This window comes from Bradyrhizobium cytisi (assembly GCF_008123515.1).
In the GTDB taxonomy this organism is placed as follows: Bacteria; Pseudomonadota; Alphaproteobacteria; order Rhizobiales; family Xanthobacteraceae; genus Bradyrhizobium; species Bradyrhizobium cytisi.
This window is the reverse complement of record NZ_VSSR01000060.1, coordinates 57672-114360: the sequence shown is the minus strand read 5'-3', so window position 1 is coordinate 114360 and position 56689 is coordinate 57672. Positions and strand designations below refer to the sequence as shown.

Sequence of the window (56689 nt, the reverse complement as noted above, 5' to 3'; positions counted from 1 at the left end):
TGCTTCGAAAGTGCCGGACTGATCAAGTACGGCAACAAGGGCAACATGACCAAGGAGGAGATCGACTTCACCTGCAACAAGCTGATCGAGCTGAAGAAGCAGGGCCAGTTCCGCGCGACCTGGACCACTTTCGACCAGTCGGTGCAGCTGATGGCCGCAGGCGAAGTGGTGATCCAGTCGATGTGGTCGCCGGCCGTTGCCGCGGTCCGCGTCAAGGAGATCCCCTGCGTTTACGCGCCGGTCAACGTCAAGAACGGCAAGGAAGGCTATCGCGGCTGGTGCAACGGCATGGGCCTGATGAAGCACCTCTCCGGCAAGAAGCTCGACGCCGCCTATGAATATCTCAACTGGTATCTCTCGGGCTGGCAGGGCGGCTTCGTCGGCCGCTACGGCTACTACAGTCCGGTGCCGTCGACGGCGAAGAAGTTCCTGACCGCTGCCGAATGGGACTTCTGGTACGACGGCAAGCCGGCGCCGGAAGTCATCAACGATCCCTATGGCGTCGCGATGGAGAAGGCCGGCACCAAGCGCGACGGCGGCTCGTTCCTCGACCGCGTCAAGAACATCTCGTGCTGGAACACGCTGATGGACGAGGCGGCCTACATGAACAAGCGCTGGAATGACTTCAAGGTGGCCTGAAACCTGCTTTCCCTGACCGGAAGAAGCACCGGCGCCGTCACGCGCCGGTGCGACAAGACCGACTTCGAGGCCTTTGCTGATATGCAGCCCAGTCCAGCTCCATCGCGCTCCAATCTCGCCGGCTGGCTCTATGTCTCGCCACTGGTCCTGGTGCTCGTGCCGTTCTTCGTGGCGCCGATCCTGGTCGTTCTGGCCGCAAGCTTCTTCGCCACCGACGGCTTTGGCGGGCTGACGCCGGGCTTCACGCTCGCAAGCTATGTCGAGGTGCTGCATTCGGCGCTGACGCTGAAACTGTATCTCGCGACCATCAAGTTCACCGTGCTGACCTGGGTCTTCACGCTCATCATCGGCTTCTTCGTCGCCTATTTCCTGGTGTTTCACGTCCGCAACCAGTTGCTGGCGATCGGCCTGTTCCTGTTGTGCACGGTGCCGTTCTGGACCTCGAACATCATCCGGATGATTTCCTGGATCCCGCTGCTCGGCAAGGAAGGACTGATCAATCAGGCGCTGCTGGCGATGGGCGTGATCCATCAGCCCCTCGAAGTGCTGTTGTTCTCCGACCTCGCGGTGGTCATCGCCTATGTCCACCAGCTTACGATCTTCATGATCGTGCCGATCTTCAATTCGATGGCGCGGATCGACAAGAAGCTGATCGAGGCGGCGATCGATGCTGGCGCCAGCCGTTTCGACATCATGCGCCTGATCGTCGTGCCGATGTCCAAGAGCGGCATCGCGCTCGGCACCATCTTCGTGGTGTCAATCGTGATGGGCGACTTCTTCGTGGTCAAGGTGATGTCCGGCGGCGGCTCGGCCTCGGTGGTCAGCGCCTTCTATGAGGATGTTGGCGTGCTGCAATATCCGACCGCGGCGGCGAGCGCCGTGCTGCTGACGCTGGTGCTGGTCGCGATCGTCTCGCTGATCCTGCGCACCGTCGATATCAGGCAGGAGATCACGCGATGAGCGCTGTTCTCGCCGACATGCCCGAGAGGGTCGCACCCGCGACGACCAAGGCGATCGCGCCGAGCAAGGGCGGGCGTCCCTGGACGTTCTACGTGCTGGCGACGCTGTTCGGGCTCTACGTGATCGCGCTCTACGGCCCGATGTTCTGCATCTATGTCCTGTCGTTCCAGGACATTCGCGGCGGACTCGTGTTCCCGATGAAGGGACACTCGCTGCACTGGTTTGTCGACCTCTTCACTCAGGTCCGGACCGGTGACGTCAAGGGCTCGTTCGACCGCTCGATCAAGCTCGCCGTCATCGTCACTGTCATCACGGTGGTGGTCTCGTTTCTCGCCGGGCTCGGCTTCCGCAAGCGCTTTCGCGGCGACACCTTTGTCTTCTACATGATGATCGGCAGCCTGGTGGCCCCCGGCCTGGTGCTCGGCCTCGGCACCGGTCTGCTGTTCCAGGCGCTCGGGCTGAATGCGAGCTGGTACACCTCGGCGCTCGGTGCGCAGCTGTCCTGGACGCTGCCGTTCGGCGTGCTGGTGATGTTCGCGGTGATGTCGCGCTTCGATCACGTCTGGGAGGAGGCGGCCTACGATCTCGGGGCCAGCCGCTGGCAGTCGATCCGGCTGGTGATGATCCCGGTATTGGCGCCCGGCCTCGTCGCGGTCGCGCTGTTCGGGTTCACGCTCTCCTACGACGAGTTCGCGCGCAGCCTCCAGACCGCGGGCTCGCTCAACACGCTGCCATTGGAGATCTGGAGCATGACATTGAACGTCACCTCGCCCTCGCTTTATGCGCTGGGCACGGTGACGACCATCGTCTCCTTTATCGTCATCGGTGCGAGCCTCGGCAGCATCGTGCTGATTCAAAAGAGGCGCGGTAGCAGTGCAAAGGGTTGATTTGGGAATGAAGAACGATCGCGGCGATATTGAACTGGCAGGCGTCTGCAAGAGCTTTGACGGCGTGACCAATGTGGTCGACGGCGTCAATCTCAGGATCGCAGACGGCGCCTATTGCTGCTTCATCGGTCCCTCCGGCTGCGGCAAGACCACGATCCTGCGCATGATCGCGGGCCACGAGGACCCGACCGCGGGCGAGATCGTGATTGGCGGCCAGAACGTCGTCGGCCTCGCGCCGGTGCAGCGGCGCACCGCAATGATGTTCCAGTCCTACGCGCTGTTCCCGCATTTGACGGTCCGCGAGAACATCGCTTTTGCGTTGCGCGTGCGAGGCCAGTCCAAAACCGACCGCCTGCGTGCCGCCGACGCCATGATCGAGAAGGTGCGGCTGACGCAATTCGCAGATCGCCTGCCGGCGCAGCTCTCCGGCGGCCAGCAGCAGCGCGTGGCGTTGGCGCGCGCCGCGATCACCGAGCCGCGCGTGCTGCTGCTCGACGAGCCGCTGTCGGCGCTCGACGAGCAGCTCCGCGTCCAGATGCGCCAGGAATTGCGGCGGATGCAGCAGGAGCTCGGCATCACCTTCATCCACGTCACCCACACCCAGCTCGAGGCGATCGCGCTTGCCGACCTTGTGGTGGTGATGGAGCAGGGCAAGATCAAGCAGGCGGGTGCCGCGCGCGACGTCTACGCCCATCCGCACGATCGTTATGTCGCCGAGTTCATGGGCGGCCAGAACGTGCTCTCCGGCCGGGTCGAAAAGGTCAACGGTGCAAGCTTTACGCTGGCACAGGCCGCGCCTGATGGCATCGAGGTGCCGCTTCAGGCGCGCCCGGCCGTCAGCGTCGGCGACAAGGTCGATATCGCCGTGCGCCGCGACGACGTCGCGCTGGTCAGGCCGGGCAGGGATCTGCCGCCGGGCTGCACCACTTCGCTGCCGAGCCGGGTGCTCGCGATCGAATACCAGGGCTATTTCGTCAAGGTCATGCTCGACACCGTGCCGGACGACGAGTTCGTGGCCTATGTGCCGGAAAAGACCTTCTTCGCAGATCCTTTCACCGTCGGCGATGTCGTCACGGCCACATGGGCCACCGGCAGCGCGCTTCCACTCGCCTAAAGACCCGTCGCGCAGGAGCATGACCTTGCAGATATCCTTCACACTCAACGGCCGGCCCACCACCGTGGACGTCGAACCGGCGACGCTTGTCGCCGAGCTCTTGCGCGAGCAGCTCAATCTCACCGGCACCCATATCGGCTGCGACACCAGCCAGTGCGGCGCCTGCGTCGTCCATCTCGACGGCCTGCCCGTGAAGAGCTGCACGCTGCTGGCGCCCGCGCTCGACGGCGCGACCTTGCTCACCATCGAAGGTCTGCAAGGAGCACCCGGCTCGAACCAGATGCATCCAATGCAGGAGGCGTTTCGCGAGCATCACGGCCTGCAATGCGGCTTCTGCACGCCCGGCATGCTGATGACGGCGATCGCGCTCGCCACCGGGAAACCGGATCTGACCGAGGCCGATGTCCGCCATGGCCTCGAAGGCAATATCTGCCGCTGCACCGGCTACCAGAACATCGTGGTTTCCGTGCTGGCCGGCGCTGCCGCCATGAACGCCGCCAAGGGAGAGTGACCATGGGCAATGTGATCGGGATCGGCGCCTCACCGAAGCGGAAAGAAGACCAGCGCTTCCTCACCGGCCGCGGCAATTACGTCTCCGACATCAAGCGTCCGGGCATGACGGCCGGCGTGTTCGTGCGTTCTCCGCATGGCCATGCCGTGTTGCGGGGCATCGACAAGAGCGCGGCGCTGGCGTCGCCCGGAGTCATCGCGGTCTTGACGGGCGAGGATGTCGCGGCCGATAAGCTGGGCTCTCTGCCCTGCGGCTGGGGCATCTCGGACGCCAAGGGCGTGCCGATGAAGGAGCCGCCATTCCCGATGCTGGCGCAGGGCAAGGTGCGCTTCGTCGGCGACATGGTGGCCTTCGTCATCGCCGAGACGCCGGGGCAGGCCAATGCCGCGGCCGAGCTGCTGACGGTCGATTACGAGGTGCTGCCCTCCGTGGTCGGCGTGCTCGAAGCCGTCAGGCCCGGCGCGCCGCAACTGTTCGACGACGTGCCGAACAACATCTGCTGCGACTGGGAGCTCGGTGACAAGGCCGCGGTCGAAACCGCGTTCCGCAAGGCTGCGCATGTCGCCAAGCTCAGCCTCGTCAACAACCGCCTGATCGGCAACCCGATAGAGCCGCGCGCGGCGATCGCCGAATACGAGCCGGGCACCGATCGCTTCACGCTGTGGACCACCAGCCAGTTCCCGCACGTCGTGCGCTTCCTGATGGGCGCGCTGGTGCTGAACATCCCGCAGCACAAGCTGCGCGTCGTCGCACCCGATGTCGGCGGCGGCTTTGGCGTCAAGCAATTCCACTACGGCGAAGAGGCCGTGATCACCTGGGCCGCCAAGCGCGTGATGCGGCCGATCAAATGGGTCGCAAGCCGCTCGGAAGGCTACGTCTCCGATCGTCACGGCCGCGATCACGTCACCGAAGCCGAGCTGGCGCTGGATGAACACGGAAAGTTCCTGGCGTTCCGCGTCAATACGCTCGCCAATATGGGCGGTTATCTCTCGACTTTCGGACCGAACATCCCGACCAATCTCTATGGTCCGCTGCTCGGCGGCGTCTACACCACGCCCGCAATTTACTGCAACGTGAAGGTGGTCTTCACCAACACCGTGCCGGTCGATGCCTACCGCGGCGCGGGCCGGCCCGAGGCGACCTTCGTGCTGGAGCGCATCGTCGATGTCGCAGCCAGCGAGATGGGCATCGACCGCGTCGAGATTCGCCGGCGCAACATGATCCCGAAGGAGGCCTATCCGTATCAGACGCCGGTGCTGGTGCAGTACGATTCCGGCGATCCGATGGGATGCCTCGACGGCGCGCTCGTCGCCGCCGACGTCAAGAATTTCGGCGTGCGCAAGGCAGCGTCTGCCAGCAAGGGCAAATTCCGCGGGCTCGGCTATTCCACCTATGTCGAGGCGTGCGGCCTTGCGCCGTCGCGCTTCGCAGGAAGGCTCGGCGCACGCGGCGGTCTCTACGAGAGCGCCACGGTGCGCGTGCATCCGACCGGCCAGGTCACGGTCATGATCGGTACGCACAATCACGGCCAGGGCCACGAGACGACGTTTGCGCAGATCGTCTCGGAAAAGCTTGGCGTGTCCTTTGAGAATGTCGACATCGTGTTCGGCGATACCGATCGCGTGCAGTTCGGCATGGGCACCTATGGCTCGCGTTCCCTCGTGGTGGGCGGAGCAGCGTTGTCGAAGGCGACCGACAAGGTGATCGCCAAGGGCAAGAAGATCGCGGCGCATCTGCTGGAGGCCGCTGAAGTCGATATCCAGTTCGAGGCCGGAAACTTCTCAGTCGCGGGTACGGACCGCATCAAGTCGTTCGAGGAGATCGCGGGCGCCGCTTATGTGCCTCACAACTATCCGCTGGAGGTGCTGGAGCCGGGGCTGGAAGAGCAGGCCTATTACGACCCCGTCAACTTCACCTATCCCGGCGGCTGCCACATCGCCGAGGTCGAGGTCGATCCGGAGACGGGCACGGTGACGCTGGTCAATTACACCGCGGTCGACGACGTCGGCACGGTCATCAATCCGATGATCGTCGAGGGCCAGTTGCACGGCGGCATCGTGCAGGGCGTCGGCCAGGCGTTGTTCGAGAACGCGGTCTACGACGAAGGCTCGGGCCAGCTGCTGTCGGGCTCGTTGATGGACTACTGCATGCCGCGAGCCGATCACATGCCGATGATGAAGGTTGCGACCCATTCCACGCTCTGCACGCACACCCCGATGGGCGTGAAGGGCTGCGGCGAGGTCGGCACCATCGGCTCGCCGGCCGCCGTCATCAACGCGGTGGTCGACGCGCTCGCGCATCTCGGCGTCACCCATGTCGACATGCCGGCAACGCCGAACCGGATCTGGCGCCTGCTGCAAAACGCGTCGCTGCCGGTCGCCGCGGAATAGGGAGGACATCAACAATGAAACCATTTGCCTATCACCAGCCCGGCCAAATCCCGGATGCAGCCAAGCTGCTGACCTCGATCGAGGACAGCAAGCTCGTCGCCGGCGGCATGACGCTGATCCCGACGATAAAGCAGCGGCTGGCGAGCCCCGTCGCATTGGTCGATCTGTCAAAGCTCGGGTCTCTCAAAGGCATCACCGACGACGGCGCCACCATCACCATCGGCGCGATGACGCCGCATGCCGTGGTGGCTGCCTCCAGGCTTGTGCAGACGAAAATCCCCGGGCTCGCGGCACTGGCCTCGATGATCGGCGATCCCGCCGTACGCAACCGCGGCACAATTGGCGGCTCGGTCGCCAACAATGATCCTGCGGCGGATTATCCGGCCGGCGTGCTCGGTCTCGGCGCCACCATCGTCTCCAGCACGCGCGATATCGCAGCCGACAAGTTCTTCCTCGGCCTGTTCGAGACTGCGCTCGAAGTAGGCGAGATCATCACTGCGATTCGTTTTCCCGTGCCGCTCAAGGCAGGTTACTCGAAGTTCAAGGCGCCGGCGTCGCGTTATGCGCTGGTCGGCGTATTCGTCGCGAAATTCGCCGATGGTGTCCGCGTCGCCGTAACCGGCGCGGGTCCCGGCGTGTTCCGCGTGCCGCCGATGGAGGTGGCGCTGTCGGAGAATTTTGATCCGTCCGCAATTGCGGCGATCAAGATCGACAACGACGGTCTCACCTCCGATATCCACGCCGAAGCCGATTACCGTGCGCATCTCGTCACGGTGATGGCCAAGCGCGCCGTCGACGCGGCGCTCAGCTAACTCTTTAGGGTTGATGATGACTGATGGTTCCGGCCGAGCGGCCTTCCCGCCGGCGCCGACTGGCCTTGGCGCGCTTTCTGCAACCGAGATCATGGCCGGCTACCGCCGCAAGGCGTTCACCCCGCGTGATGTCGTCGACGACACCATTGCCGCGCTCGAAGCCACGAATGAAGCCTGCAATGCGGTGGTGACACCGATGTACGAGCAGGCGAAGACGGAGGCCGACCGTCTCACCAGGGAGATGCGCGCGGGCGAGGCGAAGGGATCGCTCGCCGGCGTGCCTGTCACGATCAAGGATCTCGTGTTTGTCGCGGGCGTGCCGGCCTATGCCGGCTCACCGATGAACAAGGCGTTCGTGCCCGATGTCGATGCCGCCGTGGTGTCGGCGCTGAAAGCGTCCGGCGCGATCATCACCTGCAAGACCACGACTTGCGAGTCCGGCTACAAGCTGACGGCGGACAGCCCCGTCACCGGCACCACGCGCAACCCCTGGAATCCCGGCCGCACCAGCGGTGGGTCGAGCGGCGGCGCGGCGGCTGGCGTCGCCGCCGGTTGCGGCCCGATCGCGATCGGCACCGACGGCGTCGGCTCGATCCGCGTACCGTCATCGTTCTGCGGCGTGTTCGGGCTGAAGCCGACCTTCGGCCTGGTGCCGCGCTCGCCCGGCTTCTCGCCGCCGTCCTGGGCCTCGCTCGCGCACACCGGCCCGATCACGCGGACGGTCGCGGATGCCGCGCTGGTGCTGGAGATCATCGCTGCTTACGATCCACGCGATCCCGCGAGCCTGCCGGTGTCGCCGCGCTGCTTCGATACGAACGCGGCCTCATTGAACGGCCTCCGCATCGGTGCGAGCGCCGATCTCGGCTACGCCACGATCAACGCTGACGTCCGCGCGGCATTCGGCAAGGCGCTCGCCATTCTCGATTCCTGCGGCGCGCAGGTCACCATGGATGGTCCGGGCCTCGATCCCGGCATTCTCGAGCACACGCTGAAGCCGATCGCCTTCACCGAGCAGGCGGCGGCGGTGGCGACCAAAAGCACGGCCGATCTCGCCAGCTCCGAAGCCGACTATCGCGATGTCGTCAGCGCCGGCCGCCACTACAGCGGCACGGATTATATCGAAGCCAGCTACCGGCGCGGCCAGGCCCGCAATGCGTTCTTGAAATTGTTCGAGCGCGTCGATGCGCTGGTGACTCCGACGGTCGCGGTGACCGCATTCGAGGCCGGCCGGATCGGCGTCGACACGATCGACGGCAGCAAGGTCGATCCGCATCTCGGCTGGTCGCCCTTTACCTGGCCGATCAATCTTGCTGGTCTTCCGGCGGCGACGCTACCCTGCGGCTTCGATCGCGACGGTTTGCCGATCGGCCTTCAGATCGTTGCGCCATGGCTCGACGAGCCGACCATCTTCCGCATTGCGGCGGCGTTCGAAGCGGCGCAGCCTTGGGCTAAGTTCTGGCCCCCGCTGGCCTTGCGCGAACCGGACCGTGCCCACGCGAAGGCTTGAGGCAAATCCGGCCTGGAACTGACCGGCCGTCGTCTTGCCAGCACGTCCCCCCGCGCGCTCGAAATTTTTTCGACCGCCCTCTTGAAACCGACATCCCTTCTTCTAAGTCATTTTTCGCCGCGAGAGCGGTGTGCCGGGTGCCCGAGAGGGCCCGGCGCGGGCGCTGGGCCGGTGTCTTCGGACCCCGTCTGAAAACCCTGTCCTGCGTTCCTTCGTATCCATCTTGCTCTTTGGAGGACTTGGTTATGAGGACCAGCTTTGACTTCGCGCCCCTGTGGCGCTCCACCATCGGCTTCGATCACCTAGCCGACCTCGTCGACAGCACGCTGCGCCAGACGACCGAGGACAACTACCCCCCTTATAACATCGAGCGGTCCGGCGAAGACCACTACCGGATCAGCCTCGCCGTGGCCGGCTTCGGCGCCAACGACATCACAGTGACGGCCGAACAGAACGCGCTCACAATCGAAGGTCGGAAGCCCGACGATGCTGCGCGCGAATATCTCTATCACGGCATCGCTGCGCGTCCATTCCGGCGCGTGTTCAACCTCGCCGACTACGTCCAGGTGAAGCAGGCGTCTTTCCAGGACGGCCTCTTGATCGTCGATCTGGTCCGTGAGGTCCCCGAAGCCATGAGGCCGCGCCGGATCCAGATCGCGGGTGCGGCCCCTCCCGCATCTCAGATCGAGCAGAAGGAAGCAGCCTAACGCGCGGTCGAGGGATTGGCGGAACGCGGCGCTCAGATGCGCGCCGCGCTCCCAGATGCATGAAGGAGAGAACCATGGCTTTTCGTGATCTCATTCCCTGGTCAAAGAGCCAGGAGCTTGCGCCGGTCCGCGACAGCTTCGATCCGTTCCTGACGCTTCATCGCGAGATGAACCGTCTGTTTGACGACGTGTTTCGCGGTTTTGCCGGGAGCAACCTGTCGCCCATTATGGAAGGCCGTTTCGGCTGGCCCAAGGTCGAACTCAGCGAGACCGACAATATGCTGACCGTCACGGCCGAACTTCCGGGACTGACGGAGAAGGACGTCGAGGTCGAAATCGCCCACGGCGTCCTCACTCTCCGCGGCGAGAAGAAGGCCGAGCGCAACGGCGAAGGCAGGTACTTCACCGAGCGTTACTACGGCGCATTCGAGCGGCAAGTCCCGCTCGAAGACGTCGAGGAAGACAAGGCCGAGGCGTCGTTCAAGAACGGCGTCCTGACCGTCTCGTTGCCCAAATCCGAGAAGGCGCGGGAAGGCATCAAGCGTATCGCGATCAACACGCATTAGCTTGAACGCAGATGGCGGCGGTGCCCGCCGCCATCCCATCATCAACCCACCATCCCTTCGAAAGGAGCGTAAAGGGAGGCACAACCGATGACCAACGTGAACACGAATTCGGACAATCTCAACCCACTGTTTTACCCGGCGGCGCACTACGGCTCGCCCGCTGATGTCCTGAACGCAGAAGAGCTATCTGCGCCGGAGAAACGGATTATCCTGTCGTCCTGGGCATCCGATATGTACGCGGTCGAATCCTGTCCCGCCTTGCGCGAAGTCCCCGGCATGAGCCACACCGTCCAGCTCGCCGATATTCTCGCAGCCCTGCGCCGGCTCGACAGCGACAATGACGACGACGACCCGCCGCGCGGCGGCGGTGTCCCGATGCGCCTGCGGCGGCCTTGGGCCGCCGCAGAGCGGCAAGGCGCATGATGCAGGGGGCAACCGCCTCGTCCGCTAAGTCGATTGCCGGAGACCTGACCTTCAGCAACCGCCGACGGCGCAGCCTCACCACCGGACAGCTCATGCCGCCCGGTGATCGAGCTCGCCCTGGAAATCCCTGATCAACCGCCGCTCGCGCTCTATCCGTTGCCGATAGAGTTCGCGCTCATGCTCGGTCTTCGCGCTGGCAGGAAGGAGTTCGTCTTGCCCGATCACCTTCTCGCTGCCTCGAATGAGCAGGTCCCGGGCGACTTTCATTGCGCCGCTCCCGTATCGATCGGTGCCTTCGAGGCGAAGATGGAAACCGGAAAGGCCGCGGCGGCGAGGCTATCAAGGGCTGACTGCTCTTCTGCCAGGCGTCTCTCGATGTACTGGCGTTCTATCTCTGTCAGCCTGGTCTTCAGCAGTCGCCGATAACGGTGGATGTTATTCCTGTGCAAGCGAATTTGAGGCAGAGATTCGTTGAGCATCATCGTCTCCGACGGTCGCATTGGGTCCTTGAATTTCGAGGGTGAGAGAGAGATCTCTAGATCTCTCGGCGCAAAAAATATGCAGCTGAAAGTCGCTGTCAAGACGTTCGTGATATTGCTGCGCTTGCGAACTTCGCGTGGCGGTTCAAGACAACTCGATCGGAGCACCGCGGCCGCTGAGCTCTTCGTCGAGGCGCAGATAATGCGCGAGATAGTCGTGCAGCGCGGTCGCCGCCTTCGAGGTGGCGCCGCTCGACTTGTAGAGCAGGAGCTCGATCTTCGGCAGCGGGGGCAGGCCCTCGTTCGGGCCGATCTCGCGCATCGCCGGCACCAGCGCGCTGCGGCCGAGCACGGTGACGGCCATGCCGGCAAAGGCTGCGGCTTGCAGTCCGCCGACGCTTTCGCTGACGCAGGCGATGCGCCAGCGCAAATTCGCGCGCTCCAGCGTATCGATCGCATAGTCGCGATAGATGTTGCCCGGCGGCAGCAGCGCGAGCGGGATCGGGCGCTCCTGGTGCGCGGCGGATTGCTCGCCGGTCATCCAGACCAGCTGCTCGCGCCGCACCACCTGGCCGCCGGTGAAATCGTTCATGCGGGTGACGAGCGCGATGTCGACGTCGCCGCGCTTGACGAGGCCGACCAGCGGCGTCGACAGCGCGCAGTTGAGCTCGACCTGCACGCGCGGAAACGATTTTCGGAACACGCTGAGGATCGACGGCAGCATGAAGGCCGCGTAGAGGTCGGGCGTGCCGAGCACGACCTGGCCCTCGATCTCCTGTGACGCCAGCTGCGAGATCAGCTCGTCATGTAGCCGCAGGATGGATTTGGCGTAGGTGAGAACCGTGGTGCCGTCGTCAGTCAGCATCAGCCGCCGGCCCACATGCTCGAACAATTGCTTGCCGGTGAGCTCCTCCAGCCGCTGCAATTGCAGCGTGATCGCCGGCTGGGTGCGGCCCAGCCGTCGCGCGGTCTCGGTGATGCTGCCGGTCTCGACCACCGAGATCAGCGACCGGAGCATGCGGATGTCGAGACTGATGAGGTTCATGCGGCGTCCCTGTCGCCCAGAATTTATGCAAGTTCCATGCTAGGGCTCACTTGCCAGGGCTCGCTTGCCAGGGCTCACCTGCTAGGGCTCACTTGGCCCGAGACGCAGATGCGGCGGATTTCACGCCCGGCCGGCCCTTGCGCACCGAATTCCAGAAATTCTCGGCCGCCCGGGTCATGCGGGCGCGGGTGCGAAACAGCGACACGTTGATCGGAATGTCCCATTCGCCGCCGCCCGCACGCAGCAGGCGGCCGGTGTCGAGATCGGCGCAGACGAGGCTCATCGGCGCCCATGTCACGCCGCGTCCCTCGCGCGCCATGTCGATCAGCAGCATGACTGGCGCGGCGAAACCGGGAACGAGCCAGGCCACCGGATCCTTTGCCGCCAGGAACGATGTGACAAGCCGTCCCACACCCGAGCCCGGGTGATAGGCGAGATAGGGCAGCGGCGCGCCGGATGCGCCGGGCAGGGCGTAGCGCGGCTGCGTGCTCTTGCTGCGCCGTCCGCCGCGGCCCGGCTTTGCCGCCGGCGCGCTGATCGGGATCAGCACGTCGGTTGCGAGATCGATGCGCTGGAAGCGGTCCATGTCGAGCCGGCTCACCAATGACGGATGGTAATGCGCGAGCATGAAGTGGGCCTGCGCGTCCAGCATCAGCTTCTCGCAGCCGGCGAAATTCGAAGCGACGAGCTGCACGGCCGAGCCGTCGCGCGCGCCGTCCGAGTTGCGGATCCATTCCGGGAAGAAGGTCTGCGACAGCGAATGCGTGGCGACGAAGGTGATGGTCTCGGCCTTCAGCCGTGCGACCTCGAGCGCTTCCTCGCGACCGACCAGGATCCGGCGCAGCACGTCCTCCGCGACGGGACGAAAGCTCTCGCCGGCGGCCGTCAGCGTGATGGTGTGGGTCGAGCGTTCGAACAGCTGCGTCCCCAGCCAGTCCTCGAGCGACTTGATGCGGCGGCTCAGCGCCGGCTGGGTCACGTGCCGTCGCTCGGCGGCGCGGGAGAACCCGCCCTCCTCGGCGATGGCAAGGAAGTCCTCCAGCCAGACCAGGTCCATAATAACGTTTTGTCCTCAAATCATACCGATACGGCATTAGCGCCTGACACGCCGCTGGTCCAATGTAAACGCCATCGAAAGACAAGAACAAAGCGCCCTCAACGCATGGCGCCGACAACGTTGGAGGAAAATACATTGCAGATTGCCGCGACGCCGCTGTCTGAACCCATATCGAGCTCCACGTCCGGCCGCCGCCGCAAGCCGCTCTGGCGTGAGCAGTATGTCCTGGTGGTCGCAGGTGCGGCGCTCGGCGCTCTGCTCGGCGCTCTGTTTCCGAATTTTGCAGTGGAGCTCAAGCCGCTCGGCGATGTCTTTATTTCCTTGATCAAGATGACGATCGCGCCGCTGATCTTCCTGGTCGTGGTCACCGGTATCGCGCAGGTCGGCGACATGAAGGCGGTCGGCCGCATCGGGCTCAAGGCTTTCGCCTATTTCGAGGTGGTGACGACGATTTGCCTCATGATCAGCTTCGTCGTGGTGCGCTGGGTCCAGCCCGGTGCCGGCGTGGCGCATGCCACCGCGCAGCAGGCCGAGACGATCGCGCGCTATCAGCAGGCTCATGTCGGATCATTGTCGGCCTACATCCAGCACATGGTGCCGGAGAGCTTTGTCGGTGCGTTCGCGGCCGGCGACGTGCTTCAGGTACTGGTGCTGGCGCTGCTCTGCGGCATCGGTCTCTTGCTGCTCGGCGACAAGGCCGGTCCGTTGCGGACCGGCCTGGAGCGGGTGACCGAGCTCGTCTTCAGTGTCGTGCATGTCGTGGTGGCGCTGGCGCCGATCGGTGCGTTCGGCGCCATGGCGTTCACGGTGGCGAAGTTCGGTGCCGCGACGCTCTATGCGCTGGCGCTTCTGGTCGGCACCGCTTGGGCGATGATGGCGTTCTTCATCTTCGTCATCCTCGGCACCATCTGCCGCCTGGTCGGCATTCGCCTGATGGACCTCTTGCGCCTGCTGCGCACCGAGCTGCTCGTGGTGCTCGGCACTTCGTCGTCGGAGACCGCCATCCCCGGCATGATGGAAAAGTTGCCGAAGGCGGGCGTAGGGCGTGCTGTCGCGGGCCTCGTCATTCCCTCCGGCTATTCTTTCAATCTCGACGGTGTCGCGCTGACATTGCCGCTCTCGACCATCTTCGTCGCCCAAGTCTATGGCGTCGAGCTGTCGGCCGCGCAGCAGCTCAGCCTGTTCGTGGTGATGCTGTTCACCAGCAAGGGCGCGGCCGGCGTCACCGGCGGCGCGTTCGCGGCACTTGCTGCGACCGTCGTCGCCGCAGGGCTGCCGGCGGAAGGACTGGCACTGCTGCTCGGCATCGACCGTTTCATGTCGCTGGCGCGCGCCATCACCAACACCATCGGCAACGCGGTCGCCGCGATCGTGGTCGCCAAATGGGACGGCGAATTCAATCGCGAGGACTGGGCTCAGTCCGCCGCACAAATCCAGCAAGCGAAGTAAGGATCCAAGGTCTCCAATATGGCTACCAGCACCAACGAACTTCCCGTCATCGCGCTGACCCCTGGTGACTGCACCGGCATCGGTCCCGAACAGGTCGCGCGCATCCTCTCCGACGACCGCCTCGCCGACGTCGCGCGCCTCGTCGTGGTCGGCGATGCCCGCGTGCTCGACATGGGCATGGATCATGCCGGCGTGAAGCTGAAGGTCGAGCGGATTGCCTCGCCCAAGGCCGCCAAATGGGGCCGCGGCACGGTGCAGCTCGTCGATCTCGGCAACACCGATCCCGCCAAAATCCCGCTCGGCAAGGCCAGCGCCGAGACCGGCCGGTTGACCGGCGAGACGCTGTCGCGCGCGATCGATTTCTCCAGGGACGGCGAGGTCGACGCCATCACCTTCGCGCCGCTGAACAAGCGCGCGATGTTCGACGGCGGCTGGAAGTTTCCCGACGAGCACAAGATGTTCGCGAGCCTGCTCGGGCACAAGACCTATTTCTCCGAGATGAACGTGCTCGATGGCCAGTGGATGTCGCGCGTCACCGGGCATCAGTCGCTGCGTGAAGCGCTCGACGGCATCAATCCGGAGAGCATCACCGATGCGATCGAGCTGGTCGACCGGATGATGCGGCGAGCCGGCGTCGCCAAGCCGCGCATTGCGGTTGCGGCGCTCAATCCGCATGCCGGTGAGAACGGCCTGTTCGGCCGCGACGAGATCGAGATGATCCGCCCGACGGTCGAAGCCGCCGCCCAGACCGGCATCGCCTGCACCGGACCTTATCCCGCCGACACCGTCTATATCCGCGCCTTCGCCGGCGAGTTCGACAGCGTGGTCGCGATGTATCACGACCAGGGCCAGATCGCGACCAAGCTGCGCGGTTTCAACCGCGGCGTCACCGTCACCGCGGGGCTCGAGACCGTCTTCACCACGCCGTCACACGGCACCGCGTTCGATATCGTAGGCCAAGGCGTCGCCAACACCGGCGCGCTGGAGAGCGCGGTACGTCTGGCCGCCAAGCTGGTGTCGATCAAGGTCGAGGAGGCCGCCTATGCACACTGATCGCAGAACCCTGCTCCAGGCGGCAGCCGCGCTGCCCTTCGCAACTGTCGCCACCAACACGGCCTTTGCGCAAGCTTCGCCTGCGGCTCCTGCCGCGGCGCCGCCGAAGGACGTCACGCGCGCGCTCGCGCATTATCTCGTCACCGCAAGCTATGACGACCTGCCGGCCAATGTCCGGAAAGAGGGCATCCGCACGCTCCTGAACTGGGTCGGCGTCGCCATCGGCGGCTCGCATCACGAGACGGTCGATATCGCGGTGTCCGCGCTCGGCCCGTTCTCGGGGCCGCAGCAGGCTTCCCTGTTCGGGCGGCGCGAGCGGTTCGACATCATGAACGCCGCCTTCATCAACGGCGTGTCGAGCCACATCTTCGACTACGACGACACGCATCTGAAGACGATCATCCATCCGGCCGGTCCCGTAGCCTCGGCGATCCTCGCGCTGTCGGAAATGCAGCCGGTCTCCGGCAAGGAGTTCTTGAACGCACTGGTGCTCGGCGTCGAGACCGAGTGCCGGATCGGTAACTCGGTCTACCCGAACCATTACGATGTCGGTTGGCACATCACCGGCACCGCCGGCGTGTTCGGCTCGGCCGCGGCCGTCGGCAAGCTGCTGAAATTGAACGAGCAGCAGATGACCTGGGCGCTGGGTCTTGCGGCGTCGCAGCCGGTGGGCTTGCGCGAATCCTTCGGCTCGATGAACAAGAGCTTCAATCCGGGCCGCGCGGCTTCCAGCGGCATCTTCGCCACGATCCTGGCCTCCAAGAACTTCACCTCGTCCGACGCGATGATCGAGGCCAAGCGTGGCTGGGCCAACGCGATCAGCACCAAGCAGGACTACAACGAGATCCTGGGTGACCTCGGCAAGCGTTATGAGGCGGCGCTCAACACCTACAAGCCGTTCGCCTGCGGTATCGTCATTCATCCCGCGATCGATGCGGCGATCCAGCTCCGCAACGAGAACAGGCTGACCGCCGACCAGATCGAGCGGGTCGATCTCAAGGTCCACCCGCTGGTACTGGAGCTGACGGGCAAGAGGACGCCAAGCCAGGGCCTCGAAGGCAAGTTCAGCATCTACCATGCGGTGGCGGTGGCCATTGTCGAGGGCGCTGGCGGCGAGAAGCAGTTCAGCGACCGCGCGGTGACCGACCCGACCATCGTTGCGCTCCGCGGCAAGGTCAATCCGATCATAACATCAGGCATCAAGCCGGAGCAGGTCGATCTCACCATCGTGCTCAAGGACGGCCGCAAGCTGAACCGCTACATCGAGCACGCGATCGGCAGCGTCGAGGTGCCGATGACCGACAAGGAGCTCGAAACCAAGTTCTCCGATCTTGCCGACGGCATCATTCCCACTGCGACGATCCGACGCGTGATGGACGCCTGCTGGAATGTCGAGAACCTGCCGAGTGCGGCGGACATCGCCAAGATGTCGGTCGCGGTCTGATCGCGAAGGAGGGAAGCATGCCATCGCGCCGCCATTTCCTGCGGTCCGCCGGGTCGGTTGCCGCTCTGGCAGCCACCGGCGGCCGCATGGCCGTCGCAGCCGGCCCAGGCGTGACGGAGCGGCTCGCCCGCTACATGGTCGCCGCACGCGATCAGGAGTTGCCCGAGCAGGTGCTGCGCGAATGCAAGCACCGCATCCTCGATACGCTCGGCGCGATGATCTCGGGCTCGCGGATGAAGCCGGGCGAGATGGCGTTGAAATATGTGCGCACACTCGGCGGTGACGCCCAGGCCTCCGTGGTCGGCTCCGACTTCCGCTCCACGGCGGTCAACGCAGCGCTGGCCAATGCGATGTGCGCCCATGCCGACGAGACCGACGATTTCGAGCCTGTCACCAAGGCGCATCCGGGATGCTCGGTCGTGCCGGCCGCGCTCGCTATCGGCGAGCGGGAACATCGCAGCGGACAGGATGTCATTCGGGCCGTCGCGCTGGGCTACGATTTGACCTGCCGCCTGCTGATGGCACTGGGCCCCGATCTCGTGCGTGGCGCCCACCGGAGCGCCGAAGGAACGTCATCGACCTTCGGCGCGCTCGGTGCGGCTGCATCACTGGCGCGGCTTGACGAGAAGGGGATGCGCTATGCGATCTCCTATTCGTCGCAACAGGTCTCCGGCCTATGGAGCTGGGTCAAGGACCACGATCACATCGAGAAGGCTTTTGACTTCGCCGGCATGGGAGCCCGCAATGGCGTCATGGCCGTCGACATGGTGCTCAGCGGCCTGACCGGCGTCGACGACGTGCTCGACGGCACCCATAATCTTTTCATCGCGCTCTCGACCGATCCGAAGCCGGAGGAGATGGTGAAGGATCTCGGCAAGCTCTTCTATGTCACGGAAACCGCGATCAAGACCTTCTCGGTCGGCTATCCCATCCAGTCGCCGCTGGATGCAATGCTGACGCTGCGCAAGCAGTATAGCCTCACGTCGGATAGCGTCCGTAGCATCCTGGTCAGGCTGCCGACCGATGCGATGGGGATCGTGGGCGAAAGCGCGATGCCTGATGTCAATTGCCAGCACCTCGTGGCGGTCGCGCTGGTCAAGGGCGGGGTGTCGTTCAACGACAGCCACGATGTCGCGCTGATGCGTGATCCGAAGATCCTGGAGCAGCGTGCCAAGGTGACGCTGGCCGGTGACAAGACGCTGATGGATCCGGTCGCGCCGCGCGGCGCTGTCGTCGAGGTGACATTGACCGATGGCAAGAAGATCGAGCACTTCACGAAATATCCGCCGGGCACCAAGGAGAATCCGCTCAGCACGGAAGCCGTCGCGGCGAAGACGCGGGATCTGATTGCGCCGGTGCTGGGCAGCGACAGGGCCGAGAAGCTGATCGACCAGATCGGCAATCTCGAACGGCTTGACGACGTCGGAAAGTTGAGGCCATTGCTCAGCGCGTGATGCAAGGCCAACAACAAGGTAAGCATCGGGAAAAACACATGGGCGGGATCATCTTTCGCTCCTTCATGTCCGCGAGCGTGGCCATGCTGGCCTGCGGCGCAGGATTATCCGTTCCAGCGCGTCAAGATCATCGTGCCGTTCCCGGCCGGCGGCTCAAACGAAATCATCGCCCGAATTGTCGCGACGCAACATAACGCATGGGAGGAATGATGGGCTTGAAGCGAATGCTTGCCGGCTGTCTCGGCGCGATGGCGCTGCTGCACGCCGGTGCCGCCGTGGCGGCAATTGTCGAGATCTCCGCCAACGATATCGGTGGGCAGGTGACCAGCGAGAACGGCGCCGAGGCGGGCGTCTGGGTGATCGCCGAAACCAAGGATCTCCCGACCAAATACGCCAAGGTGGTGGTGACCGACGATCAGGGTCGGTTCGTCATCCCGGATCTTCCCGCAGCCAGCTACAAGGTCTGGGTGCGCGGCTATGGCTTGCAGGACACCGCGCAACAGGATGCACGTCCAGGCAAGGTGCTGGATTTCAAGGCCGCTGCCGCCTCACCGAAGGAGGACGCTCAGAACTATCCGGGCATGTATTGGTATTCGATGCTCGACATCCCCAGACCTGAGGAGTTTCCCGGCACCGGCGACAAGGGCAACAAGATGCCGGATACCATGAAGTCGCAGGCCCAGTGGGTCGATACGGTCAAGAACATGTGCCAGTCCTGCCACGCGCTCGGCACGCGCGGCATCCGCGAGATCCCGAAGGTGTTCACCGATGGGTACGATTCCCACACGGCATGGGCCGTCCGCACCCAGGCCGGACAGGCCCAGGAATACATGGCGACGGTGCTGGCCAGCATGGGTCCGGAAAAGGTCTATGACCTGTTCTCGAAATGGACCGATCGTATCGCAGCCGGCGAGTTACCGTTCGCCAAGCCCGAGCGGCCCAAGGGCATCGAGCGCAACGTCGTCTTCACGATGTGGGATTGGGCGACGCCGACGCACTATCAGCACGATGCGATCTCGACCGACAAGCGTAACCCGCGGGTCAACGCCAACGGCCTGATCTACGGATCGTCGGAGGAGAGTTCGGATCTCGTGCCGACGCTCGACCCGGTCAGGAATGTCGCCGGGACCATCAAGCATCCCTATCTCGATCCTAACACGCCATCCTCGACCGACGCGCCGCGCGGACCGTCGGCCTATTGGGGCGACGAACCGATCTGGGATGGCCACACCAGTATCCACAACGTCATGATGGACGAGCAGGGCAAGGTCTGGTTCACGGCGCGGCTGCGCCCGCCGGCCAACCCTGACTACTGCAAGCAGGGCTCGGATCTGCCGTCGGCGAAGGTGGCGCCGCAGGCGACCTCGCTGCGCCAATTGTCGCGCTACGATCCCGCGACCGGCAAATGGGACCTGATCAACACCTGCTTCACGACCCATCATCTCTACTTCGACGACGATGCCAACCAAACGCTGTGGACCAGCTCCGGTGGTCCGGGCCTCGGCGGCGGCATTGTCGGCTGGCTCAACACCAAGCAGTATCGCGAGACTCTCGACAACGTAAAATCGCAGGGCTGGACGCCGCTGATCATCGACACCAACGGCAACGGCAAGCGCGATGCCTATGTCGAGCACAAGGATCCCGTCGATCCGGCCAAGGACAAGCGCATCGCCGCGTCCTTCTACGGCATCATGCCGAGTCCGGTCGACGACACGATCTGGGGCCAGGCGATGGATCGAGGCTTCTCCCGCATCGATCAGCCCGGCTACATCGTGCGCGTGGTGCCGGGACCAGATCCCGCCAATACCGCGCTCGCCGAAGTCTATCAGCCGCCGGAGGGCACGTTCGGCCCGCGCGGTCTCGACATCGGTCTTGATGGTGTGGTGTGGACGGTCTTGTCCAGTGGTCATCTCGCAAGCTTCGATCGCAAGCTCTGCAAGGGCCCGCTGAACGGCCCGACCACGGCGGAGGGCAAGCAGTGTCCCGAGGGATGGAAGACCTGGCGCATGCCCGGGCCGCAGTTCAGGGGGCTCGACGCCAGCGGCAGCGCCAATCATGCCTATTATGTCTGGGTGGACCGCTACAACACGTTCGGCCTCGGCGCGAACGTGCCGATCGCGAGCGCCAATGGCAGCGAGTCCCTGCTGGCCCTTGTCAACGGCGAGCTGGTGAATCTGCGCAATCCATACCCGCTCGGCTTCTGTACCAAGAATGTCGACGGGCGGATCGACGACCCCGATACCGGTTGGAAAGGTCGTGGCCTGTGGAGCACGACCGGAACGCGGGCGAGCTTCCATGGGGAAGGCGGCAAGGAGGCTTCACCTAAGGTCTACAAAGTGCAGATGCGGCCTGATCCATTAGCCCATTGACCGTTTCGCCCCAAGAATAGCGCCGCTGCAAACCAGCGGATAAGCCAGGGAACAGAATCATGACGAAAACTTCTCGACGTGACGTGCTCACCGCCGCAGCCGCGATGACCGCGGCGGGCCTTGCCGATACGGCGCCGGCCGCAGCGCAGGCCGCACCCAAGCCGATCTTCCCGGTGCCGATGGTCGCGATCCCGATCGTTGGCGAGACTCAGGTGTTCCAGGTCCGCCGCATCTATTGTATCGGTCGCAACTACGCCGCGCATGCGATCGAGCGCGGCTCGGATCCGAATCGCGAGCCGCCATTCTTCTTCCAGAAGCCGACGGACGCGATCCAGAACGTCGCGATCGGTGAGGTCGCCGATCATCCCTATCCGTCGCTGACCAAGAACTACCACCACGAGGTCGAGCTGGTCGCCGCATTGAAATCCGGCGGCGCCAACATCCCGGCCGAGAAGGCGCTCGACCACGTCTATGGTTACGCGCTCGGCCTCGACATGACCCGGCGCGATCTCCAGAACGGCATGGCCGCGGAGAAGAAGCCGTGGGAGATCGGCAAGAGCTTTGACCATGCGGCGGTGCTCGGTCCGATCCATCCCGCGAGCAAGACCGGCCATTTCGAGAGGGGCGCCATTTCGCTCGCGATCAACGACACCGTGAAGCAGAGCTCGGATCTCAGCAAGATGATCTGGAGCGTTGCCGAGCAGATCGCAAAGCTCTCGGAAGCGTTCGAGTTGAAGGCCGGCGACATCATCTATTCCGGAACGCCGGAGAATGTCGGGCCGGTCGTGAAGGGCGACGTGCTGTTGTGCAAGCTCGAGGGCCTCCCGGATATGTCGATCAAGATCGTCTAATGGCGGCAGTACGGGTGAGGGGGACTCTCCGCGAGTCCAGTTCTCACCGTGATTGCGGATGCAGCCCCTCACCCCAACCCTCTCCCCGTAAGAACGGGGCGAGGGAGAAGACTGCAGCTTGTCGGTGAGGCGTCCGAGGGGCCGAGCGACATCGCACCGCCGGAACCATGGGCGGCGAAGGTCTTTGAATTGCCGGAGTTCCCTCCGCCATTGCCCTCCGTTGGGCAACGAACAAACCTCGTGCGGCCATATTTGAGTAAGAGTGATCTCCCCTGAGGGAGGCGCTCCGATGAAGAAAGCTCTGATCACTGCCGTCGTCATGCTGGCTGGCGTGCCCGCAAGTGCCGTTGCGCAGGAGCGCGCTGGCGCTGCGGCGCTCGGCGCCGTGTCCGGCGCCGTCGTGCTGGGCCCGATCGGTGCGGTCGCCGGCGCAGTTGTCGGCTACACCGCCGGACCTTCGATCGCGAGGTCATGGGGCGTGAGAGGTTCGCGGTCGGCAAGATACCGGCAGCCGCAGCGACGTCAGGCGAACCGCTTGGCCACTACCAGCGCTCCACAGTCCACGCGTCCGGCGATCGAATCCAACGGCCAGATGAGAGCTGCCAGCAATCCGCCGGTTCAAGCCGCGCCTGCGGTGCAGGCCGTTCAAGCCGCTCCGGCGGCGCCGGCAGAGACCTCGACGCCGCCCGTTCAGGGATTCGACTGAGGCTGTGGCTTACGCCGCAGACTTCGGTCGCAGCCGGTCGACCGTCCGCGCGATCAGCGACGCGACGTCTGCCACCTTCGGCCCAATCCGAAACTCCGGCCCTGCGACGACAACCGACAGGCGGCGGTCGCCGATCGGCAGCGGGATCGCGGCGCCGGCGAGGTCGCGGCTGTAGTCGGCAAAGCTCTGGCAGTAGCCGCGCTCGATCGAATTGCGCAGCTCGGCTTCCACCGCCTCGATGCTGATTGGCGTCGACGGGCCGTATTGCTTGAATTCGATCTTGCGATAGACGGAGTCGCGCTCCTCCGGCGAATATTGCAGCAGCAGCGCGCGGCCGCTGGCAGTGGCGTGAATCGGCACGCGGTGCCCGATGGTCGCGAAATAGCGGATCGCGGCTTGGGACTCGACGACGTCGATGAACACCGCCATCACGCCCGCCGGCGCCACGATCGACGCGGTCTCGCCGGTCTCGGCGGAGAGATCGGCGATCAGCGTATGCGTCCAGGGCGGCAGCGGTTCGACCTCGGAGATCATCCGCGCCATCGCGAGCCATCGCGGCGTCGGATAGAATCCGGCGCGCGGACGCGGTTCGTAGAGATAGCCCTTCTCCGACAGCGTCGCGAGCAGGTTGAAGGTCGACGAGCGCGGCCAGCCGAAATGATCGGCGATTTCGGCAAGCGTCGCCGGCTTCCTCGTTTGCGCGAAGAATTCCATGATCTCCAGGACGTTTGCGGCTTGGCGAACGATCATGGCGGGGCTTTGCGTCCTGATTTAGGGCTGGCCGAGGATCTTCTTCGCGGCGCGAAGATGCGGCTTGTCGATCATCTGGCCGTCGAGCCGCAGCGTGCCGGAATTTGGATTGCTCGCGAACGCCGCGATGACCTTCTCCGCCCATGTGCGCTCGGCGTCCGTCGGCGCGAACGCCGCGTTGACGACGTCGACATGTTTCGGATGGATCAGCGCCTTCGCCGAAAACCCGTCGCGCCGCGCTGCGCGCGTTTCCTGCTCGAGGCCTGCGAGATTGTCGATGTCGGTATAGACCGTGTCGATCGGCGCCACTTCCGCCGCGGCCGCCGCCATCAGGCAGAGATCGCGCGCGAGGCGATAGGGGCTGTGGAACACACCGCCCGACGCCTTCTCGGTCGCGCCGAGCGAAGCCGAGAGATCTTCCGCGCCCCACATCAATCCGGCGAGGCGAGGGGAGCAGCCCTCGTAGCTGCCGAGGCCAAAGATCGAGCCGGCGGTCTCCGTTGCGACGCAGACGATGCGCGTCGTGCCGACCGCGATGCCGGCCGCTGCTTCCAAAGCTTCCAGCCAGGTCGCGACGTGCCGCACGTCGTCGCCGCCTTGCGATTTCGGCAGCACGATACCATCGGGCTTGCCCGGCATCACCGCGGCGAGATCGGTCAGCGTCACGCCGGTGTCGAGCGCATTGACGCGGACATAGAGCTGATGCGGGCCGCGAGAGCCCTTCAGCATCGCCAGCGTCAGCCCGCGTGCCTCCGGCTTCTTGTCGGTGACGACGGAATCCTCGAGATCGATGATCAGCGCGTCGGCCTTGCCTTCGCTCGCCTTCTCGAATTTGCGCGGGGAATCGCCCGGCACGAACAGCATCGAACGCATCAGACCGGCCTCTTGTGCATCATCGCCATGCGGCGGCATTTGCCGACGATCTCGTCGTTCTGGTTCAGTGCGTGGTGCTCGAACTCGACGATGCCCGCTCTCGGGCGCGATTTGGATTCTCTCAACGAAAGCACCTTCGTCGTCGCCCGCAGGGTGTCGCCATGGAAGACCGGTTTTGGAAAAGTCACGTCGGTCATGCCGAGATTGGCAACGGTGGTGCCCATGGTCGTATCATAGACCGTCATGCCGATCATGATGCCGAGGGTGTAAAGGCTGTTGAAAATGCGCTGGCCGAACTCGGTCTTTTCGGAGAAATGCGCGTCGATGTGCAGCGGCTGCGGGTTGAGCGTCAGCAGGCTGAACATGGTATTGTCCATCTCCGTGACGGTCCGGGTCAGCGGATGCCTGAACTCCTGGCCCACGGAAAAGTCTTCGAAATAAAGTCCGGCCATCGCGGTTTCCTCCCGGTATTGTTGCGATTTGGCCAGCGCCTGCCGCTAGGGCGGCGCCGCCAGGTGAACTGCCTTCTGCTCTGCGAGCCGCTCGATCTCGTCGGCCGAGAAGCCGGCCTCGCGCAGTATGTCGCGGCCGTGTTGGCCGAGTGTCGGTGCCGGGCCAGCAGCCTCCGGCTGGGTCACGCTCCAGGTCGAGGGTACGCGCATCTGGCGGATGCGGCCTTCCACGGGGTGGTCCACCGTCCTGAAGAAGTCGATGGCTTTGAGATGCGGGTCATCGAGGATCGTCTCTAGCGTATGCATCGGCATCACCGGAATGTCGGCGTGCTCCAGCAACTCGCGCCATTCGGCAGTGGTGCGGGTGAGGAAAATGTGCCCGATCTCCTCGTAGATCTCGTCGATGTGTTTTGTGCGCGCGGCGTGGTTGGCAAAGCGCGGCTGCTCGAGGAAATGCGGCTGCCCGATTGCCTCGAAGAAGCTGCGCCAGTGCTTGTCGTTGTAGATGAGGACGCAGAGATAGCCGTCGCTGGTCCTGTAGGGACGGCGATAGCGCGACAGCAGGCGGGCATAGCCGCCATGGTCGAGCGGCGGATCGTAGGTGAGGCCGCCCAGATGATCGACCAGCACGAACTCCGTCATCGATTCGAACATCGGCACGTCGATGCGCTGGCCCACACCGGTGCGCTGCTGGTGCATCAATCCGCCCATGATCGCATTGACCATCATCAGCCCGACGATGCGGTCGGCAATGGTGACGGGAACGTAGCGCGGCGTGCCGTCGCCGGCGGCCGCAAGCAGCGTCGGAATCGTGGCGGCGCCCTGGATCAGATCGTCATAGGCGGGCTTGGCGGCGTAGGGGCCTGACTGGCCGTAGCCGAACGCGCCGACATAGACCAGCGACGGATTGATCGAGCGAAGCGTCTCGTAATCGAGGCCGAGCCGCGCCATCGCCTGCGGGCGCACATTATAGACAAGCGCGTTGGCGCTTTTCGCCAGCCGCAGCAGCGTATCGCGTCCTTCGGGCGTCTTGAGGTCGAGCACGATGCTGCGCTTGCCGCGATTGGCGTTGTGGAACATCCCGCCCATGCCGGGTGTGCGCCCGGGGCCGATCTGGCGAACGATGTCGCCTTCGGGGCTTTCGACCTTGATGACGTCAGCGCCCATGTCCGCCAGCACCTGAGTGCCATAGGGGCCCATCAGCACCGAAGTCAGGTCGAGAATGGTGAAGCCGGCGAGCGGTCCCATGGGGCCTCGTGGGATGAATTCATATATGTGGAGTTAGAATTCATAAATCGGCGATGTCAATCGGCTGGGCCCGCGAGCAAAGCATGGCTCCATGCATAGTTCATATACTTGACATATAAATTCACATATATGTACTTTTTCCCTCAAGCAAGAAATGGAGCGTGGGGCCGAACGGCTTGGCAGCAAACGGCTGCCGCCTTCGGCGTGGGACGCGTCAGGGAGAATGAAATGAAGACAAATCTGGTCCGGGCTGCAGCCGTGCTCGCTTTGTCGCTGCCGGTCTCGACACTGTCGGCGCAGGCGCTTGAGCTGAAAGTCGCCGACAGCTTCCCCGCCGGACATTATCTCGTCCGCCTGATGCTCAAGCCCTGGATGGACGACGTCACCAAGCGCACCAACGGCGCGGTGACCTTCACCTATTACCCGAACCAGCAGATCGGCAAAGCCGCCGACATGCTGCGGCTAACCCAATCGGGCGTGGTCGATATCGGCTACATCGGGCCGTCGTATGTTTCGGACAAGATGCCGCTATCGGAAGTCGCGCAGTTGCCGGGTGCGTTCGCGACCAGCTGCCAGGGCACGCTTGCTTATTGGAAGTCCGGGCGCGAAGGCGTGCTGGCCAGCCGCGAATACGCGCCGAACAAGATCAAGCTGCTGATGGCCGTGGTGCTGCCGCCCTACCAGGTGTGGACCGTCAAGTCGAAGGTCGAGACCACCAAGGACATGCAGGGCCTGAAGCTGCGCACCACCGGCGGCGCGCAGGATCTCACGCTGCGGGCGCTCAACGCCGTGCCGGTGCGCATGGCCGCGCCCGATGCCTACGAGTCGCTGTCGCGCGGCACGATGGACGGGCTGCTGTTCCCGCTCGACAGCGTCGTCGCCTATGGCCTCGACAAGCTGGTCAAGCACGCGACCGAAGGCGTCAGCTTCGGCAGCTTCATCGTCGCCTACTCCATCAACCAGTCGGTCTGGGACAAGCTGCCCGACGACGTGAAGACCGCGATGAACGAGGCCTCGGATGCGATCACGCCGAAGGCTTGCGCCGATGTCGACAAGGAAGGCGAAGTCACCAAGAAGCACATGCAGGACGAAGGCGTCAGCTTCGATCCGCTGCCGGAAGCGACGCGCGCCGAGATGAAGGACAAGCTCAAAGGCGTCGGGCATGAGTGGGCAGCCGGTCTCGATAGCCGTGGCAAGCAGGCGTCTGCCGCGCTGAAGGAGTTCGAAGACTTGCTTGGCGCCGGCAGCAAGTAATCCGCAAATCGAACAGGGAGGCGCGAAATGATCGATCGGGCGGGGCATGTGCTCGGCGCACTGGAGCGCGCGCTGACGGTGATCGCGGTGCTATTTATGTTTGTGATCATGGTGCTGGTCGTGACCGACGTGTTCATGCGCTACGCGCTGAACAGCCCGTTCTCCTTCACCTATGATCTGATCGGGCTCTATCTGCTCGCGGGCGTGTTCTTCTTCACGCTGTTGGACGCCTTGCGCGAGCATGTCCATGTCGGCGTTGACATCCTGTTGTCGCGCTTCTCGCCGGCGGGGCGGCGGCTGTCCGAGATCGTCACCGCACTTGCAGGCCTGTTCGTGTTCGTCCTGATCTGCAAGGTCGGGTTCGCGCGCGCGCTGGAGAATTACGAGCAGCATGACGTGCTGTCAGGCGCTATTCCCTGGCCGACCTGGATTTCGGCGGCGCTGGTGCCGTTCGGCTGCGGCGTGCTGGTGCTGCGGCTGGCGCTGCAACTGGTCGGCAATGTGCTGAGCCTCGTCAGCGGACGCGACCTCTATCCGCTGCCGCCGGTGACCGGCGTCGGCGAAGCGCGCGGCTTCGAGTAACGGCGGATATCCATGACACCTCTCATCGTTCTCGCTCTGCTGTTCGGCCTGCTTGCGCTCGGCACGCCGGTCGGTTTTGCCATGGCCTTTTCCGGCTCGGTCGGCCTCGTGATGGTCGGCGGCTTTCCGACCTTGTTCGGCATCCTGGAGACCGCGCCGCTCTCGACCGTTTCCTCCTACGAGCTGATCACCATTCCGATGTTCCTCCTGATGGCGGACCTCGTGCTGCTGTCCGGCGTTGCGGATGATCTGTTCAAGACAGCCTCTGCTTGGGTCGGGCGTGTTCCTGGCGGCCTCGGCATGGCGACAGCGCTTGCCGGCGCAGGCTTCGGCGCGATCTGCGGCACCTCGACGGCATCGGCTGCGACGCTGTCCTCGACCAGCCTTCCCGCAATGATCCGCCAGGGGTATGAGCCGAAGATGGCCGCCGGCGTGGTCGCGATCTCGGGCACGCTGTCGATGCTGCTGCCGACCAGCGTCGCGCTCGTCATCTTCGGCCTGCTCGCCGAGGTGAACATCGGCAAGCTCCTGATCAGCGGCATCATCCCCGCGATCCTCGTCACCTTCACCATCATGGCCACGATCTACTTTTTGGTCTGGCAGGATCCCTCGCGCGCGCCGGCCGCGAAATCGGTGCCGTGGCGCGAGAAATTCGCGCTGCTGTGGCAGGTCTCGCCGATGGTGGTGCTGTTCTCGATCGTGACGGGCACGATCTATCTCGGCGTCGCGACGCCGACGGAGGCATCCGCATTCGGTGCGTTCGGCGCCTTCCTGCTCGCGATCGTCAAGGGCAAGATCACGCCGTCCTCGCTCTACAAGACGCTGCTGCGCGCCTGCCATGGCACCTGCATGATCATCATGATTCTGGTTGGCGCCTCGATCTTCGGCTATTTCTTTACGCTCACTCATGTGACGCAGGACCTCGTCGCCTGGATCGGCTCGCTGCCGGCCTCGCGCTGGGTCATCATTACGTTGATCCTGTGCGGGTACATCGTGCTCGGCTCGTTCATGGACCAGATCGCGATCCTGGTGCTGACCGTGCCGATCGTGCTGCCGCTGATCAAGACGCTCGGCTTCGATCCGATCTGGTTCGGCGTCATCAAGATCGTCACCGCCGAGGTCGGCATGATCACGCCGCCGGTCGGGCTGAATTGCTTCATCGTCGCACGCTACGCCAAGCGGCCGGTGGCGGAGGTGTTCCACGGCACCTTTCCGCACTTCATCGCCCACCTGATTGCGATTGCGATTCTGGTGGCGTTTCCGTCTATCATCCTCTGGCTGCCGTCGCAGATGGGGCGCTAGGCACAACGAGCCTCCACAAGGAGACCACCATGGATTTCGCGCTAACCGATCAGCAGGAAGCCATTCGCGACGCCATCGCCAAGATCTGCGAAGGCTTTCCCGATGCCTATTGGCTGAAAAAGGACCACGACGGCGGCTTCCCGCATGACTTCCACAAGGCGCTGGCTGACGCCGGCTGGCTCGGCATCTGTGTGCCGGAGGCCTATGGCGGCTCGGGGCTCGGCATCACCGAAGCCGCGATCATGATGCGCACGATCGCGGAGTCGGGCGCCGGCATGTCGGGAGCCTCCGCGGTGCACATCAATGTGTTCGGTCTCAATCCCGTCGTCGTGTTCGGCACCGAGGAGCAGCGCAAGCGCATGCTGCCGCCGATGGTCGAGGGCCGCGAGAAGGCCTGCTTCGCCGTCACCGAACCCAACACCGGCCTCAACACCACCCAGCTCAAGACCCGCGCGGTCGCCAAGAACGGCCGCTACATCGTCAACGGCCAGAAGGTGTGGATCTCGACCGCACAGGTCGCGCACAAGATATTGTTGCTGGCGCGCACCACGCCGCTGGAGGAGGTGCGCTCGCCGACCCATGGTCTCAGCCTGTTCTACACGGATTTCGATCGCAAGAAGATCAAGGTCCATGAAATCGAAAAGATGGGCCGCAAGGTCGTCGATTCCAACGAGCTGTTCTTCGAGGATTTCGAGATCCCGATGGAGGACCGCATCGGCGAAGAGGGCAAGGGCTTCCAGTACATCCTCGAAGGCATGAACCCCGAGCGCATCCTGATCGCGGCGGAAGCCGTCGGCCTCGGCAAGCTCGCGCTGTCGCGCGCGACCGAATACGCCAAGACGCGCGTCGTCTTCAATCGTCCGATCGGCAAAAATCAGGGCATCCAGCATCCGCTCGCGGTGAATTGGGTCGAGCTCGAGGCGGCCTGGCTGATGGTGATGCAGGCGGCCTGGCAATACGGCAAGGGCTTGCCGTGCGGCGCCGGCGCGAATGCTGCGAAATATTTTGCAGGTGAAGCCGGTTACCATGCCTGCGAGCAGGCGGTGATGACTCATGGCGGTTTCGGCTACGCCAAGGAGTTCCACGTCGAGCGTTATTTGCGCGAGGTGCTGATCCCGCGCATCGCGCCGGTCAGCCCGCAGCTCGCGCTCAGCTTCATTGCGGAAAAGGTGCTGGGCCTCGCGAAGTCGTATTGAGGCGGCAATGCCCGGGGACACCGCGCCAATCGGCTTCTCCGGCTTGGTCCGTGAGGGCGATCTCGTGGTGTGCGGCCAGGCGACGGCAGAGCCGGTCACCTTGACTGAAGCGCTGATGGCGCAGGCCGGAAATCTGCCGGCATTCCGGATGATGGTCGGGCCGATCTTCTCGGAAACGTTCTTCGCGGCCTGCGCGCCCAACGTGTCGTTTAAGAGTTATGGCGTGATCGGCAATGCGCGGCGGCTCGCCAGGGCTGGGCGGCTCGAAACGATCCCGAGCAACTACAGCGCCTTCTATGCCGACTTCGCCTCGCGGCGCCATCAGGCCGATGTCGTCCTGGTGCAGCTCGCCGAGTCCGGGGGGCGGCTCAGTGCCAGCCTCTCCAACGATTACGTCATCGATGCCGCGCGTGGTGCGCGCCTCGTGATCGCGGAGATCAACCGGGATGGACCTTTCACATTCGGAGCCGAATGGCCGGGCGACGTGCCGATCCACATCCGGGTGGCGGCCCTACGCCCGCCGCTCGAATTGGCGTCACCGCCGCTCGATGATATTTCACGGCGCATCGCCGCGCACGCGGCGGGCCTGATCGTAGATGGCAGCACGCTCCAGTTCGGTGTGGGGCGCATTCCGGACGCGATCCTCTCGTCGCTCTCCCACGCACGCAATCTCGGCATTCACTCCGGCCTGATCAACGATGCCGTGGTCGACCTGATCGAGCGCGGCGCGGTCACGAATGCGGAGAAGGGAATCGACCCGGGGGTCACGGTCACCAACCAGGTGATCGGCACGAAGCGGCTCTATCGTTTCGTGCACGAGAACAAGGCGGTCGCAGTGCGGCCGACGTCCTACACGCACGGCCACGGTGTGCTGGCGCGGATCAACCGGCTGGTCGCGATCAATTCGGCGCTTCAGGTCGGGCTCGACGGCAGCGTGAACTCCGAGACGCTGAATGGCATTGCGATCGGGGCGATCGGCGGGCAGCTCGATTTCGTGCGTGGGGCCAATGCGTCTCCCGGCGGGCGGGCGATCATCGCGCTGCCGGCGACGGCATCGGATGGCACCAGCCGGATCGTCGCCCATGTCGAGACGGTGACGACGCCCCGCGCCGATGTCGATGCCATCGTCACCGAATGGGGCATCGCCGAGCTACGCGGCTGCAGTCTCGCCGAGCGCGCGCGGCGGATGATCGCGATCGCGGCACCGGAGCAGCGCGATGTGTTGTCGGAGCAGCTCCGCAGCCCTGTGCGCTAGCTCAGTTCATCATGGCCAGCGTCGGCCGCTCGCTCTCCGCAGATCCGATGATCCCGGGGAGATCGGTCACTTCGCCCGCGATCATGATCGACATCCGCCAGAACAAATGGGCCAGGCGCGAGAACACCAGCCGCTCGCGCTCGGCGGCAACGGTGCCGTCCGGGATCGTCACGGTCTCCAGTCCGACCACTTTCTTAAAGTCGGGCCAGATCATCATCGATTGCGCGATGACGGAGTAGCAGTGCGGATTCTCGTCGCTTTCGTCGGGCGCAGGCGGCAGCCCCGGATATTGCGTCGCCGCGGCGTAGAACTTGTAGGCACCGTAGCCGAGCTGCAGCAGGAATCTTTCGGGGACCGCAACGTCGGCGGCGAAAGACACCAGACGTGCCTCGCTCAGGATCGCCGGCTCGATGGCTCTGAGGTCCTGGGCGCGGAGCGCGGAGCAGAACGCGAGCTCGCGATTGTGCTCGCGCAGCAGGTTGGCCAGCGGCTGCTGCTGTTGCACGGTGTCGGTGAGCAGGATGATGGTCTTGAGCATCGCGTGATGTCCCTCAGAGGAAGAGATGGCGGGCGGTCATGACGGCGTCGTCGGCTGCGCAGTGTGCAAAGAAGTCGTTGGCGATGCTCTGTCCCGGCGCGATCTCCAGGATGCGGTAATGCGCCAGCGCCGCCGCATCACGCGCCGCGCCGACATCGTCCTGCCAGGCGCAGAGCGACAGTTCGAGGCGGCCATAACCACCGCAATCGGTGGCATAGGCGCCAGTCACGGCTTCGACGGTAGCGGCGACCGCGCCGGCGTCGCTGGCCGAGATACCGCGCAGGATCACGGCGATGCCTCTGCCGACCTCGGCCTTCGATGTCATGACCATGAAGGCATCGCGCGCGCCGGTGCGGCCGGCGCGGCGTGCGGTGCGCACGAGGCCGGCGAAGGCCGGATCAGGGCCGAGCTCCAGTGTCGTCGTCTGTTGATCATGCAAGATCGTCGCGCGGATCGCGCCGAGATCGCCCTTTAGCGCATGATACGAGCGCGGCAGCCAGACCGTGTCGAGCGGCATTTGCGACGAGGTCAGGCTCCAGGCCTGGTCGAGCAGATAGCCCTCCCAGATCGCAGGGTAAGATGCGGCGAGCTGCTGCCAGGTCCGCAGCAGCATTTCGGCGCTGTTGGTGCGGCCGAGATAGAGCGTGCGGGCCGACATCTCCCAGCGATTCCACTTGTGGAGTGCGATGTCGCCGCCGAGGAACGACGGCAGCAGCGGCGCCTCACGGAGCACCGCGCCGGCTTCGATGAAGAGCAGCGGCTCGCGATATTTGTTCCACATCCGCAGCATGAACTCCGCCTTCTCGAAGCAGAGCAGGCGGTCGCCGAACTGGGTGTCGATCGGCTCGATATGACAGGCGAGATCAAATCGTTCGAGCGAGTGCCGGAGCGCGAAGGCGGCGGTCGCGTCGCCGCCGCGCGGGTAACAGGAGACGATCCGCGGGCGCGCGGTGGATGTATCGGCGGCCGCGAGGAATTTCGACCAGCCGATGCCGCCCCACCACATCTCGTGCGGGCCGTCCGCACCGCAGGGGCCGACCGTGCCGAACTCGGTCAGCTTGGACTTGAGGAAATCGAATCCGGGGTTCTCGCTGGCCGGAATGACGACGGCACAGCCGGGATTGAGCGAGCGGTAGAACAGCTCCGCGGCCGCGCCGCTTGGCGGCTCCTTGAGGATGAGAACGCCGCAGCGCCGATCCCCAGCGAGGTCGTCCAGCGTCGGCGCGCCATATTGGCCCGTCAGCCAGTCCAGGCGATCGCGCTGGGCCCGGCCGAGCCGGATGCCGCCGGATTGCAGGAGGTCATCAAGGTTTGCGTGCGTCCCGTCCGTCAATTCCGTGCCCCTCGCGTCGCCGGTCAGCCCTTGGACTTGAACGGCCGGGGCGGCGCGATCAGGCGCGCTATTTGGGGCTGGAACCGAGCGGGGTGATCGCGACCGAATAGATCGCGATGACATGCGCCATGGGGCCGACGGGGATCAGCAGGCAGGCATCGTCGTTCTCGGTGCGATAATGGGCGCCGTTGTGCCGCACGCCGGCTGAGATAAGGCTATCGGCGGCGATACCGGCCACATCCTGGCTCTCGGCGGCGTCGCGAATGTCGTCGGCCGATTGGACGGTCACGCCATGAAGGAGACCTTCTGCGGCGAATTTCGGTAGCGGCAGCGCGATCATGGCGATGGCCATCGTGCGCGAGAGGGGAATGCGCAGGCGCAGCTCGCCGAAACCAGTGCGATAGAGGGTCACGGTGTCCAGCGTGGCAGCGGCATTGGCGCGGAACAGTCCGATCTGGACCTGACCACAAGGGCTCTCTTCGAAGACGTCGGCCGGCAGACGGTTGGCCCCGAACAGCGTGTAGAGATATGCGTTCGACGGTGACAGCCGGGCAAAGCTGCCGGCGAGCCACATCGGCGGGGCGGCTGACGCGCAGGCGGCGGAAAAACCGCGGGCGGTGATCCGCCGGCGGAGGAAGTCGCTGTCGATCATCGGCGCCAACGCATGCGTGCCGAGATTGACGTCGTGTTTCAGCCCGCCGAGCAGCGCCAGCTCGTCCTCATCAGGCAGCAGCAGGAACCGCGCCAGTGTCGCCGTGCACCAGCGCGCAGCGATATCAGGCGCGGCATTGGGGTCGAGACAGAAGTCGAGCGCGACATCCTCGGCGCTCTTCGCAAAGGCTAGCGCGCCGGCCTGAATCTCCGCGGCGAGCGCGATCTGGCTGGCCGGTCGCGGATTGATCTCCCGTAGCACCCGGTCGCCGTCATAATCCCGGACCGAGCCATCGGCGGAGCAGCAGATCTGCTCAAGCAGCGCAACGTTGCGGATCAGCATGCGCTTGATATGCGGCGTCACCACGAGGTCCGAGATGAAGCCCGCCGCGGTGTCCTGTTCGGCGACATCATCGAAGGCATCGTCGAGCGAGATCAGATAGGCGCCGTGGAGACGGATCTTGATGCCTTCCATGTCGAACACGCGACGCAATGCCTTCTGCACGCTCCCGGAATAACCGAGATCGGCGAGCACCAGGTCGGTACAGTCGTCGAAATCCGGGATCGTGTGACGCAGGTAGGCGAGCAATCGCGCGCGCAGTGCCGTGGCGAGATCGACGATCTCGCCGGCATCCATCAGCTTCGGCAGGGCTTCGGCGAGATCCTCGCCGGGAGCAATTCCGTCAGGATAAGCCGCGAAGAACGCGGCGACCTTTGGCGGCAGGATCTTGATCATGTCGCGGAAGGCCGGCGCGTCGATCTTCAACACCTTGCCGAGAAGGCCGATGAGCGGCTGCATGGTATCGGCAGAGGCGATCAGGCTGACGCGGCGGTTGATCTCGAGATAGGCCGACGTGGCGCCGTGCAAGTCCCGCCAGATCCGGTGTGGCAAGAAGCCGTCGCGGCCGAGGAAGGCGAGGGCGACCTTTCGGCCGGGGCCGGCAACCTCCCGGCAGCGCCGCACGATGAAGGCGTCGAATGCCGTCATCACCGGACCGAGCACGGTCATGCCGAGATGAAAGGCGGGAGATTTCTCGGCGTTGCGCGCGGCGACCATGCGACGCAAGGTCCGCGCGCCATGATCGAGCCGCGCCGGTGCGCCGGCGCACAACAGCTCGAGCAGCGCGGTCTCGCGCTGGAATTTGGAGGCCAATTGCGGCGTCGCCTGCGGATAATAGCGCGGCCGGATGCCGTGGCGCTTCGCGCTCTTGATATCAGCCTTATCGTTGTCGCCGACGTGAAAGGAGACGCTGGCGTCGATACCCTGCTCGGACAGGTATTTGGCGAAAAGCGTCTCGCTTTTGCCGCTGCCGTGGTCGCAGGAGGCGTAGAGGAAGTCCCATGTCAGCCCGGGGCGGCATGCCCGCAGCAACCGCGCCAGCGAAGCGGAATCCCAATAGGTGTCGGAGATGAAGCCGACGCGATGGCCGGCCTGCTTCATGTCCATATATTGCCGAAGCATGTCCGGATTGGCGCGGCAGAGCTCGAGCTCGGCTGCGAACTCTGATTCGGCGAGATCGCTCAGATCATGACGCGTGAGACCGAACAGCTTGAATGGAAAATAGGAATAGATTTCATCGATGCGAATTTCGCTGCCGCCGCGCTTCTCTTTCGCGGTCCTCCGCGCGCGTGCTTCGGCCTGGATACGATGCTGAACGAAACTCGCGGAAACATTCGGACAAGTCCGTGAAATGCCGGAAAGCTCGTAAGTCCTTTCAAATACGCCATCCGGCGTCGTGCAGGTGCGCAGCAGAAATGTATCGAAAACATCGAATGACCAAGCAGAAACAATTTGCGCGCGGCGCTTCGTGCCGGCCGTTGCGATCGTCATGTGAAGATTCCCCGCCAATCAGATCAATTAACGCGCACGTTCACCATGTCAGGCGCCACAAGCGCGAAAATAATTCACGCGCGATTCAAAAACGCATTCGTCGCGACTGACAGATTCAAAAAAATCGCTAGGTTCGAAAAGGTGATTCGGAAAAAATTGCCGGGTGCGGAAGTCGTCTCGCGTTCATTCACACTCGGAAACAATCGCTTCCTGATGCGCAAGGCGCGCGTCGCGCTTGATCACCTTAGTGCTGCGTAATGTCAGCGTTTTCTCTCAATGACATCTGTTCAGGATGGATGATCCGCCATGGCGCGAGACGATGTGATGATTGCGGGATTGATGCGCGAGAGTAGCGCGCGCTCGGCAATTATTGCCCGATACTCGGCAAAAGATACCGGCTAACATCTTGAAAAATAACAAAAATTCTCCGCCTGGATTGTTTTGGCCCCGCGTTCAACGCCTGGAAGCCGTGTGGCATGTGCGCCGCCGGCATTGCGGGTTGGAGATTGCGGGATGAGTTACGCTGCTGATGTCTGGGCTCCCGCCGAGGCCGGGATCACGACGACGCTGCCGGCTGAAGAGATCGTGCCCGTGATGCCGTCGGTACCGCTGGCGCCGGGCAGCACGCCGGTCGCTGCCGAAATCGTCTTCGATGAGGACAGCGAACTTCTCGACAGACTTGCCACCGGCGACGAGGCTGCGTTCCGCATGCTGGTCGAGCGTCACATCGATCGCGCCTATGCGATCGCGTTGCGTATCGTCGGCAATGCTGCAGATGCAGAAGACGTGGTGCAGGACACCATGCTCAAGATCTGGAGCCATCGCGGGCGCTGGCAGCACGGCCGCGCCAAGTTCTCGACCTGGCTCTACCGCGTCATCTCCAATCGCTGCATCGATCTGCGCCGCAAGCCGCGCAACGAGAATGTCGAGACCGTGCCGGAGGTCGCCGACGGCCAGCCTGGCGCGGTCGAGATCATCGAGCGCAACGAGCTGAACGGCATGCTGGAGCTCGCGATGCAGCGCCTGCCCGAGCAGCAGCGTATCGCGGTGATCTTCTCGTACCACGAGAATATGAGCAACGGCGAGATTGCCCAGGTGATGGACACCACGGTGGCCGCGGTGGAGTCCCTGCTCAAGCGCGGACGTCAGCAGCTGCGTCAGTTGCTGCGCAAGCACGAGCGCGACATCCGCACGGCGTTTACGGATTGCTAACCATAAAACTGGCGCTGCGATAATTTTCGCGCCTGATCTCCGTGCGCTCCGCCGTTTGAGCGAACGGACGGGGCTGCGGTCCGCGTCGTCAATCGTCTTCAACGATGCGGCACGCCATGCCCATCAGCACAGGAGTTTCCAATGCCTGCAATTTCCACCAATAGCGCGGCGAACTCTGCAGTCCGCTACCTCAACATCAATTCCGCGCAGGAGAGCAGCGCGCTCGCCAAGCTGTCGAGCGGCTCGCGCATCACCTCGGCCTCCGACGACGCCGCCGGTCTTGCGATCTCGACCCGCATCTCGTCGGACGTCACCACGCTGCAGCAGGCCGCGACCAACGCCTCGCAGGCGACCGCGATCCTCCAGACCGCCGATGGCGGCGCCTCCAACATCTCGGACATCCTGGCGCGCATGAAGTCGCTGGCCTCCGAGTCGGCCTCAGGCACCACGACCGACTCCAGCCGCGCCTACATCAACTCGGAATTCACGCAGCTGACGAGCGAAATCGATTCGATCGCGACCGGCACCCGCTATTCCAGCCAGAGCCTGCTTGATGGCTCCAGCGTGTTCGCCTCCGGCGTCTCGGTGCTGGTCGGCTCCTCCGGCTCGGACAACATCACAATCACGCTGACGAGCCTGACGGCATCCTCGCTCGGCGTGTCCTCGCTCGACGTCAGCTCCCTTTCTGACGCGACCTCGGCACTGACCACGCTTGATACCGCGATCGACACCGTCTCCGCCGCCCGCGCCAGCATCGGCGCGCAGGAATCGCGGTTCAACTTCTCGTCGGACTCGATCTCGACCCAGACCCAGAACCTGCAGTCGGCGAACTCCGCGATCAAGGACGTCGATATTGCGGCCGAGCAGGCCACGCTGTCCTCGGCCGAGGTGAAGACCCAGGCCGCGGTGTCGGCGGAATCCGCGGCGAACCAGATGCCGCAGTACCTGCTCAAGCTGCTCGGCTAAGCGCTGAGGCTAGCGATCGCCGGGCCGGCTTGATGCCGGCCCGGTTCACCCCGGGATGGATCGGGCAGCACAGTGACGTCAGTCAGTTCGAGCACCAGCAGCACTGCGAGCACCAGCACGTCGAGTGCGTCCACCGTGACCACGACCGGCACCACCACATCGACCAGCGTGGACTGGAGCGCGTTGATCACCGCGGCGGTGAACGCGAAGCTGACGGCAGCGACCACGATCTCGACCTCGATCACCAGCAACGAAGCCAAGATCTCCGCCTACAAGACGCTCCAGACCGATCTTTCGACGCTCTCCAGCGGCCTTTCCTCGCTCGCGACGGCCGTCGTCAATTCGCTCGCGACCAACGCCTTCGCCACGCGGGCGGCGACCATCAGCTCGTCCGGCGACGTCAGCGCCTCCTCCGCGCTCTCGATGTCCGTCAGCAACGGTGCTGCGACCGGCGACCACACGCTGACCATCAGCCAGGTCGCGACCGCGCAGAAGGTGATCGGCACCTCGCAGTCGAGCCAGACCAGCGCGCTCGGCTATTCCGGCACCTTCTCCCTTGGTCTCGGTAGCGGCAACACCGCCGACATCACCGTCACCAGCACGATGTCGATGCAGGACGTGGTCGATGCCATCAACGCCCAGACATCGACCACCAACGTGCAGGCCTCGATCGTCCAGGTGTCGAGCGGGTCGTACGAGATGGTGCTGTCGGGCACGGAGGCTGCCGCCGACATCAGCTATTCCAGCACGTCAGGCGACGACATCCTGAACGAGCTTGGGGTGACCGACAGCACGGGCGCCTTTGCCGACGTGCTGCAGACATCGCAAGCGGCTGATTTTTCTCTCGATGGCATCTCGATGACGCGGGATACCAACGACATCACCGACGTGCTCACGGGCGTGACCTTCAACCTGCTCCAGGCGACGCCCAGCGGAACATCGCTCAGCATCAGCATCGAGCCCGACACCAGCCAGATCGAAACGGCGGTCGAGAGCCTCGTCACCAACTACAACACGTTCCGCGATGCGGTGATCGCGCAGCAGGCAACGGCTTCCGACGGCACGGCGGATTCGAGCGCGGTGCTGTTCGGCGACGGCACCATGCGCGACATCATGGATTCGCTCCAGAACGCGCTCAACAGCACGGTGGGCGGCCTCACCATGGCCGACCTCGGCCTGTCCTTTAATGAGAAGAACGAGCTCGAGCTCGACTCCTCGACGCTATCCAATGTTCTCAGCACGAATCTGAGCGGCGTCACCACGCTGCTGTCGGCGCAGACCAAGACCTCGTCGAGCCAGCTCAGCGTCGTCAACACCGGAACGTCGCCGCAATCCTTCACGCTCGACCTGACCGTCGACTCGTCCGGAAATCTCAGCTCTGCGTCGGTCGGCGGAGATTCCTCGCTATTCACGGTGAGCGGCACGACGATCCTTGGCGCGGCCGGAACGGCCTATGCGGGCATGGCCTTCACCTATTCGGGATCAACGTCGCAATCGATCACGGTGACCTCGACCTCGGGCATCGCCACGCAGCTCTATCAGCTGTCCAAGACCTATTCATCGACCTCGGGCTCGTTGCAGACGCTTATCACGAACCTGACTGACCGCGACACCGACCTCCAGCAGAAGGTCGACGACATCGAGAGTGCAGCGTCCGCCTACCAGACCCAGCTCCAGACCCAATACGCGAATTACCAGGCCGCGATCACGAGCGCGAACAACACGCTCACCTATCTCAAGGCCTTGCTTAACTCCAGCTCGAGTGGTTGATAATGCATAATCCGATGGCGTACATGGCCAATCAGGCCTATCGGGGCGCGGCCACCAGCGTGCCGCCGCTGAAGGCGATCTCGATGCTGCTTGGCGGCGCGATCACCTTCTTCCAGAAGTCGCTGGCCGCACAGGAAGCGCGGCGCTTCGAGGAAGGGCACGAATATCTGCTGAAGGCGACCGCGATCCTGCGCGGGCTCAGCCACAATCTCGACTTCACCAAGGGCGGGGCGGTGGCCGAGCGGCTGTTCCAGACCTACAACAGCCTGATCGTGGCGAGCCACAAGGCGTTCGGCCGGCCGCATGCCCCGACGAGTTTTCGGCGGATCATCGCGGCCGTGACCGAGTTGCGGGAGGCCTGGGAGCACGTCGACGCGACGGCGCGGGGCGGCAAGATCGCGCCGTCCGATTCGGCCCGCACGGGCTGAAGCCACGACCGCCGCGGACCGCAGTTTGGCCCGTTCCCGTAGTGCTCCGGGCGCTTTTGGCGCGCGAAGCGGCGGGAAATCGGTTTTCGACGCGCTTGCAATGCTTTATGAGGGGCCTGACCGAGGCGGGATCGGCGGGCGATGGACGTCACCGAGTTTGAAGAACTGATCGACCGGCTGGGCGAGGATCTCTCCCTCTGGCCCGAAGATCGGCGCTTGCCCGCTGAAAAGCTGTTGAAACGTTCCTCTGCTGCCCAGGCACTGCTTGAAGAGATGCGCGCCCTGCGCCAGGCGCTCGCGGCACCTCCAGTGCGGGCACCCGCCGGCCTCGCCGACCGTATTGCCGCCGCCGCTGCGAAAATGAAGACCGACACCGCCGAGCCGCGCACCGAAGGCGAGACCGCGGGGAGCTGATCGGCTCTTTCCCTGACATTCCGATCCGCATGAGTTTTGCGCTCGCACCGACACGTGCGAGCGGCTGCGCTTTTTCGTAAGCGCGCTTTCGGCATTCCCGGACACTAGCACGCGGCAGATTTTGCCGTGTCGAAAGCGAATTTCGCAGCCGTGAATCCGCGCCTGAATCCGCGCGGCCACGCGTTTCATCAGCACACAGATTTCAAGCGCGCTGACCGACATCGCTGTCGCCGGCCGCGCGAGAAAGCCGGAGTTTCTGATGACAGTTTCCGCAACGAGTTCTGCAACGACTGCGACCACGACGACGTCGTCCTCGTCGAGCACCTCGTCCAGTTCGACGCTGACCTCGAGCGATTTCCTGAGCCTGCTCGTCAGCGAGCTTCAGAACCAGGACCCGCTGAACGCGACCTCGAGCACCGACTTCATCAATCAGCTCACGTCTTACGCGAATTTCAGCCAGCAGCAGTCGATCAATTCCAACCTGACCTCGCTCTCCAGCTCCTTCTCGAGCCTCGTGACGCTCAACTCGGTCAACTATATCGGCCACACCGTCGAGGCGAAGACCGACACGTCGACCTTGAGCAACGGCTCGGCGACGTTCGGCTATTCGCTGTCCTCGGCCGCTTCCGACGTCGCGGTCACCATCAAGGACGCCTCGGGTAACACGGTCTACACCGGCACCGGGACCGGCAATTCCGGATCCAACACCTTCACCTGGGACGGCAAGAATTCCAGCGGCACCCAGCTCACGGACGGCGGCCAGTACACAATCTCGGTGACCGCGACGGATTCCGCCGGCAACTCGGTGCTCAACTATACCACCATCTCCGGCACGGTGACGGGCATCGACACCTCAACATCAACGCCTTCGCTCACGGTGAACGGTGTCTCCGTCAGCGCCGCCGACATCATCGGCGTCACGTCCTGATCCTGCGTCCTGATCCCTCTGGAGTTTCATCATGAGTCTCACCGGTGCACTCTCTTCGGCGATCTCCGCGCTCAGCGCGCAGAGCCAGTCCCTGTCGATGATCAGCGACAACATCGCCAATACCAGCACGACGGGGTACAAGACGACGTCGGCGATGTTCGACGACCTCGTCACCGCATCGAGCAACGCGACCTCCTATGCCTCGGGCGGCGTCACCGTTTCGGGCCGCGCCAACATCACCCAGCAAGGCCTGCTGGCCGCCACTTCCAACGCGACCGACGTCGCGATCCAGGGATCGGGCTTCTTCGTCGTGACCAGCGCCACGTCGGGCGGCACCACGTCCTATACCCGCAACGGTGCCTTTTCGACCGACAATGCGGGCTATCTCGAGAACAATGGCAGTTACCTGGAGGGATGGCGCACCGATTCGGACGGCAATGTCGTCGGCAATGAATCGGCGAGCAATCTCGAGGCCATCAATACCCAGGTCGCCTCGACCAGCGGCAGCGCCACCACCAAGACCACGATTGCGGCGAACCTGCCGTCGGATGCCGCGACCGGCGACACCTACACCAGCTCGATGACCGTCACCGATTCGCTCGGTGCCGCGAACTCGATGCAGGTCACCTGGACCAAGACCGGGACCAACACCTGGAGCGCGAGCTTCGCCAATCCGACCTCGACGTCGGACACCACGACCGCGACCGGCACGGCCTCGGGCACGATCGACATCACCTTCAACAGCGACGGCTCGCTGGCGAGCACCAGCCCGAGCCCGGCGACCGTCGCGGTGACGGGCTGGACTGATGGTGCAGCGGACAGCACGATCACGATGAGTCTCGGCACCGCCGGAGGCACGGACGGTCTGACGCAATATGCTTCGGGCGAGACGACGCCGACCGTCAACGTCACGAGCATCTCCTCGGACGGCCTCTCCTACGGCAAGCTGTCCAGCATCTCGATCGGCAAGAACGGCATCGTCGACGCCACCTATTCCAACGGCCAGACCATCGCGATCTACAAGATAGCGGTGGCGACCTTCGCCGATCCAACCGGGCTTTCCGCAGCCAGCGACGGCCTCTATTCCGCGACCGTGACGTCGGGGAATGCCGCGCTGCAAGCGTCCGGCGAGAACGGTGCGGGCACGATCTACGGCAGCGAGCTGGAATCCTCGACCACCGACACCTCCAGCCAGTTCTCGAGCATGATCTCGGCGCAGCAGGCCTATTCGGCGGCGTCCCAGGTCATCTCCACCGTCAGCAAGATGTACGACACCCTGATCTCGGCGATGAGGTGAGCGATGCGCGGCGAGGAGGCCAAGGCCGCCGGAGAAGCGCTGCTGCGCCGGGTGCGACGGCTGGTGGCACGGGCCGCTACCGTGACGGACAGTGACCACAAGCAGGTGCTTGCCTTGCTCGACGATCTCGAGACGACCCGCCGCGGCTTGTTGAAGGAATGCGCAGCGGTCGAGGGCGAAATGAGACAGGCGACCGTCAGGACGACCGCGATCGGCGCTTATTTGCGCAACTCGCAAGTCCATCGCGGCAAACGGCAAAATTAGAAGAAGGCGATGACCATGAGTGTAGCCCAAGCCAATAGCCAAGCCACGCGGACCAACGCCGCAAATGGCGACGCCCGGATCAAGTCGCTGATCGGACTGATCGACGTTCTGACCGCGCTGGTGGCGGAAGAGAATGCCGAGCTCGCCAAAGGTCTGCCGGCCTCACGCCTGAAGCAGGTCGACGAGAAAAATCGCCTTGCGGAGATCTTCGAACGATCCGTCGCCGAATGTGCGGCGGGCGGGACCACCCTGAACGTGCGGGACCGGATCCTACGCGAACAGTTGCTGGATCGGATCCTGAAGCTGCGCGCGGCAATGGACGAAAACCTGGTGCGGCTGCGCGCGGCGATCGAGGCCAGCAACCGCCGGATCGAGGCCGTCATGCAGGCGATCCGCGAGCAGATCGCTGCGGTATCGCCCTATGGCGCCTCCGGCCGGGTCGCTGCGCGCGCCGTCTCCAGCGGCACCAGCCGCAGCGCCTAATGAGCAGGAGAGCCCGCCGTGTCGCTCGATATCGCACGATCGATCGCCTTCAGCGGCCTGTCGTCCACGTCGGTGCAGATCAGCGTGACGTCGTCGAACATTTCGAACGCCGACACGACGGGCTATACCAAGAAGACCGCAAACCAGTCGAGCAGCGTCACCAACGGCGTCGGTACCGGCGTCACGGTGACGGGCATCACCTCGACCGTCGACAAGCTGCTGCTGAAGTCGCTGGTCAGTGCCGACTCCGATCTCGGTTCGGCCGACACGGCCAATACCTACCTGACCTCGCTGGAGAAGCTCTACGGCTCGACCAGCAGCACCGATAGCTCGTCGACCGGAACCTCGCTGGCCAACAGCATCGCCTCGCTGGAATCGGCGCTGTCGTCGCTGGCGAGCACGCCGAGCAGCGCCTCGCTGCAATCCAACGTCGTCAGCGCGCTCGACGACGTCACGAGCCAGCTGCGCGAGACCTCGAGCGGCATCCAGAAGCTCCGCTCCAATGCCGACCAGGACATCTCGTCCTCGATCGTCGACGTTAATACGGACCTGCAGAACATCGCGGATCTGAACGCGGAGATCAAGCAGACGGCGGCGACCGGGCAGTCGACCGCGGACCTGGAGGACCAGCGCAACACCGCGCTGCAGGACGTCGCCTCCAAGATGAACGTCAGCTACTACACGGCGTCGAACGGCGATCTCCAGATCTACACCACGACCGGACAGGCGCTGGTCGATAGCTCCGCACACAAGATCAGCTATACCGCCGCCGCCAACGTGTCGTCGTCGACGACCTACACGGCAGGCTCATCGTCGAGCGGCTTCAGCGCGATCACGGTGAACGGCGTCGACATCACCTCGCAGATCACCGGCGGCGACATCGGCGCGCTGATCACGCTCCGCGACAAGACCCTGCCAGCGGCGCAGTCCCAGCTCGACCAGCTCGCAACGCAGCTTGCCTCTGCGGTCAATACCGTCTCAAACAGCGCCTCCTCGGTACCGGCGCCGACCAGCCTGACCGGAACCACCAGCGTCACCAGCAGCATCGCGCTGTCCGCCACCGGCACAGTGCGCCTCGCCGTGACCGACCAGAGCGGCAATCTGGTCTCCTACAGCGATCTCGACCTGTCGTCCTACTCCACGGTCGGCGATCTCGTCACTGCCATCAATGGCATTTCCGGGATGTCGGCATCGGTCGATGCGGACGGGCATCTCTCGATCACGGCGACAGGCTCGGGCAATGGTGTCGCCATCAATGAGATGACCAGTTCGGTCGGTAGCTCGAGCGAGGGATTTTCCGACTATTTCGGCCTCAACGACCTCGTGACTGGAACAAGCGCGTCGGATATCGCGGTCAACAGCAAGATACTGTCCGGCACCAGCGCATTGCAGCTTGCAACACTGGACTCCTCCTCGAGCCTTACGGTCGGCAGCAATGTGCTGACGTCCGGATCTGCGACCGTGGTCAATGCGCTCTACAGCGCATTGACGGCCTCACGGACGTTTTCCTCCACCGGGGGGCTCGCCGCCACCACCGGCTCCTTTGCCGACTATGCCTCGACAATCGTGGCCGATGTCGCGAGCAAGGCCTCGCAGGCGTCCACCAATTACACTGCCAAGGAGACCGCGCAGTCGACCTATGCGAGCTCGCTGTCTTCGCAGTCGGGCGTCAACCTCGACGAGGAATCCGCCAATCTGAGCACGCTGCAAAACCAATACTCGGCAGCATCCGCGCTGATCTCGGCTATCAACAGTATGTACTCGGCGCTTATCACCGCCGTGCAGTCGTCGTAAAGCGCGCGGGAGCAGCTCCATGGTCGCGATGCGGATCGCCACCTTCGCCCAGTCGAGCAAGATGATCGCCGACGCGATGCGCGTGGAGTCGGTCATGGCCAACGAGCAGGTCCAGGAATCGTCGGGCGTCGTCTCGACCGATTTCGGCGGTTACGGCTCGAACGCGCAGCATGTCGTCAATCTCCAGGTGTCGGTGACGCGCGCGCAATCCTATATCGATGCGGCCACGCTGGCCGACAGCAAGGTCCAGGTGATGTATTCGGCCGTCGGCTCGGTGACGGACATCATCACCCAGCTCCGCTCTCAGCTCAGCGCGGCTTCAACCGGAAGCTCGACCGAAACGAATTCGGTGATCTCCTCCGCCCAGCAGATGCTGGAGCAGATGGGCTCGCTGATGAACACGCAGTATGACGGCCAGTATGTCTTTGCCGGTGGCAAGACCGACACGGCGCCTGTCGACCTCACCAGCTTTTCATCGGGTACCGGTTCCACCACCACGGCGGACACCAGCTATTACAAGGGCGATGACGAGATTGCCTCGGTACGCGTCGCCGCCGACAATACCGTGTCCTATGGAGTGACCGCCGACAATTCGGCGTTCGAGGAAGTCATGCGCGTGCTGAAGTTCGTGGCCAACAGCACCTCGTTGTCATCCTCCGACATTTCCAGCGCGCTCGATTTGGCCAGCACGGCGCTCGACGACACCGCGGCGGTGCAGGCAAAACTCTCGAGTTCGGCGTCCTCGATCGAGTCGGCGAGCACGCAACAGACCGATTACAAGAGCTACGCCGAGAGCCTGTCGAACGACCTCACCGGCGTCGATGTCGCCGCCATCACCGCCCAGCTCGCGACCTACCAGGCGCAGCTGACGGCTTCCTATTCGGCAATGTCCAAGATCCTCGGCATGAATCTCGCGAGCTATCTGAAATAGGAGAGGCCTATTCGGCCGCTATCCGCTCCATCGCCATGGTGCGAAGCCGGGCGCGCTGGATTTTCACGCCGTTGGCGCTGTCGGTCACGGGGAAGGCGTCCACGACATAGATCCGCGCCGGAACCTTGTAGCCGGCGAGCCGCTCGCGCAGGCGTGCCGTCAGCACCTCCTGTTGCGGCGAAGTGCCGGCCGGGATGACAAAGGCGACGCAGCGCGCCTGGCCCTTCAGGTCGACCGCGACGACCTGGGCATCGGCGACGCCGGCACAGGACTTGAGCTCGTCCTCGATCTCGCCGGGTGCGACTAGGAATCCGCCGAGCCGCATCGCGTCACCCGCGCGGGTCTCATACACGAAGGCGCCATCGCGAAGCCGGCCGATGTCGCCGGTGCGGAAGAAGCCGTCCGCGGTGAACGCATCGCGCGTCGCATCGGGGTTGTTGAAATAGCCGAGGAAGCGCGACGGCGCGCTGATCTCGATCTCGCCGGAGACGCCTTGCGCTGCAAGCTCGCCGGTCTCGGTGTCGCGCACGCGGACCTTGGCCTCGGGGGACATTGGCCAGCCACCGCCCTCGATGCGATCGGCGAAGGCGTCGCCGGGACGAGCGATCGAGAACAATGCCTGCACCTCGCTCGAGCCGTAGAGGCCGAATAGCGGCAGGCCGCGCGCCTCGGCCTCCGCAGCCAGCTCTCGCCAGCCGGGCTGGAACGCGGCGAAGCCGCAGACCTCGAGATGCGGGAAGGGACGTGGCTCATCGGTCAGCGCAAGGATACGGCGGAACATCTCGTCGGAGCCGAAGCAGTGCGTGATCTTGTGCTCGCTGAGGATTTTCAGCGCCGGTGCCGCCTCGAAGGCGTTTGGCACGTGGATAGTCGCGCCGGCTGCGATGAAGCCAAGCAGGCTCGTCATGCCAAAGGTGCCGCAGAATGGCAGCATCGCCAGCAGCGAGTGACGCTGCGGCGAGAGCTTGAGCGTCTTGGCAACGGAGTTGGCGTGGGTCGCCAGCGTCCGCTGCGAATGCGCGACCAGCTTGGGCCCCTTGGTGGTGCCTGATGTGGTGTAGAGCAGCACCGGCAGGTCGACGTCATCTTGGATGGGGCCCGCCGGATAGGGTTTCTCGAACGCATCGAAGCGAATGCAGGGCCATTGCGCGGGGATCGCATCCGCGCCGACCACCGCGAGCTTTTGCAATGCGGGCACATCGGCCTTGGCAATGTCGGCGAGAACAGCGGCGAAATCGATCGAGCGGAACGCCGCCTCGAGCACCAGCAGCCTGGCGCCCGACACTTTCAGGAGATGCGCGACTTCCGCGCCGCGGTAGCGCGTGTTGACGGCGGCAACGACCGCACCCAGCCGGGCGGCGGCGAACAGCAACGCGATCCATTCGACCCGGTTGACCAACCAGACCGCCACCACGTCGCCCTTGCCGATACCCTGCGCCGCGAGCCAGGCCGTGGTCTGCTCGACCATCCTTGAAAACTCCGTGCGCGACACGGGCGTGCCGTTGAACACGAAGGCAGGATCGGCAGCTGTCTCCGATCCGATCAGCGAATGCAGTGAAACATCGTCGGCATGCATGGCGACCGGAGTAGCCCGATCGCGCAAACCTGTCTACTTGGTGCCGAACATCCGGTCGCCGGCATCGCCCAGGCCTGGCACGATGTAGCCGTGGTCGTTGAGCCGTTCATCGATCGCGGCGGTCCAGACCGGCACGTCGGGATGCTCGCTCTGGAACTTTGCGATGCCCTCGGGCGCGGCCAGGAGGCAGACGAAACGGATGTCGCGGGCGCCGCGATCCTTCAGCAGCGATGCGCCGGCGCAGGCTGAATTGCCGGTTGCCAGCATCGGGTCCATCAGGATCACGGTGCGGTCGGACAGGTCCTGCGGCGCCTTGAAGTAATATTCCACGGCCTGCAATGTCTCGGGGTCGCGGTAGAGCCCGATATGGGCGATGCGGGCCGAGGGCATCAGCGCCAGCATGCCGTCGAGGAAGCCGACGCCGGCGCGCAGGATCGGCGCCAGCGTGAGCTTCTTGCCGGCGATCTTCGGCGCCTGCATCGGCGAGATCGGTGTCTCGATCTCGACCAGCTCCAGCGGCAGGTCGCGCGTCACCTCGTAGGCCAGCAGCATCCCGATCTCGTTCAGGATTTCGCGAAAGCTCTTGGTCGAGCGGTCCTTCTCCCGCATCAAGGAAAGCTTGTGCTGGACCAGGGGATGGGCGACGACGTTGACGCTGCTTGTGCTCATGAAACCGATCTACACGGTTCCGTGAAACAGCGCCAGATCGGCCGGGCGTTTTCCGACCGGATAGAAGGACTATCCCGGGAGCGCGACCACGGCTCGTGCACGGTTGCTCGCCCGATGGGCAGTCATGGTCAATTTGCGGTCGAGGTGCTAGATTCCAAGCCCGCGGGCTGCGAGCGTGATCACGATCGTGAGGACCGCACCCCAGACCAAGCTCAGCGTTATGGTCAGGATCGTCGTCGTGACGGCGTGCTCGAGATGTCCCTTGAGGAAATGCATGCTACTTGTCCGCGGCAGGAGCCGCGCCGAAGCGCATGCCAAGCAGCAATGCACCCAGTAAAGCGACCAGGATGGCGATCTTGAACTCGATCATGTCCTTGGCCTTGTCGTCACGCGTGCAAGAAGCTGCCTGGCTGCCGCCGCCAGCACGATCAGGAAACTGCCGCGGTTCTCGACATCGAGCTCGAAACTCTCGGTGGGGAACACCAGCGCGCACCGCGTTGGCGCGCTCTGACGCTGCGCGAAATCCACCGCCGAGCTCTTGAACAGGAACAGGCCGCCGACCTGTCCACTCGCTTCGCGCGCGACCCAGAGGCCGGCGTTGTTGCGCCCGATGAAGAAGACGGGGATGGCGGTACTGATGACATCCGGATCGAGTGGCTTGAGTGCCGCCGCCTGTTTGGCGTCGGCCTGGCGACGAGGGGCCTGAAGGGCAATTGCGGCCATGGCGGCCTCTTCACACATCTGCAAGGTCATGGGAGCCTCCCGCTGCTCAGACGTTCAGGTGCCAGACATAGATTGCGGTCTTCAGCGCGATGAGCGCAGTGAGCACGCTGCCCATCGAGAGCAGAGTGAGCGCGCCGAGAGCGAGATCCTTGAGCTGCGCCTTGCGCGCCCCGGAGATGCGCGCCGGAAGCTCGGACCCGAGGGGCCGGTCAAAGCCATGTGTCAGGATCGACATTTTGTAAGTCCTTGCCTCATGCGGCGAGACGGCCGCTCCGATCTGTCTCGTATGATGGCCACCGCCGCGTAAGATTGCGAGATGACCGCTGGCGCCGCCGCATAGGAATGTCATAAAGACGCCGTTCCACGCGCTGGTAGCCCTCTGAAGAGATCGGAGTTCCGCTTCGAGGGAGCCCGAGACGGTGCATGATTGGAATGTGGCATGCCGATCGCTGCGGCAAAGGCGAGCCGCAGCCGCGGTTCCTCGATTTGCCTGCAGAAGCATTCCAGCGTCGCTTCCGCATCCTGCAGCTGCCCCCTGAGGGCCGCACAGAGCTGCCAGCTGGTCCGCCGGAAGAAGTGGAGGGATTCGCCGCCGAGACAATCGAGCTCGGCCGCCAGCGCCACCACGTTGAGCCTGTCGGATTCATCCCGCGTCACGGCGAGGCGCAGCAGCGCTAGCTGCCAGGCGCGGAGCAGGCTGTGAGGTCCTTCGGGTGACTGCAGCATGAAATTGCCTCTTGACGCCTCAGGCACCTACGCCGTCGATCAGCTCCTCGTCGGCGATGGCGGCGAGTGCCCTAACCACCTCCCTCTGCGCGGCCGCGTCCAGCGGCACGATCGGCAGCCGTGTGGCCGGCGACACCAGGCCAAGCACGCTCAGGGCGCTCTTGAGCGCCGCGGGGCTGTCCTTGGAGAGACAGGCGATGAGTGGCATCAGGCGCTTGTGCAGATAGCGCGCTGTTTGCAGGCGACCTTGCCTGACCTGTGAGAAGATCGTCCGGCACAGATCCGGTGCGATGTTGGAAACTTCCGAGATGGCTCCGTCGCCGCCGCCGGCGATATAGCCGAAGGCGGTCGCGTCCTCGCCGGACAGCAGCCGAAAGCCTGCCGGCAGTAGTCGGTTCAACCGCATCGGGCGGGTGATGTCACAGCTCGCATCACGGAGGCCCACGAACCGGCGAGACTCGACGAGGCGTAGAAGCGTCTCGTCGGCAAGTGGGCGCAGCGTGCGGGAGGGAACATCGTGCAGGATCACCGGCAGTCCGGTCGAGCCGGCAATGGAGCGGAAATGCGCGAGCATCCCCTCCTGCATCGGCTTGTTGTAGGCGGGCACCACCGCCATGATGGCGTCCGCGCCAGCCGCTTCTGCGCGCCGCGCAAGTTCGACAACGCGGCCGGTGGCATTCGACATCGCGCCCGCGACGACCCGCGACCGGCCGTGGGCGACGTCGACTGCGGTGCGAATAACGAGCTCCTGCTCGGCGGGCGAGAGTGTCGGTGCCTCGCCCGCCGTCTCGCAGACCACGAGCGCGGGAACGCCGGCCGCGACCTGGCGCTCGCAGAGTGCGGCGAACGCCTTGAGATCGATCGTGTCAGCCGCATCGAACGGCGTCGGCAGATCCGGAATGAAGCCGGTGAACCAGGCCGAGGGGGGAATGAACATGGCTTGCTCGCCGAAAGGCGCCGGCTCAAGCGGCGTGCTGCGAGAGGTCGGGGTGTTTACCCATGTCGAGCTCGATCTCGCGTAGCAGCTCGACGATGGTCTCGGGATGCTGTCCGTTCTCGAACAGCGCGTATTTGATGGCCTGGGCGCGGCTGACGAACAAGCCGCCATAGAGGCCGTTCTGCTGTTGCGCGATCCATTGGCCCCGATGGTTTTGGCCGATGAAGACGATGCTGGAGGGCGAGCTGCACGAAGGAGGTTCGACGAGTTTCACGGATAGTATCCTTCCAATTGACGCGAGGGGCGGGATCGCCTCCCGCGAACCGCCGGATCAATATCTTTTCGATTGGATAGGATTTCGAGAGAGGGCGCGCGGCGATCTCATAGGAGCGCCATAAGGCCTCGCATCAAGGCTTGGCGTTCGTTCAGCTGAAATTCTCGCACGCGGCCGGCTCATAGAGCGGATCCGGGGCGGGCCGCACGTTGGGGACACTCGGTCGCGAGGCTTCCACGGCCAATGCCTGGACTTCGACGAACGCCGACAGCAGCGCGAGCGCGAGGTCGCCGTGGCATCCCTCGACAGCCGCGTCGAGCCAATCCGGCAGCTCGCGTTCACGCGAGAGCGCGCAATGCCATTCTCCTTCGTCATAGGCGATCCGGCGGACGTGCCACAGCGGCAGTTCCAGCTCCATCAACGCCAGCGCGGCGTCGGCCCAGGCCTCCGCGTCGATCAGGCGCATGACGCGAGCGGTGCGCTCGGTCTGTCCGAGCGAGGGAAAGCGGCGGCAGGCCTTGTCGATGATCTCGAGCATCAACGGCCGCGTCATGCCCAGTGCATTGCGCAGGGGCTCGCTGAGGGCCGGGGGATCGTAGTGCCGATAAGCGACGGTCATGTCAGGCCTCCTGGAATTGGCGTCGGTCAGTCGGCCGGCGTCTTCAGGATGGCGAGAAGGACATTGGAAAACGAGATGGGAAGGGGATGGGAGATATAAAGATTTCATAAATGCGGGCGCCCTCCGCGAGGGATGCGATGCGCCGTCAACCGTCCCACCCTTTATGAGATTCCTATAACTTCGTCATAGCCCACGTCTCGAAAACCTATGCCCGCGGTGGCACTTCAGCACGGTCAAAAGTCCCGCTTGGGCCGTGGAAATGCGTCGCGCTTTTCTCCACCGGCTCCGCCGGGTCCCCGAGAAAGTGTTGCTCCCGATAGAGGGATGCAGCGAGGAACAATCCCATGATGGACATTCTGATGCTGGCGCTGGGCTTCGGCTTCTTTGCCCTTGCGATCGGCTACACCTACGCCTGCGAACGGTTGTGAGGGAGCGAACCATGATCTTCGATTATGCGCTCGCCGGTGCCGTCTCGTTCGGCCTCCTGTTCTACCTCACCTACGCGCTGCTGCGGCCGGAACGGTTCTGACCCTTGCTGCTGCTTGTCGAATTGTTGCTGGCGGACGTTGCGCTCGTCGGCTGCCTGCTTGTGGTGCTCCTGCCGCTGCTGCGGCGGACACCAAGCCTGAAGGGTTGATGCCATGACTGCGATCGGTTGGCTCCAGATCATTCTTTTCTGCATTATCATCGTCGCGCTCGCAAAGCCGCTCGGCTGGTACATGACGCGCGTGTTCAACGGCGAGCGGACGTTCCTCTCGCCCGTGCTGCGTCCGATCGAGGCCGGCATCTACTGGATCTCCGGCGTCGACGAGAAGCGCGAGCAGCATTGGCTGACCTACACGGTCGCGATGCTGCTGTTCCATGTCGGCGGTTTCCTCGTCATCTATGGCGTGATGCGCTTGCAGGCGGTGCTGCCCTTCAATCCGGCCGGGCAGGGCGCGGTCGCTGAAGACCTCTCTTTCAACACCGCGATCTCCTTCATCACCAACACCAACTGGCAGAACTACGGCGGCGAGAGCACGCTCTCTTACCTCGTGCAGATGGTCGGCCTGACGCACCAGAATTTTCTGTCGGCGGCCACCGGCATTGCGCTCGCGGTCGCCCTGATCCGCGGCTTCTCGCGCGCTTCGGTGCGCACCGTCGGCAATTTCTGGGTCGATGTCACCCGTTGTACGCTTTATGTGCTGCTGCCGATCTGTGCCGTCTACACGCTGTTCCTGATCTCGCAGGGCATGCCGCAGACGCTCGGCGACTATGTCGAGGCCACCACGCTGGAAGGCGCCAAGCAAACCATCGCGGTCGGCCCGGTCGCATCGCAGGTCGCGATCAAGATGCTGGGCACCAATGGCGGCGGCTTCTTCAATGCCAACGCCGCGCACCCCTTCGAAAACCCGACCGCGCTGTCGAACTTCGTGCAGATGCTGTCGATCTTCGCGCTGGGCGCCGCGCTGACCAACGTGTTCGGCCGCACGGTCGGCAACCAGCGCCAGGGCTGGGCGATCCTGGCCGTGATGGGCGTGCTGTTCCTCGCCGGCGTCGCCGTCACCTATTGGGCGGAAGCCAACGGCACCTCGACGCTGCAGACGCTTGGCCTCACCGGCGGCAACATGGAGGGCAAGGAAGTCCGCTTCGGCATCGTCGCGTCCTCGCTGTTCGCAGTGATCACCACGGCCGCTTCCTGCGGCGCGGTCAACGCCATGCACGACAGCTTCACCGCGCTCGGCGGCATGATCCCGCTGATCAACATGCAGCTCGGCGAGATCATCGTCGGCGGCGTCGGCGCCGGCCTCTACGGCATGCTGCTGTTTGTCGTGCTGGCGATCTTCGTCGCGGGCTTGATGGTCGGCCGCACGCCGGAATATGTCGGCAAGAAGATCGAAGCGCGCGAGGTCAAGATGGCGATGCTCGCCATCCTGGTGCTGCCGCTGATGTATCTCGGCTGGACCGCGGTCGGCGTGGTCTATCCGCCCGCCGTCGCCTCGATGGCCAATGCCGGCCCGCACGGCTTCACCGAGGTGCTCTACGCCTTCACCTCGGCGACCGGCAACAACGGCTCGGCCTTCGCGGGCCTCACCGGCAACACCTTGTTCTACAACCTCACGCTCGCCAGCGCGATGTTCGTCGGCCGCTTCTTCATGATCATTCCGGCAATGGCGATCGCGGGTTCACTGGCAGCGAAAAAATCCATTCCGCCGTCGGCGGGCACGTTCCCGACCACCGGCGGACTGTTCGTCGGTCTCGTCGTCGGCGTGATCCTGATCATCGGCGGCCTCACCTTCTTCCCGGCCCTCGCACTCGGCCCGATCGTCGAGCATCTCGCGATGAACGCCGCTAACGTCTTCTGATTGTTTGGAGTGACCTCCGTGGACACCATGAAACTGCAAAAACGCGCCTCCGTCTCGGCAATGCTCGATCCCAGGATCGTCGTGCCCGCGATCCGCGCATCCTTCACCAAGCTCGATCCGCGGCTGATGATCAAGAACCCCGTGATGTTCGTGGTCGAGATCGTGGCCGCGCTCACCACGGTGATTTTTCTGCGCGACCTCGTCACGGGTGGCGCCAATCTCGGCTTCACCTTCCAGATCATCCTCTGGCTCTGGTTCACGGTGCTGTTCGCGAATTTTGCTGAAGCCGTCGCCGAAGGACGCGGCAAGGCGCAGGCCGATTCGCTGCGCAAGACCCGCACCGAAAGCCAGGCCAAGCTCCTGACCGGCGCGGGCCGGGATTTCAAGCTCGTGCCGGGCACGGGCCTGAAGGTCGGCGACATCGTGCTGGTCGAGGCGGGCGACACCATTCCCTCCGACGGCGAGGTGATCGAGGGCGTCGCATCCGTCAACGAAGCTGCCATCACCGGCGAATCCGCGCCCGTGATCCGCGAGTCCGGCGGTGACCGCTCGGCGGTGACCGGCGGCACGCAGGTGCTGTCCGACTGGATCCGCGTCCGCATCACGGCGGCGCAAGGCTCGACCTTCATCGATCGCATGATCAAGCTGGTCGAGGGCGCCGAGCGGGCAAAAACGCCGAACGAGATCGCGCTCAACATCCTGCTCGCCGGCCTCACCATCATCTTCGTGTTCGCCACCGTCACCATTCCGAGCTACGCGGCTTATGCCGGCGGCTCGATCTCGGTCGTCGTTCTGGTCGCGCTGTTCGTGACGCTGATCCCGACCACGATCGGTGCGCTGCTCTCGGCGATCGGCATCGCCGGCATGGACCGCCTGGTCCGTTTCAACGTGCTGGCGATGTCCGGCCGCGCGGTCGAGGCCGCCGGCGACGTCGATACGCTGCTGCTCGACAAGACCGGCACCATCACGCTCGGCAACCGCCAGGCGACGGCGTTCCGTCCGGTGCGGGGCGTCAGCGAGCAGGAACTGGCGGACGCCGCCCAGCTCGCCTCGCTCGCCGACGAGACGCCGGAAGGCCGTTCCATCGTGGTGCTGGCCAAGGAGAAGTATGGCATCCGCGGCCGCGAGATGGCGGAGCTTGGTGCCACCTTCATCCCGTTCACGGCGCAGACCCGTATGAGCGGCGTCGATGCCGGCGGATCGTCGGTGCGGAAGGGCGCGGTCGACGCGATGCTCAACTACGTCGGCGGCGGCGCGCCGCTGGCTGTTGCCTCCGGCAACACGGCGCGCGCCATTCAGCCCGCCGGGCTCTCTGATATCGGTCGCGAGATCCAGACCATCGCGGACGAGATCTCGAAGGCTGGTGGTACGCCGCTGGCCGTGGCCAGGGACGGCAGGCTGCTCGGCGTCATTCAGCTCAAGGACATCGTCAAGGGCGGTATCCGCGAGCGCTTTGCCGAGCTGCGCCGCATGGGTATCCGGACCGTCATGATCACCGGCGACAACCCGATGACGGCGGCCGCGATCGCAGCGGAAGCCGGCGTCGACGACTTCCTGGCGCAGGCGACGCCCGAGGACAAGCTCAAGCTGATCCGCGACGAGCAGGCCAAGGGCAAGCTGGTGGCCATGTGCGGCGACGGCACCAACGACGCGCCGGCGCTGGCGCAGGCCGACGTCGGTGTCGCCATGAACACCGGCACGCAGGCTGCGCGCGAGGCCGGCAATATGGTCGACCTCGACTCCAATCCGACCAAGCTGATCGAGGTGGTCGAGATCGGCAAGCAGTTGTTGATGACGCGCGGCGCGTTGACGACTTTCTCGATCGCCAACGATGTCGCAAAATATTTTGCGATCATCCCGGCGATGTTCTTGGCCTTCTACCCGCAGCTCAACGTGCTCAACGTCATGAACCTCTCGAGCCCGCAGAGCGCCATCCTGTCGGCGATCATCTTCAACGCGCTTGTCATCATCGGTTTGATCCCGCTGGCGCTGAAGGGCGTCGCCTATCGCGCGGTCGGTGCCGGCGCGCTGCTTCGGCGCAACCTGCTGATCTACGGTCTCGGCGGCATCGTCATTCCCTTCATCGGCATCAAGGCGATCGACCTCGTTGTTGTCGCTTTGCACCTGGCCTAACCCCCGTCATTGCGAGGAGCGAAGCGACGAAGCAATCCAGACTGCCTCTATGGAAAGATTCTGGATTGCGTCGCTTCGCTCGCAATGACGAAAATTAGGAGATACATATGCTCAGAGAAATCCGCCCCGCCATCGTCCTCCTGCTGGTGCTGACCGCTATCACGGGCCTGGCCTATCCGCTCGCCATGACCGGCATTGCCGGTGCGATCTTTCCGGCAAAGGCGCAGGGCAGCCTGATCGAGAAGGACGGCAAAGTGGTCGGCTCCGCCCTGATCGGACAGGAGTTCAAGGACGAGAAATATTTCCACGGCCGTCCCTCGGCGACGCTGGCGCCGGACCCGAATGATTCGACCAAGACGGTCTCGGCGCCCTACAACGCCGCCAATTCGGGCGGCTCCAATCTCGGTCCGACCAGCAAGGCGCTGGCCGACCGGCTGAAGGAGGACGTGGACAGACTGAAAGCCGAGAACCCGAACGCCGCCGTGCCGGTTGATCTGGTCACGACCTCGGCC

The 56689-nt window shown here is 64.2% G+C and carries 58 protein-coding genes (2 of these 58 only partly in view); 39 read left to right on the top strand and 19 right to left on the bottom strand.

The window, feature by feature from the left end:
* From FXB38_RS31210 to FXB38_RS31160, 11 genes are all read left to right on the top strand, one after another.
* A protein-coding gene (locus FXB38_RS31210) for an ABC transporter substrate-binding protein (RefSeq protein ID WP_148754820.1) crosses the window boundary here: on the top strand, positions 1-639 show its final stretch. The gene continues 723 nt to the left of window position 1, outside the view; 639 of the gene's 1362 nt are visible here — the last part of the coding sequence; the start codon falls outside the window, past its left edge; the stop codon is at positions 637-639.
* An 81-nt stretch (positions 640-720) separates the two neighbouring features.
* Complete coding sequence (locus FXB38_RS31205) at positions 721-1599, top strand: ABC transporter permease (RefSeq protein ID WP_148754819.1); 879 nt, start codon at positions 721-723, stop codon at positions 1597-1599.
* On the top strand, positions 1596-2486 hold the full coding sequence (locus FXB38_RS31200; protein ID WP_148754818.1) for an ABC transporter permease: 891 nt from the start codon (positions 1596-1598) through the stop codon (positions 2484-2486). Before FXB38_RS31205 ends, FXB38_RS31200 begins: the two co-directional genes overlap by 4 nt.
* A gap of 7 nt (positions 2487-2493) precedes the next feature.
* On the top strand, positions 2494-3600 hold the full coding sequence (locus FXB38_RS31195; protein WP_148754817.1) for an ABC transporter ATP-binding protein: 1107 nt from the start codon (positions 2494-2496) through the stop codon (positions 3598-3600).
* 19 nt (positions 3601-3619) lie between these two features.
* Positions 3620-4111, top strand: coding sequence for a (2Fe-2S)-binding protein (locus FXB38_RS31190; protein WP_187435275.1), 492 nt, complete (start codon positions 3620-3622; stop codon positions 4109-4111).
* 2 nt (positions 4112-4113) lie between these two features.
* The gene (locus FXB38_RS31185; protein WP_148754815.1) at positions 4114-6501 is read left to right on the top strand and encodes a xanthine dehydrogenase family protein molybdopterin-binding subunit; all 2388 of its coding nucleotides are present in this window, start codon (positions 4114-4116) and stop codon (positions 6499-6501) included.
* Positions 6502-6515: 14 nt separating this feature from the next.
* A complete protein-coding gene (locus tag FXB38_RS31180; protein ID WP_148754814.1) occupies positions 6516-7313 on the top strand; it encodes an FAD binding domain-containing protein in 798 nt (265 codons plus the stop codon).
* A gap of 16 nt (positions 7314-7329) precedes the next feature.
* The gene (locus FXB38_RS31175; protein WP_148754813.1) at positions 7330-8820 is read left to right on the top strand and encodes an amidase; all 1491 of its coding nucleotides are present in this window, start codon (positions 7330-7332) and stop codon (positions 8818-8820) included.
* 245 nt (positions 8821-9065) lie between these two features.
* On the top strand, positions 9066-9527 hold the full coding sequence (locus FXB38_RS31170; protein ID WP_148754812.1) for an Hsp20 family protein: 462 nt from the start codon (positions 9066-9068) through the stop codon (positions 9525-9527).
* A gap of 74 nt (positions 9528-9601) precedes the next feature.
* On the top strand, positions 9602-10093 hold the full coding sequence (locus tag FXB38_RS31165) for an Hsp20/alpha crystallin family protein (protein WP_148754811.1): 492 nt from the start codon (positions 9602-9604) through the stop codon (positions 10091-10093).
* Positions 10094-10180: 87 nt separating this feature from the next.
* Positions 10181-10516 carry a hypothetical protein gene (locus tag FXB38_RS31160; RefSeq protein ID WP_148754810.1) on the top strand — a complete coding sequence of 112 codons (336 nt, stop codon included), beginning with the start codon at positions 10181-10183 and terminating at the stop codon, positions 10514-10516.
* Positions 10517-10606: 90 nt separating this feature from the next.
* Here FXB38_RS31160 and FXB38_RS43125 read toward each other — a convergent pair whose 3' ends face one another.
* The 4 genes from FXB38_RS43125 to FXB38_RS31145 form a co-directional block, all read right to left on the bottom strand.
* Positions 10607-10783: a hypothetical protein gene (locus FXB38_RS43125; RefSeq protein WP_187435274.1), complete on the bottom strand. Its 177-nt coding sequence runs from the start codon at positions 10781-10783 to the stop codon at positions 10607-10609.
* Positions 10780-10998 (bottom strand): hypothetical protein, encoded by a 219-nt coding sequence (locus tag FXB38_RS31155; protein WP_347340245.1) that lies wholly within the window; start codon positions 10996-10998, stop codon positions 10780-10782. The genes FXB38_RS43125 and FXB38_RS31155 overlap by 4 nt, the downstream gene beginning before the upstream one ends.
* Before the next feature lie 142 nt (positions 10999-11140).
* Positions 11141-12040 carry a LysR substrate-binding domain-containing protein gene (locus FXB38_RS31150; RefSeq protein ID WP_148754809.1) on the bottom strand — a complete coding sequence of 300 codons (900 nt, stop codon included), beginning with the start codon at positions 12038-12040 and terminating at the stop codon, positions 11141-11143.
* Between the two features lie 88 nt (positions 12041-12128).
* Positions 12129-13097 (bottom strand): LysR family transcriptional regulator, encoded by a 969-nt coding sequence (locus FXB38_RS31145; RefSeq protein ID WP_148754808.1) that lies wholly within the window; start codon positions 13095-13097, stop codon positions 12129-12131.
* 135 nt (positions 13098-13232) lie between these two features.
* Between FXB38_RS31145 and FXB38_RS31140 the strand changes: the two genes are divergently transcribed.
* The 7 genes from FXB38_RS31140 (at position 13233) to FXB38_RS31110 (ending at position 22423) form a co-directional block, all read left to right on the top strand.
* A complete protein-coding gene (locus FXB38_RS31140; protein WP_148754807.1) occupies positions 13233-14546 on the top strand; it encodes a cation:dicarboxylate symporter family transporter in 1314 nt (437 codons plus the stop codon).
* Positions 14547-14564: 18 nt separating this feature from the next.
* Positions 14565-15599: a PdxA family dehydrogenase gene (locus FXB38_RS31135; protein ID WP_148754806.1), complete on the top strand. Its 1035-nt coding sequence runs from the start codon at positions 14565-14567 to the stop codon at positions 15597-15599.
* A complete protein-coding gene (locus FXB38_RS31130) occupies positions 15589-17043 on the top strand; it encodes an MmgE/PrpD family protein (protein ID WP_148754805.1) in 1455 nt (484 codons plus the stop codon). Before FXB38_RS31135 ends, FXB38_RS31130 begins: the two co-directional genes overlap by 11 nt.
* Before the next feature lie 17 nt (positions 17044-17060).
* The gene (locus FXB38_RS31125) at positions 17061-18497 is read left to right on the top strand and encodes an MmgE/PrpD family protein (protein WP_148754804.1); all 1437 of its coding nucleotides are present in this window, start codon (positions 17061-17063) and stop codon (positions 18495-18497) included.
* A gap of 209 nt (positions 18498-18706) precedes the next feature.
* Complete coding sequence (locus tag FXB38_RS31120; RefSeq protein WP_148754803.1) at positions 18707-20866, top strand: carboxypeptidase-like regulatory domain-containing protein; 2160 nt, start codon at positions 18707-18709, stop codon at positions 20864-20866.
* Positions 20867-20925: 59 nt separating this feature from the next.
* On the top strand, positions 20926-21717 hold the full coding sequence (locus FXB38_RS31115; RefSeq protein WP_148754802.1) for a fumarylacetoacetate hydrolase family protein: 792 nt from the start codon (positions 20926-20928) through the stop codon (positions 21715-21717).
* Between the two features lie 289 nt (positions 21718-22006).
* Complete coding sequence (locus tag FXB38_RS31110) at positions 22007-22423, top strand: hypothetical protein (protein ID WP_187435273.1); 417 nt, start codon at positions 22007-22009, stop codon at positions 22421-22423.
* A 9-nt stretch (positions 22424-22432) separates the two neighbouring features.
* On the opposite strand, the gene FXB38_RS31105 is transcribed toward FXB38_RS31110, so the two are convergent.
* From FXB38_RS31105 to FXB38_RS31090, 4 genes are read right to left on the bottom strand one after another with little or no spacing between them, the layout of a single operon-like run.
* Positions 22433-23173 carry an IclR family transcriptional regulator gene (locus FXB38_RS31105; RefSeq protein ID WP_148754800.1) on the bottom strand — a complete coding sequence of 247 codons (741 nt, stop codon included), beginning with the start codon at positions 23171-23173 and terminating at the stop codon, positions 22433-22435.
* 21 nt (positions 23174-23194) lie between these two features.
* Positions 23195-24046 carry an HpcH/HpaI aldolase/citrate lyase family protein gene (locus FXB38_RS31100; RefSeq protein WP_187435272.1) on the bottom strand — a complete coding sequence of 284 codons (852 nt, stop codon included), beginning with the start codon at positions 24044-24046 and terminating at the stop codon, positions 23195-23197.
* A complete protein-coding gene (locus tag FXB38_RS31095) occupies positions 24046-24534 on the bottom strand; it encodes a MaoC family dehydratase (protein ID WP_347340246.1) in 489 nt (162 codons plus the stop codon). Before FXB38_RS31095 ends, FXB38_RS31100 begins: the two co-directional genes overlap by 1 nt.
* A 9-nt stretch (positions 24535-24543) precedes the next feature.
* The gene (locus tag FXB38_RS31090; RefSeq protein WP_148754797.1) at positions 24544-25746 is read right to left on the bottom strand and encodes a CaiB/BaiF CoA transferase family protein; all 1203 of its coding nucleotides are present in this window, start codon (positions 25744-25746) and stop codon (positions 24544-24546) included.
* A gap of 228 nt (positions 25747-25974) precedes the next feature.
* Here FXB38_RS31090 and FXB38_RS31085 point away from each other — a divergent pair, with 228 nt between their 5' ends.
* Genes FXB38_RS31085 through FXB38_RS31065 form a run of 5 tightly spaced genes read left to right on the top strand, consistent with a single transcriptional unit; the run spans position 25975 to position 31335 of the window.
* Complete coding sequence (locus FXB38_RS31085) at positions 25975-27000, top strand: TRAP transporter substrate-binding protein (RefSeq protein WP_187435271.1); 1026 nt, start codon at positions 25975-25977, stop codon at positions 26998-27000.
* A 27-nt stretch (positions 27001-27027) separates the two neighbouring features.
* Positions 27028-27582, top strand: coding sequence for a TRAP transporter small permease (locus tag FXB38_RS31080; RefSeq protein WP_148754795.1), 555 nt, complete (start codon positions 27028-27030; stop codon positions 27580-27582).
* Between the two features lie 12 nt (positions 27583-27594).
* A complete protein-coding gene (locus FXB38_RS31075; protein ID WP_148754794.1) occupies positions 27595-28884 on the top strand; it encodes a TRAP transporter large permease in 1290 nt (429 codons plus the stop codon).
* Positions 28885-28913: 29 nt separating this feature from the next.
* Complete coding sequence (locus FXB38_RS31070) at positions 28914-30080, top strand: acyl-CoA dehydrogenase family protein (protein WP_148754793.1); 1167 nt, start codon at positions 28914-28916, stop codon at positions 30078-30080.
* A 7-nt stretch (positions 30081-30087) separates the two neighbouring features.
* A complete protein-coding gene (locus FXB38_RS31065; protein ID WP_148754792.1) occupies positions 30088-31335 on the top strand; it encodes an acetyl-CoA hydrolase/transferase family protein in 1248 nt (415 codons plus the stop codon).
* A gap of 1 nt (position 31336) precedes the next feature.
* On the opposite strand, the gene FXB38_RS31060 is transcribed toward FXB38_RS31065, so the two are convergent.
* From FXB38_RS31060 to FXB38_RS31050, 3 genes are all read right to left on the bottom strand, one after another.
* Positions 31337-31873 carry a hypothetical protein gene (locus FXB38_RS31060; protein WP_148754791.1) on the bottom strand — a complete coding sequence of 179 codons (537 nt, stop codon included), beginning with the start codon at positions 31871-31873 and terminating at the stop codon, positions 31337-31339.
* Between the two features lie 13 nt (positions 31874-31886).
* Positions 31887-33206: a hypothetical protein gene (locus FXB38_RS31055; RefSeq protein ID WP_148754790.1), complete on the bottom strand. Its 1320-nt coding sequence runs from the start codon at positions 33204-33206 to the stop codon at positions 31887-31889.
* A 67-nt stretch (positions 33207-33273) separates the two neighbouring features.
* Positions 33274-35688 carry an HAD family hydrolase gene (locus FXB38_RS31050; protein WP_148754789.1) on the bottom strand — a complete coding sequence of 805 codons (2415 nt, stop codon included), beginning with the start codon at positions 35686-35688 and terminating at the stop codon, positions 33274-33276.
* Positions 35689-36201: 513 nt separating this feature from the next.
* On the opposite strand from FXB38_RS31050, the gene FXB38_RS31045 reads away from it, so the two are divergent.
* The 11 genes from FXB38_RS31045 (at position 36202) to FXB38_RS30995 (ending at position 46175) form a co-directional block, all read left to right on the top strand.
* Positions 36202-36900, top strand: coding sequence for an RNA polymerase sigma factor (locus FXB38_RS31045; RefSeq protein ID WP_148754788.1), 699 nt, complete (start codon positions 36202-36204; stop codon positions 36898-36900).
* Between the two features lie 141 nt (positions 36901-37041).
* Entirely contained in the window at positions 37042-37866 is an 825-nt protein-coding gene (locus tag FXB38_RS31040) for a flagellin (RefSeq protein WP_148754787.1), read from the top strand.
* A 135-nt stretch (positions 37867-38001) separates the two neighbouring features.
* The gene (gene fliD, locus FXB38_RS31035; protein ID WP_430640197.1) at positions 38002-39636 is read left to right on the top strand and encodes a flagellar filament capping protein FliD; all 1635 of its coding nucleotides are present in this window, start codon (positions 38002-38004) and stop codon (positions 39634-39636) included.
* Between the two features lie 14 nt (positions 39637-39650).
* Complete coding sequence (locus tag FXB38_RS31030; RefSeq protein ID WP_246230260.1) at positions 39651-40064, top strand: flagellar export chaperone FliS; 414 nt, start codon at positions 39651-39653, stop codon at positions 40062-40064.
* Positions 40065-40205: 141 nt separating this feature from the next.
* The gene (locus tag FXB38_RS31025; RefSeq protein ID WP_148754784.1) at positions 40206-40478 is read left to right on the top strand and encodes a hypothetical protein; all 273 of its coding nucleotides are present in this window, start codon (positions 40206-40208) and stop codon (positions 40476-40478) included.
* Between the two features lie 259 nt (positions 40479-40737).
* A complete protein-coding gene (locus FXB38_RS31020) occupies positions 40738-41406 on the top strand; it encodes a flagellar hook assembly protein FlgD (RefSeq protein ID WP_148754783.1) in 669 nt (222 codons plus the stop codon).
* A gap of 31 nt (positions 41407-41437) precedes the next feature.
* Positions 41438-42703: a flagellar hook protein FlgE gene (gene flgE, locus FXB38_RS31015; RefSeq protein WP_148754782.1), complete on the top strand. Its 1266-nt coding sequence runs from the start codon at positions 41438-41440 to the stop codon at positions 42701-42703.
* Between the two features lie 3 nt (positions 42704-42706).
* On the top strand, positions 42707-42967 hold the full coding sequence (locus tag FXB38_RS31010; RefSeq protein ID WP_148754781.1) for a hypothetical protein: 261 nt from the start codon (positions 42707-42709) through the stop codon (positions 42965-42967).
* Between the two features lie 9 nt (positions 42968-42976).
* A complete protein-coding gene (locus FXB38_RS31005; protein ID WP_187435269.1) occupies positions 42977-43450 on the top strand; it encodes a flagellar protein FlgN in 474 nt (157 codons plus the stop codon).
* A gap of 18 nt (positions 43451-43468) precedes the next feature.
* Complete coding sequence (gene flgK / locus FXB38_RS31000) at positions 43469-45244, top strand: flagellar hook-associated protein FlgK (protein ID WP_148754779.1); 1776 nt, start codon at positions 43469-43471, stop codon at positions 45242-45244.
* A gap of 19 nt (positions 45245-45263) precedes the next feature.
* The gene (locus FXB38_RS30995; protein WP_148754778.1) at positions 45264-46175 is read left to right on the top strand and encodes a flagellin; all 912 of its coding nucleotides are present in this window, start codon (positions 45264-45266) and stop codon (positions 46173-46175) included.
* 7 nt (positions 46176-46182) lie between these two features.
* On the opposite strand, the gene FXB38_RS30990 is transcribed toward FXB38_RS30995, so the two are convergent.
* The 5 genes from FXB38_RS30990 to FXB38_RS30975 form a co-directional block, all read right to left on the bottom strand.
* Complete coding sequence (locus tag FXB38_RS30990) at positions 46183-47751, bottom strand: AMP-binding protein (protein WP_148754777.1); 1569 nt, start codon at positions 47749-47751, stop codon at positions 46183-46185.
* Between the two features lie 33 nt (positions 47752-47784).
* Entirely contained in the window at positions 47785-48420 is a 636-nt protein-coding gene (upp, locus tag FXB38_RS30985; RefSeq protein WP_148754776.1) for a uracil phosphoribosyltransferase, read from the bottom strand.
* A gap of 147 nt (positions 48421-48567) precedes the next feature.
* Complete coding sequence (locus FXB38_RS44680; protein WP_283812780.1) at positions 48568-48696, bottom strand: hypothetical protein; 129 nt, start codon at positions 48694-48696, stop codon at positions 48568-48570.
* 90 nt (positions 48697-48786) lie between these two features.
* Positions 48787-49173, bottom strand: coding sequence for a hypothetical protein (locus FXB38_RS30980; RefSeq protein WP_148754775.1), 387 nt, complete (start codon positions 49171-49173; stop codon positions 48787-48789).
* A gap of 16 nt (positions 49174-49189) precedes the next feature.
* Positions 49190-49378: a hypothetical protein gene (locus tag FXB38_RS30975; RefSeq protein ID WP_148754774.1), complete on the bottom strand. Its 189-nt coding sequence runs from the start codon at positions 49376-49378 to the stop codon at positions 49190-49192.
* A 197-nt stretch (positions 49379-49575) separates the two neighbouring features.
* Between FXB38_RS30975 and FXB38_RS43120 the strand changes: the two genes are divergently transcribed.
* Positions 49576-49821 (top strand): hypothetical protein, encoded by a 246-nt coding sequence (locus FXB38_RS43120; RefSeq protein WP_187435268.1) that lies wholly within the window; start codon positions 49576-49578, stop codon positions 49819-49821.
* A gap of 67 nt (positions 49822-49888) precedes the next feature.
* On the opposite strand, the gene dapA is transcribed toward FXB38_RS43120, so the two are convergent.
* From dapA to FXB38_RS30955, 3 genes are all read right to left on the bottom strand, one after another.
* Positions 49889-50806: a 4-hydroxy-tetrahydrodipicolinate synthase gene (gene dapA, locus FXB38_RS30965; protein WP_148754772.1), complete on the bottom strand. Its 918-nt coding sequence runs from the start codon at positions 50804-50806 to the stop codon at positions 49889-49891.
* A gap of 25 nt (positions 50807-50831) precedes the next feature.
* Complete coding sequence (locus FXB38_RS30960) at positions 50832-51080, bottom strand: hypothetical protein (RefSeq protein WP_187435267.1); 249 nt, start codon at positions 51078-51080, stop codon at positions 50832-50834.
* Positions 51081-51231: 151 nt separating this feature from the next.
* The gene (locus FXB38_RS30955) at positions 51232-51699 is read right to left on the bottom strand and encodes a hypothetical protein (RefSeq protein ID WP_187435266.1); all 468 of its coding nucleotides are present in this window, start codon (positions 51697-51699) and stop codon (positions 51232-51234) included.
* A 439-nt stretch (positions 51700-52138) separates the two neighbouring features.
* Here FXB38_RS30955 and FXB38_RS30950 point away from each other — a divergent pair, with 439 nt between their 5' ends.
* The 4 genes from FXB38_RS30950 to FXB38_RS30935 form a co-directional block, all read left to right on the top strand.
* Positions 52139-52228 carry a K(+)-transporting ATPase subunit F gene (locus FXB38_RS30950; RefSeq protein WP_038965694.1) on the top strand — a complete coding sequence of 30 codons (90 nt, stop codon included), beginning with the start codon at positions 52139-52141 and terminating at the stop codon, positions 52226-52228.
* A gap of 112 nt (positions 52229-52340) precedes the next feature.
* Entirely contained in the window at positions 52341-54044 is a 1704-nt protein-coding gene (gene kdpA / locus FXB38_RS30945; RefSeq protein ID WP_148754769.1) for a potassium-transporting ATPase subunit KdpA, read from the top strand.
* A gap of 18 nt (positions 54045-54062) precedes the next feature.
* Complete coding sequence (gene kdpB, locus FXB38_RS30940) at positions 54063-56177, top strand: potassium-transporting ATPase subunit KdpB (protein WP_187435265.1); 2115 nt, start codon at positions 54063-54065, stop codon at positions 56175-56177.
* Between the two features lie 107 nt (positions 56178-56284).
* Positions 56285-56689, top strand: partial view of a K(+)-transporting ATPase subunit C gene (locus FXB38_RS30935; RefSeq protein ID WP_148754767.1) — the 5' portion only. The gene runs 201 nt beyond the window's last position; the window shows 405 of its 606 coding nt (coding positions 1-405); its start codon is at positions 56285-56287; the stop codon falls past the right edge of the window.

Coding starts and splice junctions, on each gene's coding strand:
- FXB38_RS31205 (WP_148754819.1), top strand. CDS start 721: ATGCAGCCCAGTCCAGCTCCATCGCGCTCCAATCTCGCCGGCTGGCTC.
- FXB38_RS31200 (WP_148754818.1), top strand. CDS start 1,596: ATGAGCGCTGTTCTCGCCGACATGCCCGAGAGGGTCGCACCCGCGACG.
- FXB38_RS31195 (WP_148754817.1), top strand. CDS start 2,494: ATGAAGAACGATCGCGGCGATATTGAACTGGCAGGCGTCTGCAAGAGC.
- FXB38_RS31190 (WP_187435275.1), top strand. CDS start 3,620: ATGACCTTGCAGATATCCTTCACACTCAACGGCCGGCCCACCACCGTG.
- FXB38_RS31185 (WP_148754815.1), top strand. CDS start 4,114: ATGGGCAATGTGATCGGGATCGGCGCCTCACCGAAGCGGAAAGAAGAC.
- FXB38_RS31180 (WP_148754814.1), top strand. CDS start 6,516: ATGAAACCATTTGCCTATCACCAGCCCGGCCAAATCCCGGATGCAGCC.
- FXB38_RS31175 (WP_148754813.1), top strand. CDS start 7,330: ATGACTGATGGTTCCGGCCGAGCGGCCTTCCCGCCGGCGCCGACTGGC.
- FXB38_RS31170 (WP_148754812.1), top strand. CDS start 9,066: ATGAGGACCAGCTTTGACTTCGCGCCCCTGTGGCGCTCCACCATCGGC.
- FXB38_RS31165 (WP_148754811.1), top strand. CDS start 9,602: ATGGCTTTTCGTGATCTCATTCCCTGGTCAAAGAGCCAGGAGCTTGCG.
- FXB38_RS31160 (WP_148754810.1), top strand. CDS start 10,181: ATGACCAACGTGAACACGAATTCGGACAATCTCAACCCACTGTTTTAC.
- FXB38_RS43125 (WP_187435274.1), bottom strand. CDS start 10,783: ATGAAAGTCGCCCGGGACCTGCTCATTCGAGGCAGCGAGAAGGTGATC.
- FXB38_RS31155 (WP_347340245.1), bottom strand. CDS start 10,998: ATGATGCTCAACGAATCTCTGCCTCAAATTCGCTTGCACAGGAATAAC.
- FXB38_RS31150 (WP_148754809.1), bottom strand. CDS start 12,040: ATGAACCTCATCAGTCTCGACATCCGCATGCTCCGGTCGCTGATCTCG.
- FXB38_RS31145 (WP_148754808.1), bottom strand. CDS start 13,097: ATGGACCTGGTCTGGCTGGAGGACTTCCTTGCCATCGCCGAGGAGGGC.
- FXB38_RS31135 (WP_148754806.1), top strand. CDS start 14,565: ATGGCTACCAGCACCAACGAACTTCCCGTCATCGCGCTGACCCCTGGT.
- FXB38_RS31130 (WP_148754805.1), top strand. CDS start 15,589: ATGCACACTGATCGCAGAACCCTGCTCCAGGCGGCAGCCGCGCTGCCC.
- FXB38_RS31125 (WP_148754804.1), top strand. CDS start 17,061: ATGCCATCGCGCCGCCATTTCCTGCGGTCCGCCGGGTCGGTTGCCGCT.
- FXB38_RS31120 (WP_148754803.1), top strand. CDS start 18,707: ATGGGCTTGAAGCGAATGCTTGCCGGCTGTCTCGGCGCGATGGCGCTG.
- FXB38_RS31115 (WP_148754802.1), top strand. CDS start 20,926: ATGACGAAAACTTCTCGACGTGACGTGCTCACCGCCGCAGCCGCGATG.
- FXB38_RS31110 (WP_187435273.1), top strand. CDS start 22,007: ATGAAGAAAGCTCTGATCACTGCCGTCGTCATGCTGGCTGGCGTGCCC.
- FXB38_RS31105 (WP_148754800.1), bottom strand. CDS start 23,173: ATGATCGTTCGCCAAGCCGCAAACGTCCTGGAGATCATGGAATTCTTC.
- FXB38_RS31100 (WP_187435272.1), bottom strand. CDS start 24,046: ATGCGTTCGATGCTGTTCGTGCCGGGCGATTCCCCGCGCAAATTCGAG.
- FXB38_RS31090 (WP_148754797.1), bottom strand. CDS start 25,746: ATGGGACCGCTCGCCGGCTTCACCATTCTCGACCTGACTTCGGTGCTG.
- FXB38_RS31085 (WP_187435271.1), top strand. CDS start 25,975: ATGAAGACAAATCTGGTCCGGGCTGCAGCCGTGCTCGCTTTGTCGCTG.
- FXB38_RS31080 (WP_148754795.1), top strand. CDS start 27,028: ATGATCGATCGGGCGGGGCATGTGCTCGGCGCACTGGAGCGCGCGCTG.
- FXB38_RS31075 (WP_148754794.1), top strand. CDS start 27,595: ATGACACCTCTCATCGTTCTCGCTCTGCTGTTCGGCCTGCTTGCGCTC.
- FXB38_RS31070 (WP_148754793.1), top strand. CDS start 28,914: ATGGATTTCGCGCTAACCGATCAGCAGGAAGCCATTCGCGACGCCATC.
- FXB38_RS31065 (WP_148754792.1), top strand. CDS start 30,088: ATGCCCGGGGACACCGCGCCAATCGGCTTCTCCGGCTTGGTCCGTGAG.
- FXB38_RS31060 (WP_148754791.1), bottom strand. CDS start 31,873: ATGCTCAAGACCATCATCCTGCTCACCGACACCGTGCAACAGCAGCAG.
- FXB38_RS31050 (WP_148754789.1), bottom strand. CDS start 35,688: ATGACGATCGCAACGGCCGGCACGAAGCGCCGCGCGCAAATTGTTTCT.
- FXB38_RS31045 (WP_148754788.1), top strand. CDS start 36,202: ATGAGTTACGCTGCTGATGTCTGGGCTCCCGCCGAGGCCGGGATCACG.
- FXB38_RS31040 (WP_148754787.1), top strand. CDS start 37,042: ATGCCTGCAATTTCCACCAATAGCGCGGCGAACTCTGCAGTCCGCTAC.
- FXB38_RS31030 (WP_246230260.1), top strand. CDS start 39,651: ATGGCGTACATGGCCAATCAGGCCTATCGGGGCGCGGCCACCAGCGTG.
- FXB38_RS31025 (WP_148754784.1), top strand. CDS start 40,206: ATGGACGTCACCGAGTTTGAAGAACTGATCGACCGGCTGGGCGAGGAT.
- FXB38_RS31020 (WP_148754783.1), top strand. CDS start 40,738: ATGACAGTTTCCGCAACGAGTTCTGCAACGACTGCGACCACGACGACG.
- flgE (WP_148754782.1), top strand. CDS start 41,438: ATGAGTCTCACCGGTGCACTCTCTTCGGCGATCTCCGCGCTCAGCGCG.
- FXB38_RS31010 (WP_148754781.1), top strand. CDS start 42,707: ATGCGCGGCGAGGAGGCCAAGGCCGCCGGAGAAGCGCTGCTGCGCCGG.
- FXB38_RS31005 (WP_187435269.1), top strand. CDS start 42,977: ATGACCATGAGTGTAGCCCAAGCCAATAGCCAAGCCACGCGGACCAAC.
- FXB38_RS30995 (WP_148754778.1), top strand. CDS start 45,264: ATGGTCGCGATGCGGATCGCCACCTTCGCCCAGTCGAGCAAGATGATC.
- FXB38_RS30990 (WP_148754777.1), bottom strand. CDS start 47,751: ATGCATGCCGACGATGTTTCACTGCATTCGCTGATCGGATCGGAGACA.
- upp (WP_148754776.1), bottom strand. CDS start 48,420: ATGAGCACAAGCAGCGTCAACGTCGTCGCCCATCCCCTGGTCCAGCAC.
- FXB38_RS44680 (WP_283812780.1), bottom strand. CDS start 48,696: ATGCATTTCCTCAAGGGACATCTCGAGCACGCCGTCACGACGACGATC.
- FXB38_RS30980 (WP_148754775.1), bottom strand. CDS start 49,173: ATGACCTTGCAGATGTGTGAAGAGGCCGCCATGGCCGCAATTGCCCTT.
- FXB38_RS30975 (WP_148754774.1), bottom strand. CDS start 49,378: ATGTCGATCCTGACACATGGCTTTGACCGGCCCCTCGGGTCCGAGCTT.
- FXB38_RS43120 (WP_187435268.1), top strand. CDS start 49,576: ATGTGGCATGCCGATCGCTGCGGCAAAGGCGAGCCGCAGCCGCGGTTC.
- dapA (WP_148754772.1), bottom strand. CDS start 50,806: ATGTTCATTCCCCCCTCGGCCTGGTTCACCGGCTTCATTCCGGATCTG.
- FXB38_RS30955 (WP_187435266.1), bottom strand. CDS start 51,699: ATGACCGTCGCTTATCGGCACTACGATCCCCCGGCCCTCAGCGAGCCC.
- FXB38_RS30950 (WP_038965694.1), top strand. CDS start 52,139: ATGATCTTCGATTATGCGCTCGCCGGTGCCGTCTCGTTCGGCCTCCTG.
- kdpA (WP_148754769.1), top strand. CDS start 52,341: ATGACTGCGATCGGTTGGCTCCAGATCATTCTTTTCTGCATTATCATC.